Source organism: Aliiglaciecola litoralis (assembly GCF_039523355.1).
Lineage (GTDB): Bacteria > Pseudomonadota > Gammaproteobacteria > Enterobacterales > Alteromonadaceae > Aliiglaciecola > Aliiglaciecola litoralis.
On sequence record NZ_BAAAFD010000001.1, the window covers coordinates 749,730 to 802,242 of the forward strand.

At 44.1% G+C, this 52,513-nt stretch carries 41 protein-coding genes; 17 read left to right on the forward strand and 24 right to left on the reverse strand.

Going from position 1 to position 52,513, the window contains the following annotated elements:
- Positions 1-108: 108 nt before the first annotated feature.
- Positions 109-585, reverse strand: a complete 477-nt coding sequence (gene sixA, locus ABD036_RS03390; RefSeq protein ID WP_343856442.1) for a phosphohistidine phosphatase SixA — start codon at positions 583-585, stop codon at positions 109-111.
- Between the two features lie 392 nt (positions 586-977).
- Here sixA and ABD036_RS03395 point away from each other — a divergent pair, with 392 nt between their 5' ends.
- The 3 genes from ABD036_RS03395 (at position 978) to ABD036_RS03405 (ending at position 8,896) form a co-directional block, all read left to right on the forward strand.
- Positions 978-3,749 (forward strand): insulinase family protein, encoded by a 2,772-nt coding sequence (locus ABD036_RS03395; RefSeq protein WP_343856443.1) that lies wholly within the window; start codon positions 978-980, stop codon positions 3,747-3,749.
- A 246-nt stretch (positions 3,750-3,995) separates the two neighbouring features.
- The gene (locus ABD036_RS03400) at positions 3,996-8,465 is read left to right on the forward strand and encodes an EAL domain-containing protein (protein WP_343856446.1); all 4,470 of its coding nucleotides are present in this window, start codon (positions 3,996-3,998) and stop codon (positions 8,463-8,465) included.
- Positions 8,466-8,746: 281 nt separating this feature from the next.
- Positions 8,747-8,896, forward strand: coding sequence for a hypothetical protein (locus ABD036_RS03405; RefSeq protein WP_343856448.1), 150 nt, complete (start codon positions 8,747-8,749; stop codon positions 8,894-8,896).
- A 70-nt stretch (positions 8,897-8,966) separates the two neighbouring features.
- On the opposite strand, the gene ABD036_RS03410 is transcribed toward ABD036_RS03405, so the two are convergent.
- The 3 genes from ABD036_RS03410 to fadI all read right to left on the reverse strand — a co-directional run bounded on the left by ABD036_RS03410 (position 8,967) and on the right by fadI (position 12,779).
- Complete coding sequence (locus ABD036_RS03410) at positions 8,967-9,164, reverse strand: hypothetical protein (protein ID WP_343856449.1); 198 nt, start codon at positions 9,162-9,164, stop codon at positions 8,967-8,969.
- A 138-nt stretch (positions 9,165-9,302) separates the two neighbouring features.
- The gene (fadJ, locus tag ABD036_RS03415; RefSeq protein ID WP_343856450.1) at positions 9,303-11,456 is read right to left on the reverse strand and encodes a fatty acid oxidation complex subunit alpha FadJ; all 2,154 of its coding nucleotides are present in this window, start codon (positions 11,454-11,456) and stop codon (positions 9,303-9,305) included.
- Positions 11,457-11,468: 12 nt separating this feature from the next.
- Positions 11,469-12,779, reverse strand: coding sequence for an acetyl-CoA C-acyltransferase FadI (gene fadI / locus ABD036_RS03420; RefSeq protein WP_343856451.1), 1,311 nt, complete (start codon positions 12,777-12,779; stop codon positions 11,469-11,471).
- A gap of 387 nt (positions 12,780-13,166) precedes the next feature.
- Between fadI and ABD036_RS03425 the strand changes: the two genes are divergently transcribed.
- The 13 genes from ABD036_RS03425 to ABD036_RS03485 all read left to right on the forward strand — a co-directional run bounded on the left by ABD036_RS03425 (position 13,167) and on the right by ABD036_RS03485 (position 27,733).
- A complete protein-coding gene (locus ABD036_RS03425; protein WP_343856455.1) occupies positions 13,167-14,123 on the forward strand; it encodes an AAA family ATPase in 957 nt (318 codons plus the stop codon).
- A gap of 10 nt (positions 14,124-14,133) precedes the next feature.
- The gene (locus tag ABD036_RS03430) at positions 14,134-15,081 is read left to right on the forward strand and encodes a DUF58 domain-containing protein (protein WP_343856457.1); all 948 of its coding nucleotides are present in this window, start codon (positions 14,134-14,136) and stop codon (positions 15,079-15,081) included.
- On the forward strand, positions 15,078-15,584 hold the full coding sequence (locus tag ABD036_RS03435; RefSeq protein ID WP_343856459.1) for a DUF4381 domain-containing protein: 507 nt from the start codon (positions 15,078-15,080) through the stop codon (positions 15,582-15,584). Before ABD036_RS03430 ends, ABD036_RS03435 begins: the two co-directional genes overlap by 4 nt.
- The gene (locus tag ABD036_RS03440; protein WP_343856461.1) at positions 15,577-16,581 is read left to right on the forward strand and encodes a vWA domain-containing protein; all 1,005 of its coding nucleotides are present in this window, start codon (positions 15,577-15,579) and stop codon (positions 16,579-16,581) included. Before ABD036_RS03435 ends, ABD036_RS03440 begins: the two co-directional genes overlap by 8 nt.
- Positions 16,578-18,440, forward strand: coding sequence for a VWA domain-containing protein (locus tag ABD036_RS03445; RefSeq protein WP_343856462.1), 1,863 nt, complete (start codon positions 16,578-16,580; stop codon positions 18,438-18,440). Before ABD036_RS03440 ends, ABD036_RS03445 begins: the two co-directional genes overlap by 4 nt.
- Complete coding sequence (locus tag ABD036_RS03450) at positions 18,440-20,161, forward strand: BatD family protein (RefSeq protein ID WP_343856464.1); 1,722 nt, start codon at positions 18,440-18,442, stop codon at positions 20,159-20,161. Before ABD036_RS03445 ends, ABD036_RS03450 begins: the two co-directional genes overlap by 1 nt.
- A 32-nt stretch (positions 20,162-20,193) precedes the next feature.
- Positions 20,194-22,047 carry a DUF885 domain-containing protein gene (locus tag ABD036_RS03455; protein ID WP_343856465.1) on the forward strand — a complete coding sequence of 618 codons (1,854 nt, stop codon included), beginning with the start codon at positions 20,194-20,196 and terminating at the stop codon, positions 22,045-22,047.
- A gap of 146 nt (positions 22,048-22,193) precedes the next feature.
- Positions 22,194-22,751, forward strand: coding sequence for a sigma-70 family RNA polymerase sigma factor (locus ABD036_RS03460; RefSeq protein WP_343856467.1), 558 nt, complete (start codon positions 22,194-22,196; stop codon positions 22,749-22,751).
- The gene (locus ABD036_RS03465) at positions 22,723-23,457 is read left to right on the forward strand and encodes a DUF3379 family protein (protein WP_343856469.1); all 735 of its coding nucleotides are present in this window, start codon (positions 22,723-22,725) and stop codon (positions 23,455-23,457) included. Before ABD036_RS03460 ends, ABD036_RS03465 begins: the two co-directional genes overlap by 29 nt.
- Positions 23,458-23,744: 287 nt before the next feature.
- On the forward strand, positions 23,745-25,925 hold the full coding sequence (locus ABD036_RS03470) for a hypothetical protein (protein WP_343856471.1): 2,181 nt from the start codon (positions 23,745-23,747) through the stop codon (positions 25,923-25,925).
- A 42-nt stretch (positions 25,926-25,967) separates the two neighbouring features.
- Positions 25,968-26,783: a DUF6090 family protein gene (locus tag ABD036_RS03475; RefSeq protein WP_343856472.1), complete on the forward strand. Its 816-nt coding sequence runs from the start codon at positions 25,968-25,970 to the stop codon at positions 26,781-26,783.
- A gap of 41 nt (positions 26,784-26,824) precedes the next feature.
- Positions 26,825-27,340 (forward strand): hypothetical protein, encoded by a 516-nt coding sequence (locus tag ABD036_RS03480; protein ID WP_343856474.1) that lies wholly within the window; start codon positions 26,825-26,827, stop codon positions 27,338-27,340.
- A gap of 165 nt (positions 27,341-27,505) precedes the next feature.
- Entirely contained in the window at positions 27,506-27,733 is a 228-nt protein-coding gene (locus tag ABD036_RS03485; protein ID WP_343856475.1) for a hypothetical protein, read from the forward strand.
- Positions 27,734-27,926: 193 nt separating this feature from the next.
- Here ABD036_RS03485 and ABD036_RS03490 read toward each other — a convergent pair whose 3' ends face one another.
- The 20 genes from ABD036_RS03490 to ABD036_RS03585 form a co-directional block, all read right to left on the reverse strand.
- Complete coding sequence (locus ABD036_RS03490; RefSeq protein WP_343856477.1) at positions 27,927-28,781, reverse strand: alpha/beta hydrolase; 855 nt, start codon at positions 28,779-28,781, stop codon at positions 27,927-27,929.
- A gap of 564 nt (positions 28,782-29,345) precedes the next feature.
- Positions 29,346-30,470 (reverse strand): flagellar biosynthesis protein FlhB, encoded by a 1,125-nt coding sequence (gene flhB, locus ABD036_RS03495; RefSeq protein WP_343856479.1) that lies wholly within the window; start codon positions 30,468-30,470, stop codon positions 29,346-29,348.
- A gap of 3 nt (positions 30,471-30,473) precedes the next feature.
- Positions 30,474-31,256 (reverse strand): flagellar biosynthetic protein FliR, encoded by a 783-nt coding sequence (gene fliR, locus ABD036_RS03500; protein ID WP_343856482.1) that lies wholly within the window; start codon positions 31,254-31,256, stop codon positions 30,474-30,476.
- Between the two features lie 4 nt (positions 31,257-31,260).
- Positions 31,261-31,530: a flagellar biosynthesis protein FliQ gene (gene fliQ / locus ABD036_RS03505; RefSeq protein WP_343856485.1), complete on the reverse strand. Its 270-nt coding sequence runs from the start codon at positions 31,528-31,530 to the stop codon at positions 31,261-31,263.
- 10 nt (positions 31,531-31,540) lie between these two features.
- On the reverse strand, positions 31,541-32,290 hold the full coding sequence (gene fliP / locus ABD036_RS03510; RefSeq protein WP_343856487.1) for a flagellar type III secretion system pore protein FliP: 750 nt from the start codon (positions 32,288-32,290) through the stop codon (positions 31,541-31,543).
- The gene (gene fliO / locus ABD036_RS03515) at positions 32,287-32,766 is read right to left on the reverse strand and encodes a flagellar biosynthetic protein FliO (RefSeq protein WP_343856490.1); all 480 of its coding nucleotides are present in this window, start codon (positions 32,764-32,766) and stop codon (positions 32,287-32,289) included. The genes fliP and fliO overlap by 4 nt, the downstream gene beginning before the upstream one ends.
- Positions 32,726-33,142: a flagellar motor switch protein FliN gene (gene fliN, locus ABD036_RS03520; protein WP_343856493.1), complete on the reverse strand. Its 417-nt coding sequence runs from the start codon at positions 33,140-33,142 to the stop codon at positions 32,726-32,728. Before fliN ends, fliO begins: the two co-directional genes overlap by 41 nt.
- A 25-nt stretch (positions 33,143-33,167) precedes the next feature.
- Positions 33,168-34,226, reverse strand: coding sequence for a flagellar motor switch protein FliM (gene fliM, locus ABD036_RS03525; RefSeq protein WP_343856495.1), 1,059 nt, complete (start codon positions 34,224-34,226; stop codon positions 33,168-33,170).
- Positions 34,227-34,263: 37 nt separating this feature from the next.
- Complete coding sequence (gene fliL, locus ABD036_RS03530) at positions 34,264-34,779, reverse strand: flagellar basal body-associated protein FliL (protein WP_343856497.1); 516 nt, start codon at positions 34,777-34,779, stop codon at positions 34,264-34,266.
- Between the two features lie 93 nt (positions 34,780-34,872).
- Complete coding sequence (locus ABD036_RS03535; protein ID WP_343856499.1) at positions 34,873-37,080, reverse strand: flagellar hook-length control protein FliK; 2,208 nt, start codon at positions 37,078-37,080, stop codon at positions 34,873-34,875.
- Positions 37,081-37,187: 107 nt separating this feature from the next.
- Positions 37,188-37,634, reverse strand: coding sequence for a flagellar export protein FliJ (gene fliJ, locus ABD036_RS03540; protein ID WP_343856500.1), 447 nt, complete (start codon positions 37,632-37,634; stop codon positions 37,188-37,190).
- Positions 37,634-38,968, reverse strand: coding sequence for a flagellar protein export ATPase FliI (gene fliI / locus ABD036_RS03545; RefSeq protein WP_343856502.1), 1,335 nt, complete (start codon positions 38,966-38,968; stop codon positions 37,634-37,636). Before fliI ends, fliJ begins: the two co-directional genes overlap by 1 nt.
- A 4-nt stretch (positions 38,969-38,972) precedes the next feature.
- The gene (gene fliH / locus ABD036_RS03550) at positions 38,973-39,752 is read right to left on the reverse strand and encodes a flagellar assembly protein FliH (protein ID WP_343856504.1); all 780 of its coding nucleotides are present in this window, start codon (positions 39,750-39,752) and stop codon (positions 38,973-38,975) included.
- 28 nt (positions 39,753-39,780) lie between these two features.
- Positions 39,781-40,815, reverse strand: a complete 1,035-nt coding sequence (fliG, locus tag ABD036_RS03555) for a flagellar motor switch protein FliG (protein ID WP_343856506.1) — start codon at positions 40,813-40,815, stop codon at positions 39,781-39,783.
- Positions 40,816-40,823: 8 nt separating this feature from the next.
- The gene (fliF, locus tag ABD036_RS03560; protein ID WP_343856509.1) at positions 40,824-42,527 is read right to left on the reverse strand and encodes a flagellar basal-body MS-ring/collar protein FliF; all 1,704 of its coding nucleotides are present in this window, start codon (positions 42,525-42,527) and stop codon (positions 40,824-40,826) included.
- A gap of 18 nt (positions 42,528-42,545) precedes the next feature.
- A complete protein-coding gene (gene fliE, locus ABD036_RS03565; protein ID WP_343856512.1) occupies positions 42,546-42,875 on the reverse strand; it encodes a flagellar hook-basal body complex protein FliE in 330 nt (109 codons plus the stop codon).
- Positions 42,876-43,144: 269 nt separating this feature from the next.
- Complete coding sequence (locus ABD036_RS03570; protein WP_343856514.1) at positions 43,145-44,491, reverse strand: sigma-54-dependent transcriptional regulator; 1,347 nt, start codon at positions 44,489-44,491, stop codon at positions 43,145-43,147.
- Positions 44,488-45,627, reverse strand: coding sequence for a sensor histidine kinase (locus ABD036_RS03575; RefSeq protein ID WP_343856515.1), 1,140 nt, complete (start codon positions 45,625-45,627; stop codon positions 44,488-44,490). Before ABD036_RS03575 ends, ABD036_RS03570 begins: the two co-directional genes overlap by 4 nt.
- Positions 45,628-45,815: 188 nt before the next feature.
- Positions 45,816-47,297, reverse strand: coding sequence for a sigma-54 dependent transcriptional regulator (locus ABD036_RS03580; RefSeq protein WP_343856517.1), 1,482 nt, complete (start codon positions 47,295-47,297; stop codon positions 45,816-45,818).
- A gap of 236 nt (positions 47,298-47,533) precedes the next feature.
- On the reverse strand, positions 47,534-48,334 hold the full coding sequence (locus ABD036_RS03585) for a flagellin N-terminal helical domain-containing protein (RefSeq protein ID WP_343856519.1): 801 nt from the start codon (positions 48,332-48,334) through the stop codon (positions 47,534-47,536).
- 246 nt (positions 48,335-48,580) lie between these two features.
- On the opposite strand from ABD036_RS03585, the gene ABD036_RS03590 reads away from it, so the two are divergent.
- Positions 48,581-52,093: a motility associated factor glycosyltransferase family protein gene (locus tag ABD036_RS03590; RefSeq protein ID WP_343856521.1), complete on the forward strand. Its 3,513-nt coding sequence runs from the start codon at positions 48,581-48,583 to the stop codon at positions 52,091-52,093.
- Positions 52,094-52,513: the final 420 nt, after the last annotated feature.

The window sequence follows — 52,513 nt, forward strand, 5'->3', positions numbered from 1 at the left end:
CCCAATGGGATCTGATAACAGGCACTCGTAACTAAAATGGTAAAACAACCGGCTAATGTTATTTAATTTTGGGAAACCAACCGCAGTGTGACACAGATAACGAGTCCACTAGGGATTAAAATCTGCAATTACCTTACCTTGCGAGGCACTTAAATCATAATCAATGCAAACCAACGAGCCGGTGCTGAAAATACGCGAAAAATGCGCACCACAGAGCGCGTCAATTAAATAGCTAACAAATGGCATATGGCTGACAATTAACAACGCGGACGTGTTCTGTTGGTCTTGATACCGTGCATTGATGTAATCATGCGCTAGATGGCAATCGCCAGTAGGTACAATATCGCTACTAACAGCAATATTTTCAACCGACAGCAAGGTATTCACCTTGTCAAAGGTTTGTTGTGCTCGAAGAAATGGACTGACGAGTGCATTGTTGATCTCAATGTGATGAGTTGCTTCGAAGTTTCGTAACCAAACTGACGCTTTTTTAGACTCAGAGATCCCGAGTTCCGTTAATGGTCTTTGCTTATCATTATACAATGAGTTAATCGCCTCACCGTGTCGCATTACAAAGATATACATGAAAATGTCCAGCAAACTGGTGTTGTGATAACCAGTGTTTAAACTCAGATTAGCAGTATAGTAAAGTTGTAAACCAATAAAAACTATCAATTTTGTTAGGATTTACACATTTTAGGAAAATAAGCGGTAAATAACCGCTAAAAACTCAGCCAAAAAAACCTTCACTTCCATTTCAATCGCACTATCCGAGCTCAAAACGCAACGATTGTCTGCAAAGACGATTCAAAACAGCGGTCAGAACAAGCAAAGATCAGCGCTGCTAAAGGTCAAATTACGATAAAAGTACAACGAGTTTGTACAACCATCGAACGTTAGACTAAAGTTGATGTTTAAAATATGTAGTTTTACGTTATGCTTCCAGTCTAACTCATTATTAATGGGGCTTATCTTACTTGTTAGTTAGTCAAAATGATCATCGCGAATACGCACTTGAAACCCTGCCCAATGGCCTACAGGTGTTGTATATTCATGACCAAAACTGCAAAAAATCAGCCGCTTCTTGGTGTGTTAATGCGGGGCATTTTAACGATCCTACTGATTGTTGTGGCCTAGCACATTTACTTGAACATCTGATTTTTAATGGTAGTGAAAATTATCCTGAAGCAGATGAGTTCGATCGATTTTTAAATCAGTATTCAGGCGGCGTCAACGCGTGGACCGGAACTGAGTATTCTAACTATCATTTTGATGTGGCTCACGAGCAATTAATATCAGCTCTAGCTCGTTTCAAAGACATGCTGTTTTTCCCATTATTCGAGCAACAAGCAATTAGCAAAGAGATCAACGCAATTGATGCGGAATTCAAGCTCAAAGTGAATGACGACTTGAGACGCCTTTATCAGGTGCATAAAGAAACCTGTAATCCCGCCCACCCTTTTAGTCAGTTTTCCGTGGGCAACGCCGAAACCTTTACGAAACATAGTTTAGTCCAGCTGCAATCATTACTTAGACAGTATCACCAACGCTTTTATATCCCCGCAAACTCGCGGCTGGTAGTGATAAGCAAACATCCGATTGAATATCTAAAGCAACAGCTAAATCAAATATTTAACGATCTCAAATCCACACCTTTGCCCAGTGTGGTTAAACAGCCGCCTCTTTACTTGCCTGAACAACTAGGTGTGCAGATCAGTATTAACCCAATCAAAGATGCCAGAAGATTGATTGTCAGTTTTGCCTTACCTGATGTGCAACATATGTATCAAACCAAACCGCTGGAATACATCAGTCATTTATTAGGTGATGAAGGTAAAGGCAGTTTACTTGTCTACCTCAAAAAACAAGACTGGGCCACAAACTTAACCGCCGGTGGTGGTATTAATGGCTCAAATTTCAAAGATTTTAATGTCAACCTACAGCTGACAGAGTCTGGGAAAGACAATATTTCGAACATACTAAATGCGCTATTTTATTATTTACAATTGATAAAAAAAGGGCTCAGTGAACCGTGGCGATTACAAGAAAAAGTTCAATTAGGCCTGCTCGCATTTAATTTTGCCGAGAGCAGTAAAACCATTGACGAGGCACAACAATTAGCCAACCAGTTATTTCACTACCCAAATGATCAAGTACTCAGTGGCGATGCGTTAATTACTCAGCCAAACCCCGAGCTTATTGAGCAATGTCTTGGCTACATGCGGCCAAATAACATGCGTTTGAAATTCATTTCTAAAGATGCACCAACAGATAAACAAGCACGCTGGTATCACACACCGTATAAATTAGAATCTGTAGATGCCGAAATACTCAATACCTTGTTAACGCCGGAGCCAATTGATGAATTAGCATTACCCGATAAAAATCCTTTCATCTCAAAGCACCAAGAAATTACCTGCGTCAGCGCTACTCATCTTGTGCCTAAACGCATATATGAGTCAGACGCCATGCATGTCTGGTTTGCCCAAGATGATCAATTTTGTCAGCCAAAAGGTGATTGTTATGTGTCATTTGACTGCGCTGCTGTTGCTGATGCTGATGCTGATGGGGCAAGTGTATCTGCATACAAACGTCTTTGGGCGGGCCTTGTTTCAGAGCATTTAAACGACCAATTTTATCAAGCTGGCGTGGCCGGATTACATTATCATTTCTATTCTCATCAGGCAGGTTTTACCCTTCACACCAGTGGTTTTAGTCAGCAACAACTTAATCTATGCATTGCCATTATTAAACAAATTATGTCTGAAATAGATTTTTCAAATCTGTTTCAACAAGTAAAAAACAAACAAGTTCAGAGCTTGCAAAACTCGCTGCTCAACAAACCGATTAACCGGCTGTTTAATCGACTATCTGGCATAGTTCAAAAGCATACTCATGCCCCGAGTGAGGTACTCAGCTATGTTGAGAGCGCAACCTTGGATGATGTTAAAGCGGTGAAAACGCGCTTGTTCGAACAATACTTTTTGGAGATCTTTGTCTTTGGCAATTGGCAAAAAGAACAGGTAGACCACTACATTGAAGGTTTACAAGAACTGAAATTAGAGTGCGGGAATGGCACCAAAATCAAACGTGATGTGATTGATTTAAAACATAATCATCGTTTTATTAATGCAGTAGATAACCCTCATAAAGACGCAGCGGTAGTCCTGTATATTCAAACGCCCAGCGCTTCAAATCGAGACATTGCAATGACCATCTTGATTGAACAAATGCTCGCCTCTCCGTTTTTTCATACGTTACGCAACGAAAAGCAGTTAGGTTATCTGGTCGGTAGTGGTTATTTGCCCCTCAACCAGCACCCAGGGATGGCATTTTATATTCAATCACCCACTCACAGTGCCAAAGAGTTGGTTGTTGAAATTGATGCATTCTTACACGAAATGGCTACCAACATCGAAGATATGCGCGAGATTTGGCAATTTGTCAAAGCCAGCGTCGCCAAACAACTTGTAGATAGTGATACGAGCTTGTCTGTCAAAAGTCAGCATTATTGGATGGCTATCGGAACTGAAGAGCAAGACTTTAAGCACCAACAAGCATTGGCATATGAACTAGAGCAACTGAAATTCAATGACATCTGCGCGTTTGTGCAGAACATGATCAAAACTGAACTGTTCGGTTCCTTGGTGCTTTATTGCGCAGGTGATAAACCCGCCCGTGTCCCCACCCAAGGCGAGGAAATACGAGAGCTCAGTCATTTTAAAGCCCAAGCAAAGTATATAGCCTGAGCCCGCATCGAACGGATTTCGTACAATTTCATTAAAAAGTGTTAGATTCCGTCAGTTTTAACCAGTTTTAAGTTGTAGGTTTACGACTTTTTCGGCATATTACCTTACTGTGCTGCAACGCACTGCGGCAATCGTTGATGTTAATAATAATAAATTAAAAAAACACAACACCAAAGGTAGTAGATTACATTGAGTTTATACAACAAGACATTTAGGTTTTTTGCCACCCTAGCATGGTTAACTGTGATGTCTCTCTCAGCGCAAGCCAATGTCTCTGATATCCAATTCAAAAACTACACGGTCGAACAAGGCCTTTCGCAAAGTACCGTTCTCGATATCATTGAAGACAGCGATGGCTATATTTGGATTGCCACTACTGAAGGTGTCAATCGTTTTGATGGTAATCAATTCAAACAGTATTTCCCGCGCATGTCTGGTGGTAATCAATTACCGGTTGAGTTAATTAGGCGTTTACATATCGATTCATCAGGGACGCTTTGGTTATCGGCGATGGGTGGTGTGGCTCGATATGTACCTGAACAAGACAAATTCAAGGTATACACCTCCCGAGATAGCGCTCTTAATGCTACCTCCTACTGGGCTTTCGTAGAATTACCTGACGGTCGCTTAATTGTGTCTGGAGAAACAGGGCTTTTTGCATATGACCCTATTAATGATGACTTTACCAAAGTGGTGTTCGATGCTCAGAACCCGATTAAAGATCTCGTTCGTTTCATGCATGTTGAAAACAACATCTTGTGGGTGGGTGCTCAAACAACCGGTGTGTTTGCCATCGATCTCAATACCAATAAACTTTACGACCTGAATTTAGAGAACCCGTGGGGAATCAAATTAAATGCATCCCAGTTGTTTGATCTTAAAATACTCGATAACCAATACTGGCTAGCAACCAATACAGGCGTGTTAGTATTATCTTCCGATCTGGTTGAAATTAAACGTATTACGGCATCCGCTAGCAATGACGGTTTAGTTAACAATGTCGTGCGTTCTATCGTGCCAGCAAACGACACTGAGGTTTGGATTGCAACCGTAAATGGTCTAAGCATCTACAACAAAGAAACCGAGCTGACCTTTTCAGTGGATAAGAATAATGGCTTATATGCAGGGTTAGTCAGTCCGTTTATTTTAAAGGCGTTTAAAGACAGTAACAATGCAATTTGGTTAGGCACTTACACCTCAGGTTTATTTCAATATCACTCCCAATTCGCCGCGATAAAACATTTCAAAGAAATAGGCTCTAGCGACGAGTCAGTGACGGACAACAGTGTTTGGGGTTTTGCTGATAATGGTGATAGTCGAGTTTGGATATCGACCCAAACAGGTGGACTCAGCTTGTTCAATACCCAAACAGGTGAGTTTAAGCGTTTTACCAATGTTATCGACAGTATCATTTTCAACATCGACATTGATGATTTAGGCAGATTGTGGGTAGTTACTAGCGATGGCGTGAAGATATTAAGTTTTGTTGATGAACAGTTAAACGAAATCGCCAGTTACTTACCTGGAAAGCGCATTATTGAAATAAATCGCATGCACGACGACTTCTGGGTAACCGACATCTCTGATAATAAACTCTATTCTTTTAAGAAGAATGAGCAAGTGCCTACGTATGAAGAGAAGCAGTATAGAAATCTTGAAAAAGTCACTCCCCTGTTTATGGATTCACAAGGCAATGCGTGGTTGAGGTCCAATTTAGGATTAGTGGTTCACACGAAAGACAACAGTAAGTTTCAACAAATTGACTTGCGCAGTTTAGTCGGTGGAATTGCCCCGGTCGTATTTACTATCCACGAGACCGCAGATGCGTTTTGGGTGTCCACGGGTAAGCATGGTTTGTTCAAACTCGACAAAGAGACTTATAAAGTATTAGAGCACGTTCACCCAAGAGGCTATGACGTGCGCGGCTCAGTGGCCAACTCAGTGTTGTTTGGCGAAAATCAAGACAGCGTGTGGCAAAGTACGCAATCTGAGATCTTCCAGATATCTCTTAAAACGGGTGAGCTGATGAGAATGATCGGCCGCTCAACCTTGGATTATAACGATCTAAACCAGACCGCTATATTGGCCACTGAAGATGGTCATATGTTGGTTGGTGGCTTCAGCGGTTTCCACTTTTTCAAACCCAGTGAACTTAATGAAGGGCGAGTAAGTGTTTTTAATTCGCCCTATGTAGAAAATACGCAACTAGCAAAACCGAATATTACTGAACTTAGGATACTAAACAAAGCGGTTGATATCGGCACCCCAGGTTCACCATTAACGAAACCGATTTCGTTGACCCGCTCCATCACGCTTTCTCACAAAGATGTGCCTTTTACCCTCGTCTTTGGCCACAGCAATTCAATTTTTAACGACCAAATTACCTATCGCTATCGATTATTAGGCTGGCGCGATACCTGGTTTGAAACAGCTGAAAATGAACGCTTTGCCTCTTTTTCAATCGAAACCCATGGTAATCACGTTTTTGAAGTGCAAGGCAGAGTTGGCACCGGCCCTTGGTCAGAGCCTGCAACACTTGAGATTTTGATCTCTCCACCTTTCTGGTTAGACAAGCCCGCCATGGTAGTTTACGCCGGAGTGGGCGTATTGGTATTGCTGTTAATGCTGCGCCAATACAAACGTAAGTTAGCCATTCAGAACTCAATTCGAGATAGTGAAGAACGACTCAAATTAACGCTTTGGAGCAGTGGCGATGAATTATGGGATTGGGACGTATACCTAGGTCAGGTTTATCGAGCCAACACTTGGGGAACTATGGACTTTCCACAAGACGATATTCGCTCGAATAGTTCCTATCAAGCCAATATTCACCAAAACGACGTAAAGCGCGTACAGGATGCTTTAAATAAACATATCAACAAACAATCGGAACATTTTGAAGTCACCTACCGGGCGCGCACCTTCAAAGGTGAATGGGTATGGATATTAGATCGCGGCATGATTGTTAAACGCGATAACAATGACCAACCACTTAGGATGACCGGAACCCTAAAAAATATCAGTCATTTAAAACAAGCCGAAGAACAATTGAAGCTGTATGAGCGATCAATTGAAACGATCTCCGACGGGGTATTTATCGCTGATACTAACTTCAAATTTATTTCAGTAAACCAGTCGTATTGCCAATACACAGGTGAAACACGCGAGCAAGGTCTTGCCAGTGTTTTGAAGTTTAATCAATATCCAGCGGCCTTTACCGAAGAGGTCAGAAAGTCTCTGCGCCAAAAAGGGAACTGGAATGGTGAGGTAGAATCCAGACGCGCAAATGGTGAACGTTATGAGATGGAGCTTAATGTTGATGCTATCCATGATGAAGATGGCAAAACCACCCACTATGTCGGGGTTTTTTCAGATATCACCTCACGCAAGAGCACCGAAAAAGAACTACTCAAATTGGCTAATACAGATCCACTGACTGAAATGCCAAACCGGTCATTTTTCCAAGCGAGTCATAATAACCTAGTGAGAAAGGACGTGTCTCACGCATTAATTTGCCTCGACATGGATAACTTTAAGAAGATAAACGATTCTCTGGGTCACCAAACGGGCGATATCCTGATCAAACAAATTGGTAAACGTTTGCAGAAAATAGTCGGTACCCAAGCAACGTGTTATCGTTTAGGTGGCGATGAATTTAGTATCTTGATTGATAACGAAGAGCAAATGTCGCGCATTAACCATTACGCTCAGCGCGTTTTAGATCAAATGGCTCATCCGTTTATTATCAACAAACAAGAGTTTGTTTTGGGCGCCAGTGTCGGTATCGCATTTTATCCAGAAGATGGCAACACGCCTCAAGAGCTTCTTAAGAACGCTGATACCGCGATGTATTTTGCTAAAAATGCCGGTGGTAACAAATATCAATTTTTCAGTGGCGAAATGAATCAAAATGCAGTTAGGCAGCTGCAAATTGAAAACTTGATCCGCTATGGCCTAAAAGAAGATTTGTTTACCGTGTTCTACCAACCTAAGGTAGACATCGCTAGCGGTAAACTAGTCAGCATGGAAGCCTTGGTGAGGTTTGAGCATCCAGAAAAAGGCATTGTCAGCCCGGCACAATTTATCCCACTAGCGGAAGAAACAGGCCAGATTATAGAAATTGGCGAACAAGTTTTGCGCAAAGCCTGTGAGGACACCAAACGTTGGGTATCGCAAGGGCTATTCACTGGCAGAGTTGCCGTCAATATTTCGGCGCGTCAATTTGAATTACCTGACTTAGATGACCGAATTTCTCGAATTTTACAAAAAGTGGGCTTATCTGCCCTGCACCTAGAATGTGAAATTACCGAAGGCACTTTGATGCAACAGCCCGACCAAGCATTGCAATTAATGCAACGTTTACGGGAAAAAGGCATTCATTTAGCGCTGGATGACTTTGGTACTGGCTACTCCTCGCTCGCCTATTTGAAAAAATTCCCACTCAATACATTAAAGATAGACAAAGCCTTTATCGATGACATTGCCACCAGCAGCGTTGATAAGCATATGACCGCGGCAATCATCAACATTGCCCATAATCTGGGGTTAAAAGTTGTCGCTGAAGGGGTTGAGCAAGAGAAGCAACTGGATATATTAAGACGTTACGAATGTGAAATGTTACAGGGTTATTTGTACAGTAAACCCCTGAGTGCAGCTAAATTTGAACGCTTGCTAAAAGAAAACCTACAAATTAGTCAATTAATCGGCGCTACTTAACCTGAGCTCAGCAACCGAATATGGCGTTTAACGCAACTCCCCTGCTCCGACCTGTTACACAAAGCGAAACTATTTTTCGCCCTTCACCAACTGTAAAAGCCTATTTTTTAATCGATATTGCGCAGAATTTAGTTCAAAAGCCAAAAATATTCACTTTTCGGTAAGATTTTTTCCTTTTGGCGCTAAAGTTGGCACGCTCTTCGCAGATACAATGGTAACTGACATATTTTTGTCAGTTATAAAAATAATAATATTAATAAGTATCAAAGAGGAACGAAAAGATGTTAAAAGCATATGCCGTAGCACTAATGTTAACTACTACTCCAGCAACTGCCAACCTAGATGGCGCGAAGCAAACGGAGCAGCAGAAGCCGATCATTTCTCAAACCACTCAAACCAACAAAGGTTGGGGCTTGGGTATCGGTCTATAAGTGCTGATGCGTTGGACGTTTTAGGTCCATATTTAATGTTGTTAAAGAGAGAGGTTTTACCTCTCTTTTTTTATGCCCGCAGGAAGGTACTTTGAAAGCCTTGAGCATGACGCAAGGTAATGTGTTGCGATATCGTAAACATAGGTAACACGAAAGGACCAAATATAAATCCAGCTAATGCCCACTTTTTAGGAGGTAGCGCACTCTTAAAAGACTCTACATAATAATAAAGACTGCAAACAACACAGACTAGCAACCCAATCAACATTTACAACTCCTCGCCACGACATAAAAAAGCGGCCGAATAATACCTGTTTGAGCGTTTAAATCACCTATTTTCAGTGAAATAACGATAAAAAAGCCGGGAAACCCCGGCTTTTAACATTTTCATTACAGTGGATTAATACTAATAAAACGTTTGCTTATTTTTAGCCATATCCAGTAGACGCTGAGCCGGTGTAAATTTATCACCAAATTGGCTAGCATAATGATTGAGTCTATCGACCACATGCTGAGCACCGAGCTTGTCCATATAGCGGAATGGTCCACCTAAAAATGGCGGGAAACCAATCCCAAAGATAGCGCCTATGTCACCGTCACGAGGACTTCGGATCACGTCTTCGTCTAAGCACATTGCCGCTTCATTAAGCATCATCAATACGCAGCGCTCTGCAATCTCGTTACCGCTGAGTCCCTTAGCTGGTGTGATCCCCAATAACTCATAAACACTTTCATCTACTTCTTTACCCGGTTTCTTACCGGTATAAGCATAGAATCCACGTTTGTTCTTTTTCCCCTTGCGATCGTCAGCCAACACTTTGTCAAATGCGTCTGCCGATTTGAAGCGATCACCAAACTGTGCCATCAATATAGGAATAATTTTAGTGCCTACATCGATGCCAACTTCGTCTAGTAATTTAACCGGCCCCACGGGAAAGCCAAATTTGACTAACGCGTTGTCGATATGTTCGATAGGCTCACCGGCAAGCAACACATTAGCCGCTTCGTTCATGTAAGGAGCCAAAATACGATTAACATAGAATCCGGCTCCATCTTTGACCACTATCGGTGTTTTGCCTTGTTTGCGCGCCAAGTCTACTGTCGTCGAAATGGTGAGATCCGAGGTTTTGTCATGAGCGATAACTTCTGCTAATGGCATTTTGTCCACAGGCGAAAAATAGTGCAAACCAATGACCTGTTCAGGGCGTTTGGCTTTGTCGGCGATCTGACCAATTGGAATAGACGAGGTATTTGAAGCAAAAATGGTATTTTCATTACAATGAGTTTCAACGTCATTGACCATGTTTTGCTTGAGTGTTAAATCCTCAAAAACCGCTTCGATAACCACATCTGCATCACCAAAACCGGAATAATCGACGCTGCCAGTTAGTAGCGACATTTGCTTTTGCATTTCAGACTTGCGAATAAATCGACGCTTTACCTTCTTATTAAGCAAGTCATAAGAATACTTCATGGCATTCGCAATACCTTCGGGACGAATGTCTTTGATACGCGCCGGCAAACCTGCCTTAGTTGCTGTAACAAAGGCTATTCCACCGCCCATTAAACCGCCGCCCAACACGCCAATCTTGTGTAGTTTAGCGGGTTCAACGCCAGAGACTCCGGTTTCTTTTTTCATTTCTGTAGTGGCAAAAAAGATATTACGCAGTTGCTCAGATTCAGCAGACATTACTAATTGTCCGAAGTTTGTCGCTTCTACCCGCATGCCATGTTCAATCCCCTTGCTAATACCTGATTCGATACAATCAATGATGAGCTCAGGTGCCGGATAATTTCCTTTGGTTTTAGCCAGCGTTTGCTTTCGGGCTTGATTAAACAAAGTACTACGTCCAAAGGGGGTTTTCTCTAAAAACTTACCCATCAGATCTAGTTTAGGCTGTTTTTTCGCGGGCTTAGATTTTTGCGCAAGCTCAATCGCCACATCCAACAAAATGGACTGAGGCACCATGTCATCGACAATACCGTATTTCAAAGCTTGCTTAGCTCTCACCGGAGCACCTGTTAGCATCATTTTCATGGCTTTTTGCACGCCGATTAGTCTTGGCAAACGTTGCGTGCCGCCACTGCCAGGGAGCAACCCCAGTTGTACTTCAGGTAAGCCCAATTGAGTTTTGCTGTCGTCACTACAAACACGAGAATGACACGCCAGTGCTAACTCTAATCCACCGCCAAGCGCTGGACCATGGATTGCAGCCACAAAATGCGCTTGCATATCTTCAATTCGTTGAAATATTTCCTGACCACCTTGTGAAATGGCTTGTGCATCTTCGGCGGTTTCACAGGACGCCAACATACTGATATCTGCACCAGCAACAAAGGAATTATCCTTACCGCTGACAACCACTACACCTTTGATGTTGTTGTTGCTTTCTATCTGATCTAACATCACCGAAATTTGCTCTGAAAATTCAATTTTCAGCGTGTTCATTGACTCGCCAGGGACATCAATGGTCAAGATTGCAATGCCATTTTCTCTTTCTTGCAGAGTAAATGCGCTGGTTGCTTCGGTGTTTTCTGTCGCTTTTTTCGCTTTAGCCATTATCTGTTCCCCTTACTCTGTTTCAACAATCATGGCCGCACCTAAGCCACCTGCAGCACAAGCCGTTACTAAGCCAGTACCACCGCCTTTGCGATTCAGATCGTTTAGCATCTGCGTGATCATTCGCGTTCCTGTTGCTGCAAATGGGTGTCCATATGCAATGGAACTGCCCATTTGATTAAACTTGTCCATATCAATTTCACCTGTTGCTTTGCTACGTCCAAGCTTTTCTTGGGCGAATTTATCACTGGCAAACATCTTCAAATTAGCCAAGGTTTGCGCTGCAAAGGCTTCGTGCATTTCGATAAGTGTTAAATCGTTCAACGTCATGCCTGCTCTATCCAAAGCGATAGGTGTTGCGTATGAAGGTCCCATCAACATATCTTCCCACACATCGATGGCAGCGAAAGCGTAACTCTTGATATAACCTAATGGTGTGTAACCTAACTCTTTGGCGCGACTTTCCGTCATCATAATTACCGCAGAGGCGCCATCAGTTAATGGCGTGGCATTGGCAGCAGTCACTGTGCCGTGTTTCTTGTCAAACACCGGACGTAATTTCGCGTAGCCTTCTAATTTGGAATCGAATCGCACGTTATTATCTTTTTCTAGGGCACCTTTAAAAGGTTCGGCATAAGCGGTCATCACTTCATTATCTAAATGACCAGCTTCCCAGCTCTGCGCCGCTAAAGTATGCGAGCGATGCGCTAATTCATCTTGTGCTTGTCGGGTAATACCATGTGATTTAGCCATTTGCTCGGCGGTTTGTCCCATTGACAATCCGGTTGAATACTCAGCAACGGCCGGCGGCACAGGTAACAAATCTTTAAAGCCCAACTTTTTCAGGATGTTAAACTTTTGTCCCAAGGTTTTGGTTTTTTGCATATCGGTCAGGGCTCTAGCCAGCGCTTTGGACACACCAATAGGAGAAACTGAAGTAGAATCGGCGCCACCGGCAACACCCACGTCGATATTGCCTGCCATCATTGATTCGGCAATATTCACCGTTGACTGAAAACTGGTCGCACAGGCTCTGGAAACGGAGTAAGCGTCGGTGTGAACGTTCATACCCGTTCCTAACACAATCTCTCTGGCGATATTTGGCGCTTCTGGCATTTGTACCACTTGGCCATAAACAAGCTGATCAACCAATTTAGGATCTAAATTATGTCTGGTAAGCATTTCGTTAACGACCATTTTGCCCAGATCGACTGCTGGCACTCCGTGAAAATAGCTTGCCATTTTGGCAAAAGGAGTCCTCAATCCAGCGACAATCGCGATACGGTCACCGCTGCGAGTAGAGACTGTTTGTTTAGCTGACATTATTTGTCCTCATGTTTTTCGTCAGAGTGGTCTGACCTGTAAATAAATGCTGATTGTACAGAGAGTTTGCAAAAATTCAAATCTAAGGGCACAGCATGATCTTCTCGTGATTACCTTCAAATCGACGGTTTGCTGATTTATTCTGCTTAATTCCCGCCGTTTCGGCATCTTGTTCAATCCATATAGTGTAGAGTGTTTTAGCTGAATTGGAGAGCATAAGCCTGACAATAAGGAATGACGGTCGTACTCGCTTTTAATCAGACAAATACTTAAATGAATAAAGAAGTGAAGATGTAACATTGTGTTTCGACAATGGAACCTTATATAGCTATTACATGTCAGTAAGTTGCTTCATGGCAATTGGATAAATCGCACTAGGAAAAATGCATGGCAGTAGAAAAATTTAAACAATTACAGGCATATTTAGATTCGCAAGTCCTGGGACAAAGTAACCTGACCCATAATATACTGATTGCCTTATTGGCGAACGGCCATTTACTGGTTGAAGGACCGCCAGGTTTGGCTAAAACGCGCGCCGTTAATGCCTTGGCGCAGGGATTAGAGGGGGACTTTCATCGCGTACAGTTCACCCCCGATCTATTGCCCGCAGATTTAACCGGTACCGATATCTATCGGCCTGAAACCGGACAGTTTATTTTTCAAAAAGGCCCCTTGTTTCATAATTTAGTTTTGGCGGATGAAATAAACCGCGCACCGGCTAAAGTGCAATCCGCTTTACTTGAAGCCATGGCGGAACGTCAAATTACCGTGGGTAACACCACTTATCCGCTATCTGAGCTGTTTTTGGTTATGGCCACACAAAACCCGATTGAGCAAGAGGGAACCTACCCCCTACCTGAAGCACAATTAGATCGATTCTTAATGCATTTGGAAATTGCCTATCCAGGCGCAGACACTGAACTTGATATCTTGCGTTTGACGCGTAATGAGGCGATTGGAGAGCAACAAGTCGAGCCGGTCGTCATCTCCCAAGCGGATATTTTTGCGGCCCGCAAAGACTTGTTAAAAATCCATCTAGACGAGTCATTAGAGCGCTATTTAGTTGAACTGGTTATTGCCACTCGCGAACCGCAACAATATGACCCGTCATTGGCAAATTGGATTGAGTTCGGTGCCAGCCCTCGGGCCACCATTGCACTGGACAAGTGTGCCCGCGCACATGCTTGGTTAATGGGGCGTGATTTTGTCGGTCCTGATAATATTCAAGCGGTTTTCCATAACGTGATGCGCCATCGGATACTATTAAGCTATGAAGCAGAGGCGGAAGGTATCGATGCCAATCAATTGTTGGATCGCATTATGAAATTGGTTCCTGTGCCATAGTGAGATTGTAATGCAGGACGTAAATAAATGGCTGAACCAGCTGCACACCGATGGTGTGTCACTGAACATTAAACAGCTGCTATATTATCAAACTAAAACCAGTTTGATGAATCTAGCACCACGTAAAACAATCCAATCTAAGCTGGCGGGTAGTTATTTAGCTAAAACCAAAGGCCGTGGTATGGAGTTTGACGAGGCCAGGCACTATCAACCCGGCGATGATATTCGGGCGATTGACTGGCGCGTGACCGCGCGTACTGGCAAAACTCACACCAAATTGTATCGAGAAGAAAAAGAACGCCCTATTTTTATATTGGCGGATTTATCGTCAAGTATGCACTTTGGCACGCAGCTGTTGTTCAAATCGGTACAGGTTGCACACCTTGCATCTTTGATTGCGTGGGCGGCTTCCTCTCGAGGTGATCGCGTCGGTGGCCTTATTTACAATCAGCATAGACATACCGAGTTAAAACCCTTCACCCGTCAAAAAGCGGTGCTAGGATTTTTACATGGTTTGATCGACATGCACTCCCCTGAGGATCTGAACCCTGGCGAATTAAAACTATCAGATGCCTGTGCACGCTTGCGTCGCTTAGTGCATCCCGGCAGTTTGATTTTTGTGTTGAGTGATTTTCAACAACTTGATGATATTACCAAACAACACTTGAGTCGCATTTCACGGCACAGCGAAGTGATTGCCTACTCGATTACTGATCCATTTGAACATGAGTTGCCTCAGGTGAGCAGTGTGCAGAGTCTTGAAATTACCGATGGTGAGGCACAACAATCCTTAGTGTTAGGTGAAAAGCAAACCGCTTTGCAGTACAAAGTGGCCCACCAACAACGATTCCAACAATTAGCGCACGTATTGCGTCAATGTAAAGTTCAAACACTGCCAATTACTGCCGCTTCAGCCCTAGAAACTCAGTTGGTGCAACAAGGGAGAGCAGCCAAGTGAATCCGTTAGAGCAGCTCAATGATATCCATGTGCCTGACAGTGTCAGCGTGTGGCCTCTAGCCTGGGGATGGTGGCTTTTGATGGGTGTTTCAATACTTGTCGTTTGTGTCGTTACTGTTTGGCTATATCGATACCTAAGTGCCAGACGAGTCAAGCGAATGGCACTGCAAGAGTTGCGTACACTAAATCCTGACAACCCGACGGTTTATTCTGAAGTCAATCAACTACTAAAACGGGTGGCATTGGCCTATTTCCCGAGTGCGCCTATCGCATCCTTATATGGTGAGCAGTGGTGCAACTTTCTGACTCAGCAACTCCCAGACAACAAGCAACAAGACTTTAAACAGGCATGTATTCAGTTACAACAAAATCTGTATCAGAAAACGCCAGAGTCCTCAGCAGAGTCCGTGATCGATAGCGCTAAGACGTGGATTCAACACAGCCTACCTCCTACCCAAAAGCAATTAGAACGTGCTCAAGTTTCGGAGGTAAGTCATGTTTGAGTTTGCATGGTGGTGGGTACTGTTTTGTTTACCTTTGCCTTTACTGGCTTTGCTGTTGCCCGCTAAACAACACAACAAAGGTGCCGCACTGCGGGTTCCTGCCCTTACCTCTGAAATCTCTAAAACTGAGCATAAAAAAGCCACTAATTGGTTCAACATATTGCTGGCAGTGATCGCTTGGCTAGCACTGGTGACTGCGGCAGCAAGACCACAATGGTTAGGTGATCCGGTGAGTATTCCCTCCAAAGGAAGAGATTTGATGTTAGCGGTAGACTTATCCGGCAGTATGAGTCAGGAGGATATGGTAGTAAATGGTCGGCAGGTGGATCGCCTGACGATGATCAAACGGGTGTTAGGTGATTTCATTGAACGTCGAGTGGGAGATCGTATTGGACTGATATTATTTGCCGATACGGCGTATTTGCAGGCTCCCCTCACTCATGACCGAAATACCGTCGAAGAATTACTCAAAGAAAGTCAAATAGGCCTAGTAGGCGAACAAACCGCCATAGGTGACGCTATCGGATTATCGATCAAACGATTTTCCTCTAAGAATGAGTCAAATAAAGTCTTGGTATTGTTAACCGATGGACAAAATACCGTGGGTAATATCACGCCAGAGCAAGCCAATGAATTGGCGATAAATAACGACATTACGATCTATACCATTGGGGTGGGAGCCGAATCCATGGTTACCCAAGGCTTTTTTGGAGTGCGCCGTACTAATCCATCGCGAGATCTAGATGAGGATATGTTAACTAAACTGGCACAATCAACCGGTGGTAAATATTTTCGCGCCACCGACACTCAGTCGTTGCAACAGGTATACGCGATCTTAGATGAGCTAGAGCCGATTGAACGAGAGAGTCGGCAAATGCGACCGTTAAAAGCCCTCTTCTATTATCCACTTGGGCTGGCCATATTACTGACCATGTTGATTGCCTTAAAGCCCTGTTTAGGCTGGATTGCCCGTAATGCGTTGCGGAGGTATGCATGATCGATTTCAACTTATTCCATTTCCTGCGTCCAGAGTGGTTTTGGGCTTTGATACCAATGGCTGTGCTGCTGGTGTTGGCTGCGCTGCTGCATCGCAATCAATCTGGTTGGCAAGGGGTGTTGCCCGCCCATCTATATCGCCATTTGGTAACCAGCCAAGGAATTCAAAAACGACGTCCTCCGCTCAGTTTGGTGGCCATCGCATGGCTGATCGCTGTGACCGCACTGGCGGGCCCAACATGGCAGCAACTTCCGCAGCCGGTGTATCAGTTAAACGCGGGAAAAGTGGTGCTAATAGACATGTCCATGTCAATGCGAGCGACCGACCTAAAACCCGACAGACTGACATTGGCGAAGTACAAAGCCATCGATTTGATCAACGAAATCGCCGAGGGTGATGTGGGATTGGTCGCTTATGCTGGGGATGCCTTTAGAATAAGTCCTCTGAGTGCTGATGCGCAGAACCTCACCACCTTGTTACCTAGCCTATCGCCAGAAATAATGCCGGTAGCGGGAAGCGATCCGGCCTTAGGGATAAAAATGGCAGCCAAGTTACTTAACGCGGCTGGATATTTCGAAGGTGATATTTATTGGATTACTGACGGCGTTGAAATGTCACAATTAGCCGAACTCAATGAGATGCTTGAAAGCCTGCCTTACCGTATCTCTATTTTAGGCGTTGGTACAGCTGAAGGCGCACCAATACAATTACTTGACGGAGATTTTCTAAAAGACAGTCGCGGCGGCATTGTCATCCCAAAAATGAACCAACAACTACTCGCCGGACTGGCGCGAAAAAGTGGTGGAAAGTACACAAATTTGTCAGTGGATGACACTGATATCAATTATTTAGTTGATCAGCAATTGCTAGAGCGCGAAGCTGACCAAAGTAAAACCAACAATGATAGATTCGGTGATCAATGGCAAGAAGATGGCCCTTATTTGCTTCTGCTACTCCTACCTTTGGCTGCCTTTGCGTTTAGACGAGGTTACATAGTCGTCATCATGCTAACGCTTATGAGCTCGTCCATGTTACCAACACAAGTACAAGCAGCCCAATGGTCAGATTGGTTCAAAAACGACGACCAACAAGCAAAAGAGGCGTTTGAGCAGCAACAATATGCTGAGGCTGCCCAGCAGTTTAACGATCCTTTATGGCAAGGTGCGGCCTTGTATCGAAGTGAAGACTACGCTGCGGCAGTGGATGCGTTTTCGAAAATAGATACACCACAAGGGTGGTACAACAAAGGCAATGCTTTGGCGCAACTAGGAGAACTAGACAAGGCCATTGAAGCTTATAACAAAGTGCTAGATACACAGCCTGAACATGAAGATGCATTACGAAACAAAGCACTGTTGGAGGAGTTGAAAAAACAACAAGAACAACAGCAGCAACAAAACACGGATTCAGAGCAAAATCAGCAACAGGATCAAAACCAAGATTCTAATGAAGGGCAATCAGAGCAACAGGATCAGCAAACTCAACAACAAAACAGTGACCAACAGGACTCCGCAGAGTCGCAACAATCTCAAAACCAGCAGGACCAATCTCAGCAACAAGACAGTCCTGAACAACAAGGCGAACAAGACCAAGATCAGGAGAGTCAATCCGAACAACAGCAACAAAACGAAGGCGAAGCACAACAATCAGATGCAGAAGAACAGCAGGCTCAGGCCCAGCAAGCCGAAGTGTCTGAACAACCGCTTACAGACGAGGAACGCGAGCAAATGCAACGTCTGGAAAATTTGCTTAAAAAAGTACCTGACGACCCCGCGTTCCTGTTAAAACGAAAAATGATGCTTGAAAATCAACAAAGGCGCAGAGAACGAGCGCCCAGTCAAACAAAGAGAACTTGGTAATGATGTTAACGTTAAGACAGCCCATTTTGCTTACACTAGTCACCTTGCTTGGACTCATTCTGACGTCTTGGTCTGCAAGCGCTCAAGTCGATAGTGTTACCGCCAGCGTTGATAAAAACCCGGTGATGGCGGATGAATCCATTGTGTTGTCTGTTGTGGCTATAGGGACCCCTGATCCAAATGCGTTTGACCCTAGCGTGCTATCGGATGATTTTTTTATCGGCAGAACTTCAACCAGCTCTCAAACTCGGGTGATTAATTTCGATACAACGCGCTCGACAACTTGGACCACTGTATTGATCCCACGAAAAGAGGGAAGCTTTACCATTCCAGCATTCCAGATTGAAGGAAAGTCCACACAACCCATATCCATTCGTGTCATTCCGGCTTCGGACGCAAGTTCAAGTAATGTGAGAGACGCGTTCGTAACTGCGCAAGTAGATATCAATCAGCCTTATGTACAACAACAAATTACCTATACGGTTAAAATTCACCTAGCCGTAGAACTTCAAAGGGGAAGTTTAGCTAACCCTGAGGTGAGTGGCGCTGAGATAAAAAAACTCGGTGAGGACAAACGATATAGTGACATTGTCGATGGACAGCGATACACCATTATTGAAAGAAATTACGCGATTATTCCGCAAACAAGTGGCGAACTGACGATAAAAGGCCCCCTGTTTGAAGCTGAAATAATCGATCGTTCGCGCAACAGTTTCAGTTACTTTAATCAAACCAGACCGATTAATCGCGTTTCGCCTGAAGTCACCTTAAATGTGCAACCCATCCCGTCGACATTTACACAACCGTGGTTGCCCAGTGAATTTGTGCAACTAAATGAAGAGTGGCAACCTGATTTGGCCGATATAAAAGTCGGTGAACCCATCACCCGTACACTCACGTTATCGGTGTTAGGTGTGGCCGAAGAACAGCTACCTGAAATGCAAGGGATCTATCCTCCCGGATTTAAAGTTTACCCAGATCAAGCTACGACCGCGTCAGTTGTGCGTGACGGTAGACTGATCGCTCAACGGGTAGAAAACATTGCCATCATCCCAAATCGCGAAGGACAATTTGTACTTCCACCGGTCAAAGTCGCGTGGTTTAACACCTTAACGCAAACAACTGAGTACGCTGAATTACCTGCTAAGAGTATTCAGGTTGCCCCAGCTACCAATGCACAAAGTTCTCAAGTGGCGCCAGCAGTCCCGCCCATCACAACAGAGCAACCAAACCTGTCAGAATCGCCACAGGCACTAACGCCAACTATCAAGACCATAGAAGTGCCCCGTTTCTGGAGTGCAAGCAGTTGGATGTTACTGTTACTTTGGTTGATGACATTAATTATCTGGTTTTGGCATTCACAACATTATAAAAATCCTAAAGCAACGCCTAGCCCCGAGGGTGACACTGAAGCTGAGCAATGGCGTGTATTAAAGCAGGCAGTGAAAAGCCAAGGGCCAGGGCAAATATACGCCGCCTTACAGAAATGGAAAACAGCATTACATCAGGCAACAGGGCCGTCTATTGATGTAGAACATCTTGTGCAACAACAACCCAACTTACAAGCTCAAATCGATGCCATGCTCGCAAGCGAATATGCACAAGGTGACAACCACTGGAAAAGTGGTACACTTTTAGAAGAATTAACCAGATTTCGCTCCAACATCCTTACACAACAAAAAGATGTTCACGGGTTGCGACCACTATATAATAATGCATAGCCACTAGTACTTATGCCAGGATACTCTACACAATGAAAATCAAAACTTCCCTGCTCTCAATTAGCTTGGTCACCCTTGCTTTGATGGGGTGTTCGAAACAAGAGCCGGCGGCGGGTACTCAAAGTACAGAATCAACCGCTGAAACAGCGTCAGCTAAATCAACTCAATCTGAATCTGAACGTCTGGCCGACTACTTTGCAACTATGTTTGAAAGCGATTTGAAACGCTCTCCAATGACCCAGAGTTATTTAGGATTCAAGTGGGATTATGACAAGTGGGACGATGTCAGTGAAGCGAGAAATGAGCAAGAACGCCAGATATTAGAGCAACGACTAGCGGATTTAAATAGCTTCGACGAAAGCCAACTCGACGAAAAACAAAAACTCAGTTTGCAAATTGCAATCGTGGATATTCAGCGTCAATTGGCGAATGATGAATTCCGTCATCACAGTTATGCAATGCATCAATTCCGTGCTGTGCATACCATGATCCCCAGCTTTTTAAGTAATATTCATTCTGTCGATACGCTTGCCGATGCTGAAGCCTATATTGCTCGACTACAAGGCGTAGATACGCTTGTTGCGCAGACGATTGAGCAGCTCAGGATCCGCGAAAAGCTCGGTGTATTCCCACCTAAATGGTCATATGATCAGATGATTCAAGCATCACAAAATGTGATCAGTGGTAATCCTTTCATGGAATCGGCGGAAGATTCGACTATTTGGCAAGATTTTCAGAGTAAATTAGACAAACTAGATATTTCAAACGCTGAAAAATCAGGCCTTCGTGCCCGTGCAAGGCAAGCCTTACAAGACTCAGTATTGCCCGCTTATCAGGCAATGATAAGTGAACTTGAAAAACAGCGAGAATTGACGCCACCAGGCGATGGCGTGTGGCGATTACCACAAGGTAAAGATTGGTATAACAACCGCCTTAGTTGGTTTACCACCACCGATATGGACGCCGATCAAGTTCATCAAATTGGCTTGGATAATGTAGAACGGATCCATGAACAGATGCGCAACATAATGGCGCAAGTGAAATTTGACGGTAGTTTGGCGGAATTCTTTGAATTTATGCGAAGCAGTCAGCAATTTTACTATCCCAATACGACCGAAGGACGCCAACGCTACATGGCTGAAGCCAAAGCATTGATTGATCAAATGGAAGCCAAAATCCCGGAATATTTTGGTTTAACGCCCAAAGCTCGCATGGTGGTAAGACGAGTAGAAGAATTTAGAGAAAAATCTGCTGGTAAAGCTTTTTATCAAAGCCCATCAAAAGATGGCACACGACCAGGCACCTATTATGCAAACCTTTACAATATGAAAGACATGCCAACTTACCAAATGGAGGCGCTTGCCTACCATGAAGGGATCCCTGGTCATCATATGCAAAGAGCCATTGCACAAGAATTAGAAGGTATCCCTGAATTTCAAAAATATGTGTCCTTCACCGCGTATACCGAAGGATGGGGCTTGTATACCGAAGAGTTAGCCAAAGACATGGGGTTTTATCAAGACCCCTACTCTGATTTCGGTCGACTCGCAATGGAGCTATGGCGCGCATGTCGCTTGGTAGTAGACACCGGTATCCATGCCAAAAAATGGAGCCGTGAGCAGGCAATTGCTTACTTAATTGAAAATACGCCAAACCCTGAAAACGACTCAGTCAAAGCGATTGAGCGCTATATTGCAATGCCCGGACAAGCAACCGCATATATGGTTGGCAAGTTGAAGATAATGGAGCTGCGCGAATACGCTAAACAACAACTTGGTGAGCGCTTTGATATTAAAGGGTTCCACGACGAAGTCCTTAAGGACGGTCCTGTTCCGTTAAATATATTGGAACGTAAAATTAAGTCTTGGGTGGCAAGCCAGATCTAGCCTTAGAAGTCTTAAACAGTGATTTATGCTATCAAAAATCCGGATTCGTCCGGATTTTTATTATCTGTACATGAACAATTTACGTCATATTCGATAATTAAAAAATCATACTAATCATGATCTTACAAAAAAAGGCTGTGAGAGCAATGTTTTCCCGAAAGCAATCCGCCAATGACTCGGTCTCTGAGAACATGGCAAATAAACAAAAACGCTATGAAGCGCTGGTTAACGCGTTGCATAGTGATATTTTCAGATATGCGTATTGGTTAGTCAAAGACAAAGCCGTCGCCGAAGACATTGTCCAAGAAACCTTTTTAAGAGCTTGGAAGTCGCTTGATTCATTGAAAGATGAAAAGGCCGCGAAGTCTTGGTTAATCACCATATTACGACGTGAAAACGCGAGGCGTTTTGAACGCAAGCAGTTCGATCTCGTCGATATGGATGACGTGGCATTGGCCGATGATGGACTATCCAACGAAACTGAAATAGAGCACCGAGAACTCAGAAAACTCATGGCCAATCTAAGCGATGAGTATCGCGAGCCGCTGATGTTGCAAATTGTATTTGGTTACACAGGAGATGAGATAGCCGCTCAGCTTGAACTGAATAAAAACACGGTAATGACGCGGTTATTCAGGGCTCGTAATCAATTAAAAGAGGCATTAGAAAAAGCTGATGACAGCAGAGGTTACCAAAATGGATGATTTACAATTCCGTCGTACCATTTACGCCGACCCACATTGTGCTGACGACGAGGTCAAGTTGGCCGCCAGCGACGATCCGAAAAAACAACAGTTTTGGAATGAGATAAAACAACTAGATGCGAAAATATCGCAAGCCAGCAAAGTAAGCGTGCCTGATGATCTCGCGCACAAACTTATTCTCCGGCAATCACTTGAGAGCCAAAAATCACAAACACGTCATAGTAAGATCTACTTAGCTATTGCCGCATCTGTGATCTTCACGTTTGGTTTGAGTTTTTCGATCTGGCAGCAGCAAAATGTCACCTATTTAGGAGAATATGCCTTAGCCCACGTGCAACACGAGGGTGATGGTTATGCATTAAAAGCCAATGGTGATATTAGCCTTGAAACAGTGAACGCACAGCTGGCAAGCCTAGGAGCGGAATTCAAACAGAGTCTAGGACGTATCTATTACGCTAACTTCTGTAACTTCGGCAACATTCGCAGTTACCATTTGGTCATGGAAGATATTAACGGAGAGCGAGTAACGGTATTTGTAGTGCCCCACTCCGGTGATTATAAAGTGGAAGAAAATTTTGCTAACGAACGCATGTCAGGCCAAATGTTCGATGTAAACAGAGCCAGTGTGATCATTGTCGGTGACAAAGCCAATGCCTTAGGTGAAATGAAATACAGGCTTAAGCAGAATATGTTGTTTTCTGCTTAAGCAGCAAGCTTCCAAACAAGTCGCTGTCACCCCCGCATGTAAAACAACTGTCATCCCCGCATGCAAAACAACTGTCATCCCCGCATGCAAAAAAACTGTCATCCCCGCATGTCGTTAGCGGGAACCTCCTAAACAAAACAACTACATGCACTTGAAATTCGACATTATAAATAGCCGTAACAAAATTGCTTTTGCGCCAGAGGTTCAAGAATAACAAGAACTTGCGCTACTTGATTGAAAAACGTACATTAAGATTTGATAGAAGTTGCTAACAAAAAGGGAACTGGGTGAACAACTCTATATTCGCAGAATTAAAACGACGCAACGTATTTAAGGTAGCCAGTGTCTATCTCATCACTGCATGGCTGGTGTTGCAGATCATCTCAGTGCTAGTTCCCTACCTAAAACTACCCGAACTGTTTGGCAGCATTGTCACTGTTGTGCTGATCATCGGTTTTCCCTTTGCCTGTATCATCGCTTGGGCTTTTGAGCTGACTCCTGATGGCGTGAAGCTAAGCACAGAAGTAGAACATCACGAATCCATCACCCATGAGACCGGCAGCAAAATCAATATTGCCTTAGTGGTGAGTTTACTATTGGCTTTGGCTTATATTAGTTACGATAAACTTTCTACTTATCAATTAGATGAAAGCAAAGCTTTATCCATAGCGGTTTTACCTTTTGCGGATATGAGCCCTGATAGTTCTCAAGAGTATTTTTCTGATGGTATCGCAGAAGAAATTCTTAACTCCCTCGCCCGCTTAAAACAACTACAAGTGATAGCCCGTACCTCGTCCTTTCAGTTTAAAGATAAACAACAGGATATCCGCAGCATAGCGGAAACACTCGGTGCTAACTATGTGTTAGAAGGCAGTGTGCGCAAAGATAACAATCAACTCAGAGTGACTGCGCAATTAATTGAAGCCGAATCGGGTACCCATTTATGGTCTCAAACCTACGACCGTCAACTTAGCGATATCTTTTCCCTACAAGACGAACTTACCTATGCCATCACCCAAGCTTTGAAACTCAATTTGCTACCTGAACAAGTCAAAGTAGAGCAAGGCATGACAGCTAATCAACAAGCCTATGATTTATTTTTAAAAGGCCGAGATTTAGGTTATCAACGCAACGCAAGTGCGCTCAATCAAGCGCGAGATTATCTTGAGCAAGCTATTGAATTAGACCCTGATTTTGCGCTGGCCAAAGCGCAGCTCTATGTGGTGTATAATCTGGCAGCAGAGCATGGCGATATGGATTATCAACATAGCCTAAGCGAAGCCAAAGAGTTGTATTTAGAGCTGCTCGCCAGTGAACACGAGTTCCCCCTTAAACTCACGGTATTTGCCAACTATATTATGCAAACGGAAAACAAACCTCAGCTAGTAAGAAAGTTATACCAACGATCTGCGAAACTTGCTCCCTCTGATCCAATCATTCAAAACTGGCGCTTTTTAGGGATGATGCAAACCGATGGGATAGAAGCCGTCATTGAAGGGCGAGAAGCATTTTTCAAAGTTAATCCGCTGGATCAAATCAATATTATTAATCTGCATATTTATCATTACTGGTTAGGAAATCAAACGCAATATCAGTTCTATGTCGATAAATTGCGCGACGACTCTCCTGAGCATTCCGCCACTGCCTCGGCAGTCGTCAATAACTTGTTTATCTTTAAACAACAGCCTCGGCAAGCACTGGATTATTTAGCGTCCTTTAAAGGCGAAATGAATACCGGAACAAAACAGCTATACATTGAGTTGTTGTTGATCACTGGCAAGATTGATAAAGCCATCAGCACATTAAGGACATACCTAGGTGAAAATGGCCAGCACCATGAAATATACGCTACATCAATAGTGAATCTATTGTCATATTTGCACAATGACCCACAGCCAAAATTTGCTTTACTTAATTTACAGAAGCTTTTGAATCTATCTGAACATGACTTCGACTACTATTTGTTAGCACTACAGGCACTAAGCGGTGATGAAGAGCCTTTTGTTGCTTATATGGATCAGCAGTTTAGTGACGCCGAGGCTTTTATTGCTGCTAAAAAAGAAGTCCCCTTCATGCTTTTCTACGCGATAATAAAATTTAACCGTGAAGATCGTCAGTATTTAAAGAGATACAGCTGGGTATCAGATAAAAATAATATTGAACGATGTCTGAAAACCAAAGGACGTACTACTGGGTTATGTTCACTAGTACTTACATACAATGGTGAAACCGATGTGGATGTTTTGCTTGGCCAAGCAAAAAACTCCACAGTAATAATAGACTCTGGCTTTCCAGGGGTAGCTCGCTATCTGCTCACCGCTCCTCATTTAGTCATGCTTCACGACAACCCCGAATTTAAAGCCATGGCCAATGAATATTTAGATAACACGTATCGTAAGTGGGAAAAAGAGTTTGGTGTCAATGCCAATAGCTCACTCACTTCATCTGGAAGTGAGATTATTCACTAAACTTTTTAATCACATTCACTGATTAACGAACAAGGTTAGCTAATGATCTTTGAAAGAGTAAAACAAGTGACCAAGCGTGGACTGCCATCCGCCTTGTTTGAGATCATGTTGATATTCATCGGTATTTCCTTGGCCTTAGCATTTGACAATTGGAATACCGAGCGCAATGCCAGAGCGCTAGAGAAGGAGTATTTGCAGTCGATTTACACTAACCTCGAGAATAATTTCAAACAAATTGATGACAACATGACGTTTAATGCCAACGGCTATTTAAAGTCGGCATGGAATGTCAGTAACTTTGTCAAAGGTGAGGCGTTCAACGAGGCAACTTTGTTGACAGATTTTCAGTCAAGTGGCAGTTATAAAACATTGTCATTGGAAACTTCAGGCTACACCAGTATCCGAAGTTACGGTTTGCACATTCTCAAATCACCTCAATTGAGAGTGGCGATCGTTGAGCTGCACGATCGACATTTTGATCGACTGCTGAATGTTTGGGAAGGGTTAGTCGTCCGCAAAGCTGCAACCGAGCTATTTGCCCCTATACGCATGGAGTACGGTGACTTTACTCGTGAATTTAACTCAGCAAATGAATGGCGTGAATATTTGCAGGATAAAAGACCCCTAAGAAATATGTATGTTCGGGTAATCAATAACTTTGGTAACGCCATTAATAACACTGTGCCTTATTTACGTAAGATTCACGTGGTGATGGAGCAACTTGAACAAGCACTCAAAATTAAAAGCAATCAGCAAGAGCGATTAAAACGCATTGAATTTTGGGAGTGGGAAGCCGCAAATGATTGGCCAATTAGTGATCCCATGCAACAAATTCCAAAGGATGAGCAAACGCATTAATAGGACCAATTATCAGCCTAATCAAAAAAACGTTTTTCATATTGTTACTGGTATTTACTGCGCAACTGCATGCAAAAGACGCAGAATGGCCGATGTTTAATGATCCGGCGTTTACTCCCAAGATTCAAACCCCGGCCTATGAAAAAGCCACAGGGCCAACCATTTTAATTGATGGAGCACACCATAATTTCTTTGTGCAGTGGCATTATCTTGATCCTTTTATTGCCTTAGCCCAAGTCGATGGCTATCAAATCGTAATCTCGGAAAAGCCCTTTAGTGAGCAAACACTAAAAGGGATCGACATAGTGATGATTATTACCGCCTTACCGTTTGACTTCACAACAAAAAATCAAGTAACTACCGAAGTTACTTTTACCGATAAAGAGCTCGATGCACTGGGAGACTGGGTGATTAAAGGCGGCGCGTTATTAGCGTTTAGTGAACACGCGCCCTTTGACCAAGCGATTAACCCGCTGTTAGCGCGCTTTGATACGCAATCATCTATTGGTTACGTTGAAGACCCCCTACCTAAGCACCATGGAGAAAAAGCATCTTGACTGCACTTTTCGAAGGACAATGGATTACTCAATACTGAGCACCCTATTACCCAAGGGCGAAATCCATCTGAAACAATTCATTATCTGCAAACCTATAGTGGCAGTGCTATCAGTACTAATGGCAAATATAGCAATATTCTTACGCTCAGCCCTAGCGCTAAAAATGTGATGCACTCAACCGGCGTTGGCCCCATTGGCATGGGAGACTCACAAGCAGTCGCTGGTCAATTGGGTCAAGGCAGAGTGGTTATTTTTGCTGACTCCAATGGGTTTACCGCCATGATCTTTAATAATGACAATGGCAGTCAATCCATAGCCGGATTTACTGATCCCAGTTCGCAGTGGCAACAAATGGTGTTAAACACCCTCCACTGGTTAACTAAGGTAATTTAACTTAGACCTGTTTCGACCTAAGCGGATTGTTTTGGGGGTTCCCGCTAACAACATGCGGGAATGACGAGGGTGGGACATGCGGGAATGACGAGGGTGGGACATGCGGGAATGACAGCATTGGAGCGAAGAGATGTATTTAAATATATAACCTTTTTGTGCCCCTTGGCCGGCTTATATTACTCAACGATGCCCTTTATTTGTTAAAAATCCACTTTAGTCCATTGCGTAAAGCAACGGGTGACGCGGAAAGATGATTATGCCCTTTTAAATTATCAAAATTATATTCCCACTCTACATTTTGTTTTTGCCAATATTCAACCCAATTCAATGTTGGTTCTTTGTAAGTTGGGTCGTCAAATTCAGCGATAGAAACATAGACTTTTGGACGCATGTCACGTTTCTTCATACCTTGTTTGAAATAATCTAGATTTCTATGTAAAGCCGGGTTACTGGCAATTACTGCGAAAAACGGTGCGTCTCCGTACATACTCGTATACAACGCAAACTGTCCTCCTAATGACTGTCCAAAAAGTACTTGCTTGTGACTATCAACTCGGTACTTTTCTTGAATTGAAGGCATTAGGCGATCACTAAGAAATTGTTCAAAAATTTGGGCCCCTCCCCAAAACTCTCGCTCTATAGTGGTTACGGTAAAATCATGACTACGGTCATTACCCTTGCGCCAATCATTATTTCCATAACTTATCCCCACAATAATCAACGCTGGTACGTCTTCCATTGCTCTTAGATACGAATAATAAGCCGCAAACAAGGGGAAGTTAGTACCACCGTCGAGTAAATACAATGTCGGGTAATATACTTTTTCTGATTGATTATATTCGTCAGGCAATCTCACAAAAATGTGATAAGGATGTTTAGTTTTGTTGGGCTTTGTATTTTTTAACTGAAAATACTCTATGTCCCCTAGACCTTGCAGTTTGCTCCACGCAATTTCTTTAGAAGGTGCGTGTTTATCTGCGGCAAAAGCGAGTGACGTTAAGCCGAACAATAGGAAAGTAATCAATAGAGGGTTAAAACGTCGGTCCACAATATGTCCAAAATTCCAATTTAAACCGTTGTACATCTAGTATGGAGCGAAATATTTGTTAAATCTGTTTCAAAAAGTTCAATTAGCCAAAACTAGAGATGAATAGTAAAACTCATACAATGATCTATTTCTTGGTTGATCGTTTAAGGTTTGTTAGATCTCGGCGCATCGTTTGAGAGCTTCCTGCTAACGACACGCGGGCATGACATTTTATTTTTTCACCTTCTAAAACAGACTAAGTAAAAGCAGACTGAGGAGCACAAAATGTCGTTTTCATGGACGAAAACGTCAAGCATACAAGGATGTATTCACCGCGTTTTTGTGAGTCTTGGGCTGCTTTTGACTTCTGTAGGATGCTTGGGAGGTTCCCGCTAACAACATGCGGGAATGACGAGTGTGGGACATGCGGGAATGACGAGGGTGGGACATGCGGGAATGACGAGGGTGGACATGCGGGAATGACGGGGGGTGGGACATGCGGGAATGACGAGGGTGGGACATGCGGGAATGACGTCCGTTGCGGCATAAGGGAATGGCATGTTAGTAACATGCCTGCAGGCACATTTAGTAGCGCATATCCGGTGGTATCGGCAGGTCTTGTCTTAGTGGTGGTGGTCGTTTTCCTTTGCCGCTCTTGAATGCTTTCACTTGATACACGTATGCCAGTACTTGCGCTACCGCCATGAATAATTTCTCGGGGATTTCTTGATCCGCTTCGGTGGTATGGAAAATTGCCCGTGCCAGTGGTGGAGATGCCACAATAGGCACACCATGAGCTCCAGCTATCTTCCGAATGTGCATCGCAAGCTCATCGCCACCTTTAGCAATCACTGTGGGCGCTTTGTCGCCATTCGGATCGTATTTCAAGGCCACTGAGTAATGCGTCGGGTTGGTCACCACCACGTCAGCTTTAGGCACTTCTTGCATCATGCGTTTAGCGGCAGCTTGGTATTGCAGTTTTCTGATCCGGCCTTTGACTTGCGGATCCCCTTCCGAATTTTTACGCTCGTCTTTGACTTCCTGCTTGGTCATTTTCATTTCTTTGTTGTGCTTCCATGTTTGATAAGGCACATCAAAAGCAGCTATGGGGATCAAGGCGCAGCACATCATTAGAAAAGCCCAAGCGATAAGATCCATGGCGTGAAACAAGTTTCTTGGGTAAAGCTCTCTATCCAAATGCAAGGCTTCTTCTTGGAACATCATAAAAGCGATGTAAGCCGTAGTCGCCACCACCACAAACTTGGCGATGGCTTTGAGTAATTCAACTAAACCGTTTACCCCAAACATGCGTTTGAAACCGGCAATCGGACTCATTTTATTGGCTTTGAATGCTGCCGATTGCCAACTAAAGTTATACCCGCCCAAAGCAATGCTGCCGTAAATTCCTGCGACCGTCGCCATCAACATATACAGTAATACCGGTACGCTGATAGTTTCAAAGGCATAACCCCAAGCTTGAAACATATGGTTTAAATCGTAAGTCTCGTCGCGGGACAACGTAAAAGTGCGTAAGGTAACTTGATAAACCGCACGAGCAATCTGTTCACCGACCAGCAAGAAAGAGATTGCACTACCAACTAACACTAAGGTGGTGGATAATTCGCGGGATCGCGCAATCTGCCCTTTTTTTCGGGCATCGCCGGTTTTTTTGGCCGTGGGGTCTTCTGTTTTTTCGTGCGAATCAGCCATCGATTAATTCTCGCAGACCTGAACCAAATTACACATCAGCAATTGCGCGCGCTCCCATTGAATTTCGAAATGATGAGTAAAGTTATCCATGGTTAACCAGATGATCACCAGTCCCATAATCTGCGCGATAGAAAAACCAATGCTGAAGATATTCAACTGAGGAGCTGCTTTGGTCATAATGCCAAACGCCAAGTTCACGATCAGTAATGAAACTATGGGCGCAAGAGACAAGGTCACAGCGCCGATAAACATCCAGCCTGCCCAATGGGCAATCTCTCTAAATTGTTCTGGTTGAAACCAAGCTTCGCCGATAGGGAAAGCTTGGAAACTTAAAACAATCATACGGATCATGGCAAGGTGGCCATCAAGTGCCCAAAATAACAGAGTCGCAAGGATCAAATAGAACTGCCCCACTGCCGGTACATTGATGCCATTAACAGGGTCAACAATGGATGCAAAGCCAAGTCCAGTCTGCATCGCGACCACCTGACCAGCTAAAACAAAGGTCTCTAGCACCATGGCGGAGATAAATCCGATGGCCACACCGATAATCAAATTTTGAATGATCAACACAAAGGTGCCGACATGCAGCAGTTCAGTGATATTGACTGGCGGCACAACCGGCATGATGACCAGCGTTAAAAACAAGGTTAGTAGCGCCCGTATGGGCATAGGAACGGTTTTCGCGCTTACTCCTACCATAGCAGCAAACAGACCAGATACGCGCATAAATGGCAGCAGCATATCAGCCATAAAGCCGGTAATAGTGGTAGCCGCGACTTCCATTATATTAACCCACCACTTCTGGAATGCGCTCGACCATACTAAAGGTAAAGTCCATAAGCTTTTGCACTAACCAATGCCCTCCCCAGCTAAGCACTAAAAGTGTCATGATCAAACGGGGTAAAAAGCTCATGGTTTGCTCGTTGATAGAAGTGGCGGCTTGGAAAACCGCGACTATCAGTCCCACGAACAAACTAGGAAGAATAATCGCAGATACCAATAAAATAACCATCTGCAACGCTTCTTTAAGCACTTCAACAAATATTTCCGGTGACATAATAAATCCCCTATCCCAAACCAAAACTGTTTGCGAGTGTGCCAAATATCAAATTCCAACCATCTACCAACACGAACAGCATGAGTTTAAACGGTAACGAAACGATCATTGGCGATAGCATCATCATACCCATCGCCATCAGAATAGAAGCGACCACCAAATCTAAGATCAAAAAGGGTATGAATAGCATAAAGCCAATCTGAAACGCGGTTTTGAGTTCGCTGGTCACAAAAGCGGGAATAAGCACCGTCATTGGCACCTCGGAAGGATCATCAAACTGGTCCTGCATGTCGCCAAGCTCCACAAAAGTCTCCAAATCTTTGATCCGGGTTTGTGAAAGCATAAAGGCGCGCATGGGAATTTTCGCTTGTTCATAGGCTTCGATTGACGTTATTTCTTCACTCAAATAAGGCTGCAATGCGGTTTCGTTTATCTGCTCAAACACCGGCGCCATAATAAACATCGACAGAAACAAACTAACGCCAATCAGGATCTGATTTGACGGTGATTGTTGTAGACCGATGGCCTGACGCAATATTGACAACACTATGATGATCCGTGTGAATGACGTCATCATCATGATGAAAGCGGGTAGCAAGCTCAGCGCAGTCATTATCGCCAAGACTTGTAGCGTCATGGTGTAGTCTTGCGAGCCGTCTGGATTAGTCGTTACCGTGAGTGCATCTAAACCAGGCGCAGCCAATGCCTCAGTTGGGATCAGCAAAATGACACTTAGAGTCAACAATAACCACATTTTCATGATGATTTCCCGCCGTCTATACCAGATTGAATTTTGCCAGCAAGGGCTTGGGTTAATTTATCTTTAAAGCTCCCGGCCTGATTTGGTTGGTTTTTACTAAGCGGTGTTTCAAGCTTGGCTAGATGATTAATGTTGGTTGCGGTAACACCGATAAGGTGCTGTTCATCCCCGACCTCGATAACCATCACCCTTTCACGGGTTCCTGCCACCATAGACGCAACGACATTTAATTGACCATTGCCTGTGGCAGTGACATTAAACCGTCGCATTATCAGCGCCAACGCCACAACAATCGCGATTACCAGCAACAATGATAGAAAAATTGACACTATGGAGGTGGGGTTTGACAGGCTTTCGGCTTGTGCAAATACCTGTTTTGGGATGAAAAAACACAGGCTCAGCGGAAGCCAAACCCATGTTTTAAAAGAGTTTTTGTTACCTAAGCTTTTTAATTCTCTCGATTTGACTAATGACATCTGTTAACCGAATACCAAATTTATCGTTGACCACTACTACTTCTCCATGAGCAATCAACGTGCCATTTACTAAAACATCTAATGGCTCTCCGGCAACTCGGTCTAATTCCACCACTGATCCTTGATTTAATTGGAGTAAATTTCGGATACTAATATGGCTGCGGCCAACCTCCATAGAGATGGTCACAGGAATGTCTAATATGGTGTCGAGTTTCTTCTTTTCTTTTTGCGTAATAGGCGCATCTTCAGATAATTCATCTAGTTCAGCGACGCTTACGTCTGTGTCTTGATCACCGCCTTCTGCCTCTGCGGCTTCTTCGTCTGCCTGTTCAGCCATTGCTGCTGCCCAGTCATCCATTGCATCATCTTCACTCATTGTGTATTACCTCGGTTTGCAGTGATCATAAATCTTCCTCTAGTACAGAAAGTTCAGCATCGCTGTCTATCCGGCGTCCGCCTTTGGTTAATAATTGTAACTCTGACTTCACAGAAGTCGGTCTTGGAATTTTTTCAGTTATTTTCACCGCGATATTGTCTCTAGAACGACCAAGCTTGGCCCTGAAAGTAGGCAAGTCCTCAATCAGCACGGTGATGTTTTCGGGCATTTCAATTGGAATAATGTCCCCAGCTTTGAAATCCATTAAGGCTTTCAATGGCACGTCAACGTCTAACAAGTGGGTGGAGACAGCCACATTCACATCGAGAATTTCATCTCTAAGCGCTTTACTCCAACGTAAGTCGGTGTCCTCTTTGTCACTTTGCACACCCGCGTCCAGTAGCTCCCGAATAGGCTCAAGCATGGAATAAGGCAAAGACACATGGAAGTCACCGCCGCCGCCATCAAGTTCAATGTGGAAAGAACTGATCACCACTACTTCGGTTGGACTGACAATGTTGGCCATCGCTGGGTTGACTTCCGAATCAAGGTATTCGAACGAAACGTCCATCACCGGAGCCCAGGCCTCTTTATAATCTTCGAAAATCAATTTCAGCAACATTTGTGTAATTCGACGTTCGGTTGGGGTAAATTCACGGCCTTCAATTTTGGCATGGTAGCGGCCATCACCGCCGAAGAAATTGTCTACCAGAATAAAGACTAATCTGGCTTCCATTGTGATAAGACCGGTACCTTTTAATGGTCTGAATCTAACCATGTTCAAGCTAGTAGGCACAAACAGAGTATGGATATACTCGCCAAACTTGATCATCTGGATACCGTTGATCGATACCTCAGCAGAACGCCTCATCATATTAAACAGACTGACACGCATGTGCCGAGCAAACCTCTCGTTAACGATTTCGAGAGTCGGCATACGCCCACGCACAATGCGATCTTGCGAAGAAAAGTCGTACTCCTGCATGGAACCATCAGATTCCAAATCCTCGGTATCGTCCTCTTCGACGTCATCAACGCCATGTAACAGCGCATCAATTTCGTCTTGTGATAATAAATCGCTCAAAAGTTTGCTCGCTTTCTATTTAAAAGTTGTCATGGTGTTACTGCATCACAAAGCCGGTGAACAGCACCTGCTCTACTACGTCATTATCTACCGTTTCTTTCAACACTTTTTGTACTTCTCTGACCGACTGGTCGCGCAACGACACTTTGCCCGCTTCAGTCACCAAATCTTCGGCATTGGCACCACTGAAAACGCGCAGCAGGGTGCCCTCAATGATCGGGATATGCATTTTCGCCAGCTCTTCGTTGTCTGTACCACGCACCATGAGCTGAACTTTAATTTGTGCTAAGCGATCTCTGCCTTGGCCTGGCACATTAAAGACAAAGGGTCGTGGCATGGCAATATACAATGCCGTACCTTTATTCGCTGTCGGTTGCCCTTCACCATCCGCGGCTTGAGAGACTTCAGTTCCGCCTTCCATAACAGGGTCATCGGAACCACCTAAAAGAAAGTAGGCCGCAGCGCCTCCACCGATAAGAACAACAGCAACAATGATGATAATCATCATCTTGCCTTTGCCGCCCTCTTCCATTTGTAATTCTTCTTCTGCCATGGTCTTCTCTATTTCAGCGATTGTTAATGCTATTATCGGATAGTGACACCAAATCGCAATCTTTGATTAACTAATTTGCATGAATAACTGCCGTTAGACGAAATAATCAATACCACCTAAACGACCATTTCGAATCGGTTGGTCAATGTGCATCATATCTTCGTCTTCTAATTCTTGTTGTTCTGAATGTCCACCAGCAAGCTGACCTTGTGCTTCAGCGTCAGTATCACCTTGCTCTTGATGCACCGAAGACTGCCCCAGCTCAATGCCTTGCTGCTCTAGCAACTCTTTCAATCGAGGCGTTGCTTGTTCTAACACATCTCTGGCTTGTTGCGACTGAACGACAATACTCACTGTGGCTGAATCCCCTGCCATATTGATCCTAACTTTCATCGCTCCTAAATCGGGTGGATCAAGGCGAATTTCAGCCTGTAGATTGTTCTGATTGACCATCCATCTGACTTTTTCAGCCATCTGCTGAAGGCCTTCATTGCGGGTAATATTCACCGCTTTATCAAACTGCGCAACCTGTTGCCCTTGCTTTTGTTGAGTAACTTGAGCCTGAGTTAGGGTATCGTTACTAGTCACCTTAGTGATGTTGGCAGATAACTGACCACTGTCGTTTTGTGCTCTAAGTAAATTGGATACTTCCAAGGTTTGGTTAAAACGACTTAATGTACCGCTAACTTGTTCTGAATTAACCTGTACACCGGTGATTTTGGTTAGGCTATCGGCAACCATAGCGTTAAGATCGATACTAGGTTGATGGCCTTGTTGCAATTGCGCCTTAAACTCTTCTATTCCAGCTTTCAACGCAGCGACGAAATTCTCTTTAAATACAGCGGGATCGGCACCCAAGGTGACTTTTTCAAGACTTTGCAACACGGCATTATTACGATTTTTATCTGCATCAGAGACCAGTCTATCAGCCATATTAGCCAATGCCGCATCAAGTTTGGTATCTGGCAGTTTAGCTAAGCGAGTGAGATCTTCAGCAATGGTATTAGCGGATTGCTCAGGTAAGTTTTCGGTTAAGCCTGCGGGCAAGATATCAGCGGCAATGGTAGTCGTATCCGCTTTAACGTTAGTTGTTTGTACAACTTGATTTTGATTGCCAGCCAATTTTTCCGGCAGCGTCATGGCGACCAACAGTTCAGCGTCTAAGCTGGTTTCTGCTTCGGTCATCGCATTATTAGCACTCTTTGCATCAACCAGAATGTCAGCGGGGACTGCCGTTAATAAACTATGTTGCTGCCCAGCGTTCTCTACGTTTTCAGTGTTTTTTCCCCGCAACGCAGAGTTTTGAGCGAGCAACAGCTCTTCTATTGCTTCTTCTATTTTAGCAATAGGAGGTTTTGCAGCGCCCGGTTTATTCAACAAGTCAGCTAAGGTTGCTAGAGCTGATTGCTCTTTTTGGGTAGCGAAGTCTGCGGCTATCTGCTCTTCAGTGACTAGCAACGTTTGGTCTGTACCTGCGTCTGTGACTGGCTTTTCAATGCTAAGTGTTTGAGCAGCATCGGCGGCTAGCTGTGCATCCAACCCATTGGCTTTGCTTCCAAGTTCACCCGTTATGTCAGCAGATAGCTTAATCTCTGAGTCTTTTAATGCCGGTTTGGCACTCTTATCCGTGTTGTTGGCAAGATCCGCGCGCAAGCTAGATTCAACTAACGTCAACCAATCTATGTCGCTTTGCATCTCTGCGGCCGTTTCTTCACCAGCGGCATCCTCTGACGTGTGAGCTGTGATGTCAGTATCTTTTGTTTCTACACCAGTAGCAGTCAATTCGGACTCTTTGCTCGTCGAAGGTTGCTGATTATTAGTACCCGTTTGCTCATTATCCTCGGCCTTGGAAGTGGTATTATGTGCCGCCGCTTTATCTGCCGCTGATTTGTCAGCTGACAGATTGTCATTTTCAACGGCAGCGTCCACTGATTTGGATTGCTGGGCTGATTTACCCTGCTGCACCTGTGCCGTATTGCTATTAGATTGTGAGACGGCAGGCGTGGTGTTTTTCGCTTTTACTTGTTGCTCAGTTTGCTGCGGTGTTTGCTTGCGATCATAGAGATCGCTTCCTTTAACGTCCTGCTTTTGCCGTGAACTTGCATTGTTAGCAGAAGGATTTGATGGCTCACTGACTCTATCAACCGCCACTCGAGGCTGGACAGGCTGACTATAAATGGGATTGGCCTCACGCAGAAAGGACTGAAAATCAACCTGTGGATTGATATTTTGGCTTTTTTGCGTGCCTACTTTAAATGATAAGGCGGCAAATTCTGATTTGTCGGTGGCAATATGTTGCATCTTTCATTCCCATTTTATTGTCGATTCGTGCGATAAACCGACTAACTGGTAATTACTCAGCAAGGAGCGTTCCAACATGTAAAAATCAAATCGAACTTCTTTTTTTACTAGCGCACGAGTGTATTGCGAATATAACGTTGCGTCGAAAGTTCATCCATAAGCTGCTGCTCAATACGATTAGCTCGATCTTCTCTTTGGGCCACTTTCTTTTCCAGCAACATCTCAACCGCTTTGCGCTTGCGTTGTTGTGCTAGCCACTGCGCTTTGCGCTGCTCTGCGACCACTACAGCCTGACTGATAACTTGCATCTGCTGTTGACAAGCTTTGTCTAACTTGCCAATAAACGAATGGAGCTGATTGAAGGTATCAACGCTCAAAGGCTTATCGGTTACGGTTTGTGTTTGACGTAAATAGTCGAGCTTGTAGCGTTCGAGGCTCGACAGTTTTTGCTTATTTAGCGTGACATGCTGGTTTGCCAATTGAAAATTAGCGGCCAATTTATCCTCTTTGTCTTTTTCCCACCTAGCAACTTGCCGTAGTTGACGTTCAGCCATTACCCTTTACCTAACCCCTGAGTCAATGACATCATGCCTTCAAGGCTTTCATCATACGGAATTACCTGCTTCATGCCTTGTTGTAAAAATGCGTTAATCGCAGGCTCAGCGGCGATGGCTAGATCCAATCGAGGATCGGTGCCTTTGGTATAAGCGCCGATATTGATCAGATCTTTGTTTTGCTGGTAATTCGAGTAAACCTGCTTAATGCGACGGCTTGCACTGAGGTGCTCTTCGCTCACCACCATTGGCATAACACGACTAATGGATGCTTCGATATCAATCGCAGGATAATGACCAGACTCCGCCATATTACGAGATAACACAATGTGTCCGTCTAAGATTGCTCGCGCTGAGTCAGCGATAGGATCCTGTAAATCATCGCCTTCGGTCAAAACGGTGTAAAACGCCGTTATTGAGCCTTGCCCTTCTTTACCATTACCTGCACGTTCAACCAAAGCCGGCAAACGCGCAAACACCGACGGCGGATAACCTTTTGTTGCTGGCGGCTCACCCACCGCCAAGGCGATTTCCCGCTGTGCCATGGCATAGCGGGTTAATGAATCAATCAATAACAGTACATTCATGCCTTTGTCACGAAAATATTCGGCGATTGCCACGGCGGTTTCGCAACCTTTTAAGCGCATCAAAGGTGAGGTATCAGCTGGCGCTGCCACGACAACCGACTTTTTGCGCTCTTCGTCACCCAATATATCTTGGATAAATTCTTTTACTTCTCGGCCCCGTTCGCCAACCAGACCTACCACTACCACATCGGCCGATGTGCCCCGAGTCATCATTCCCAGCAACACACTTTTACCCACACCACTGCCAGCAAACAGCCCCATTCGCTGGCCAGATCCCACTGTGATAACAGAGTTAATGGCTCTAACACCAACGTCGAGCGGCTTTTCTATCGGTTTACGCAGTAGCGGATTGATTGGCGGTTTACTCAGTGGCACGCGCTTTTCCGCTTTGATTGCACCTAAGCCATCTAATGGTTGACCATTGCCATCAACCACTCGGCCGAGTAAGGACATCCCCACTGGCAAGCCCTGCTCTCTATCGAGTGGCTCCACTCTAGAGCCCGGCACTATGCCTTTAACGGCCTCTGTGGGCATTAAATAGGTCACATTTTCGGCGAAGCCAACCACTTCAGCTTCAATTTGTCCGTCGATAGTTTGGACCAAACATTGGCTACCCACCGGCATTTGGCAGCCCACGGCTTCTAAGGTGAGGCCGATGCCTCTAACCAGTTTTCCCGAAGCAACGCTTGGCGCTTCAGGCACTTGGCTTTGCAAAGACGTGATATGGTCAAACAATTGACTGCTCATGGGATCAGTGTGGCTCCAGGTCGCTAAGGCCCTGCTCTAGTAAGAATTTATCGAGAACGTCTTTAACCCGACGTTCTATCGACACATCCACGGCATTATTTTGGGTACTGATATCGCACCCACCTCGGCTCATATCGGGGTTTTCGACAAATACCCAATGATGTTTTTCTATGTGCTCTTCGGAAAAGTGCTGTTTAATGATATCAATATCCTCGGGATGCATGTGGATATGATAGCTGGCTTCTTGAATTGGCAATATTTTCAATCCAGCATTAAGTGCATTGAGCAGTATTTGTGGATTGGTTTGAACATCCGCTCGGATCACGGCTCGCGCTAAGGAAACAGACAATTTGACCAACTCTGATTTCAATTGCTCTTCGACGATATGCACCGGCTGCTGGAGTTGGTCAATTAATCCCTGCCAGTGCTCAAGCAAGGCTTTTAATTCATCCTCTCCAGCGGCAAGGCCTTGTTGGTGCCCCTCTTCATACCCTTGAGTTTGGCCTTGCTCTAAGCCCTGCTGTTTGCCTTCTTCAAATCCTTGCGCTTCGCCCTTTGCTTTACCTTGCTCAAATCCCTCTTTGTAAGCGGATTCTCTGATGGATTCAATTTCTTCAGCCGTCGGCGGAGCAACATCTTCAGGTTGTTCTTCCGGCGGTTCGTACCTCCAGGTACTTTGACGATTGAACGCATTGGTTTTTTGTGGCTCAAGGTTTTCAGTTTGCTCTAAAAACGGCAGCTCCCACGCAGCGATTTCTTCGTCAGTAAGATCAGTATCACTCACAGTGATTCACCTAGGGTTACAGATTGCATTATAAGAACTCTTCTCCACCGCCGCCGCCAAGCATAATCTCACCGGAATCAGCCAACCTACGTGCAACAGAAAGAATTTCCTTCTGCGCGGTTTCAACTTCACTGATACGCACTGGTCCCAAGGCTTCAAGATCATCAAGTAGCATTTCAGCGGCTCGTTTAGACATATTTTTAGTGATTTTGGTTTTGAGCTCTTCATCGGCGCCTTTGATCGCTTTAAGCAACGAGTCTTGTTGCACTTCACGAAGAATGGCCTGAATAGCTCTATCGTCAACATCAGCAAGATTGTCGAATACGAACATCAAGTCTTGGATCTGTTGACTCATTTCTTCGTCTTGCTCACGTATGGCATCCATCAACTGACCTTCAATATTGGTATCTAGGTAGTTCATGATGTCAGCCGCAGATTTCAAGCCGCCCATTTTAGCCGCTTGCGTACCGGCTTGACCGGCAAATTGTTTCTCCATGATCTCATTCAATTCTTGTAATGCTGCCGGTTGCACCTCTTCTAGGTTGGCAACACGCATCATCAGATCCAAACGCACTTTTTCTGGGAACTGGGATAAAATTTCAGCCGATTGCTCCGCTTCTAAATAAGACATAACGATCGTTTGGATCTGTGGATGCTCGTTGCGGATGATACTGGCCACCTGTTTAGAGTCCATCCATTTGAGTGAATCGAGTCCTTTGGCGCCACTGCCCATCAAAATTTGGTCGATAAGGTTAGCCGCTTTATCTTCACCTAGGGCTGCCGTTAAGGCCCGTTTCACAAAGTCTTGGCTTTGGAATCCGATGGTACTGTAATTTTGTATTTCTTCGATAAAGTGCTTGTGCACAGCGCTAATTTTAGGCTGGGTCATATCGTCGATCTGCGCCATTGCCTGCCCCAGCTTTTGCACTTGCTTGGGTTCAAGATGTTTCAGAATTTGCGCAGCGTCCTCTTCGGAAAGACTCAGCAACAATATCGCTGCTTTGTCGACACCCTCGAGTTTGCCCACATCATAACTAACGCTATCTTCTGCTTCTTCAGGCATGACCTTTCCTATTCATCTTGTAACAACCAGCCTTTCACCACTTGGGCTGAAAGCTCTGGCTCATTAGCAACGAGTGCACGTACGGCTTTGAGTACGTCTTCATCTTTATGCAGATCCGGCAGCATTAACGAACCATCAGCGGCAAAACCAACCTGACCTTCATCAAATTCTTGCGACAGCATACTAATGGTCTCATCACCCAAATCAAGTGCGCTATCAACATCGAAGTCATCACCCTCGGTGGTATCTTGCGGATTGATCAATCTTCCTAACATAGGTCTGACCAACGCAAAGATAAGTACGATAATGACCAGCGCGGCGGCACCCCATTTTACATATTGTGCGAACCATTCTTCTTTATAATAAGGTACCACGACAGGTTCATAATCATCATCTCGGCTAAACGGAATACTGACCACTTCTAATGAATCCCCGCGGGTGACATCAAAGCCAATTCCACCTTGTAGTAAGCGTCGAATATTCAACAATTCTTGCTGGGCTCGCGGACTGGTTGTCACAGTCCCATCTTCGGAGGTTTCAGTGACATAATCCACAGCAACAGACACGCTCAATCGTTTAATAACACCGGTCTGTTGTTTAGTATGGCTGATTGTGGTGTCAAGTTCATAGTTTCGCGTCTCTTCTTTTGAGTTGCGACCGGGCAAAGTAGTTTGCATGCTAGCACTACCAGCTCGCTCTGGAATATTGGAGTCTAGCGGTGGTTGATTAGTCAATGCGCCAGGAACCCCAGCTATCACGCCACCAATGCTGTTTTCTTCGACCAGCATTTCACTGCGCACTGCAGGAAGGTCGGGATTGTAACGTCGTTGCGTTTGCTCAACGGCAGTAAAGTCCATGGTCACATCAGCTTGGGCGGTATAATTTCCCAGTCCCAGCACCGGAATTAATATCGAGTCAATTTTCTCTAGGTAGGCAGATTCGCGCTGCTTTTCCATTTCATATTCTTTACGATTTCGGGCAGACACAGAATCCTGCGAGCCGGAATTTAATAATCGACCGTTGCTATCCGTAACCGTAACCTTGTTGGGCTCCATACCTTGAACCGCAGATGCCACTATATCGATAATGGCGCTGACTTCTTCATTGGATAGACTGGCACCTCTTCCTGAGGTAACCACAACGGTTGCACTGGCTTTTTTCTCGCGTCGGGCAAACACGTTCTCTACTGGCATTGCCAATAATACTTTAGCTCGCTTAACGCCATTGATTTCTTCGATAGTACGGGCGATTTGTTGCTCTCTGGCATGCTTTAAGCGCTCTTTTTCTACCCGTTGACTAACACCGAACCCCATGTCTTGCATGATAATTTCGGTGCCTTCAGATTGAGAAGAGCTCGCCAGCCCCTGGCGGGTCATATTGAGTTTGATTTTTTTGTATTCGCTTTCCAACACTTTGACCGTGTTGCCTTCAAGGATATAGTCGGGGTAGTTTTGATCGAGGTAGTCCAAGGTCTCGATTAACTCTTGGGTTTCCATTTGACCAAGTGGGCGGTAAGACGGCTCTTTCGCCCATAGCATGATAAATATGGCGATTGCGATACAGATCACAAGGGCAATGACAATGGTCACTTGTCGCATCATATCAGCGCTGCCTAATGCATCCATAAATCCAGATTTTTGCTCCAGTTCATTGGAATCTGAATAGGCATCGTTATCGCTCAATGCTAGTTCTGTACTTGTTGCCTCAGCCACAATTTATCCTCTTAGTCTTTAAACGGGCATATTCATGATTTGCTTGTACGCTTCCATGACTTTATTGCGCACTTGAACGGTTGCTTCAAAAGCAATTCCCGATTTCTCTTTGGCTAACATCACATCTGCCAAACTCATGGTTTTATCACCCATCTCAAAAGCAACTTGCATGTCTTTGGCTTCTAACTGCATGTCATTAACAGTATTAATTGCTTGCCCCAACATCTCGGAAAAGTTTTTCGATGATGGGTTAAAGTCCGCCTGTGTCGTGTTTGGCATGATGTCGAGCTTGGCCCCTGAGGCCATTGCTTGCATCTCTTGATATAAAGACTGCGCTTTGATTTCCATCGGTCACTCCAAATCAGCTTTGCTGTTACATTTACCGTCGAGGTTTCATATTTCTGACGATATGTTGCTGTTTAGAAAGGAGTAAGCAATCTCAGTGCCAACATATAATTTATATAAATATCAATAAGTTAAATAACGCGACATTTTATTGACACCGATGCATAGCGGTGTGGCATGAGGAAAAAATCAAAATCTTGAATGGAAGCATCCACAATACTTAACAAAAAAGCCGATAAATCGGCTTTTTCAATGTGGTTTGTGAGGGTGTTTTAAGCGGGTAACTCGATCCCAACTTCGCGCATACGGGCTAATTTATAGCGCAACGTTCTAGGGCTTATACCCAATCGCTCTGCGACGTCTTTACGTCGTCCATTACACGATTGCAGGGTATCTAGAATGATCTGGTGCTCTTGATGACGCAACTCGCTCCCTAGCTTACTTTCATCAACTTCACTTGATAGGTTTTCGTTTACTGAACGATGTCCGGTATCGACTTCAATCATCAGATCACTGCCCTCAATTGAGTTCCCATCGGTGAGTATTAGCGCACGTTGGATGACATTTTCTAGCTCTCGCACATTACCCGGCCATTGATGCTGCAGTAACTTACTGCGTGCTGAGGCACTTAGTGTTGGTGCATTGCCATTGCCATTGCCAGCAAAGTGCCGCTCAATTAAATGCTCTGCCAGTGGAATAATATCGCCTGCACGCTTGTCAAGTGGGTGCCACACAAGTGGAAATACATTCAAACGATAATACAAATCTTCGCGGAACTTACCGCTTTCAACCGCTTCTTTCAGGTCGCGGTTACTGGTTGCAATCACTCGAACGTTCAGCGCTATGGTTTTTCTACCACCTAAACGTTCCACTTCCTTTTCTTGCAACACGCGCAGCAGTTTCGACTGCAAGGCCATGTCCATTTCAGTAATTTCATCGAGTAACAAACTGCCGCCTTGCGCTTGTTCAAATTTCCCAGGACAGGCTTGGATGGCGCCAGTAAATGCCCCTTTTTCATACCCAAACAAGGTAGCTTCTAACATGTTTTCTGGAATGGCAGCACAGTTAATCGCCACAAAAGGTTGCTCGCTACGATTAGATTGATCGTGAATATAGCGCGCCAACACTTCTTTACCAGAACCACTTGGACCTAGCACCATCACAGTGGCTTCAGAAGACGCCACTTTTTTAGCTAGACTTAATAAATTAATACTGACCGGATCGGCTGCGATAGGATCGCGAGACTCAACTTGTTGTGCCGGTGCATAACGGCTGACCAAATTAAGCAACACTTCCGGGCTAAAGGGTTTCGACAAATAATCGGTTGCGCCATCACGCATCGCTTGAACAGCGTCATCGATAGTGGCATAGGCCGTCATCAACAAAGTGGGCATATTCGGGAATTTGTTTTTAATGCTGCGCAACAAAGCCAAGCCACTCATTTCGCCCATTTGAATATCACTGACCACAAGATCGACTTGAACTTGACCCAATTTAATCATGGCCTGCTCGGCACTATCCGCTTCGATAACGTTGTAGCCCCCAAGTAAAAGGGTATCTACCAGCGCCTCACGTAGTCCGGCATCGTCTTCAACAATCAATATATTGGTTTGGCTCACGATTGACCTCCTGCAGTTTGCAATAACTCGTGATGAAGGGGCAGTTGCAAGGTAAAACATGCACCCTGTCCTTCCATATTGTGGACTCTTACGCTGCCCGTATGAGATTTAGCAACGGTGGCGACAACCGCCAGACCAAGCCCTGTGCCATGACTTTTTGAGGTAAAGAAAGGTTCAAATAGTCGGTGCATGGTGCTGGGATCGACACCCGGGCCATTGTCTTTTACTGAAATATGAACGCCGTTATCGGCATACTCGCAGCCCAATTCAATTTGGCATTGAGGCTGTGCTTGGATGGCGTTATGGATCAAATTTTGAATAGCGCCTAGTAACGCTGGCTGATTGCCAATGACCGTTAACGGTTGGTCACTCAATTTAAGTGACAGGCTTGCGTCTGCTTGGCTAAGCATATTTTCACTGGCTGCAGCGACTTGCTCCAACAATTGGTTCACCTCGATGCTCTGTACAACCTGCTGTTCACCGCTTTTCGCAAACAACAACATGTCATTGACTTGAGACTCTAACTCTTTCAAGCGATGGGTTAATTTCTCAGAGAATCGCTCACGGGCTTGATCGGTTAATTTATGACTGGCCAAATTAGAGGCATATAAAATTGCTGCTGAGAGGGGCGTTCTGATCTGATGTACCACAGAAGCAACTGTTTTCCCCAATGACGATAAACGTTGCATATGACTAATACGCTGCTGCAATTGACGGGTTTCGGTGAGATCGGTTAGCACGATGAGCTGACCGGGCTCTTCGTTCAGAGGCGTGATTGACAACTTTACTTTTCGACCATCATGCAACGAAACCTCGTGACCATCATCCGCTTGGGGCTTGAACGAGCGGCTGATAATGTTTCGCCAAAGCTGTCCTTCTAACGGTTCACCGAGTAAATCTCGGGCAACGGCATTGGCTTGCTTAACAATACCTCGGCCATTAACCACCACCACTCCTGCTGGCATAACTTGGAGCAAATGCTCCAAACGCGTGGCTTGGCTTTTAAGCTGTTCAAATTCGCGCCGTGATACTTGAGTGGTATTGCGACGCTCCTGATCGGCAAGTTCGGTATGCGCGAAATCGGTTGTAGCTTGTGTCGTATCGTAGTTTTCCCGCAGTGCACTGTCGAGCGCCATACTTTCCTCACGTCAAAAAATAGTTAAGGGCGTTATGACAGGTAGATAGCATATCGCATGCCAATATTTTTACCTTAAAAATCAATAAACTAGGGGGTTTTATTGGAAAAGACTAACGTCAACAAAATGACAATGAAATGAATTTGGTTATTTTAGTAACAAAGGGCTTTGGCTAACAACGGGGCTGATTAGTCCCGCACAATGCCATATTTACGCATTTTTTCGACTAAAGTAGTGCGGCGCATTCCGAGAATTTCGGCGGCGCGAGCTACCACACCATCTTGCTGATCTAGCGCTTGATTAATCATGCTAATTTCCAGCTCAGATAAATACTCTTTCAGGTTCATACCATCGGACGGCAGCGCCGAGTTAATCGTTATTGCATCTGCTGCAGCGGTGTCGTCGGGATTCGAATCGGTATTCACCGTATAGTTTACGTCTTGATCGTTATTTTCTTCGTCATTATCACCAAACAAGGCTAATAAGGCTTCTCTTTCCAATAGCTCTTCAGGATAATCTGGTTCAAAGTTATCGCCATTGGTATATTGATACTTGGCAGGCAGATCGTTGACATCAACGACTTGGTTAGGAAACAAAATCATCAGCCGTTCAACTAAATTCGACAACTCTCTGACATTACCAGGCCATTGATGTTCAACTAGCGAGTTAATCGCATTTTCAGTAAATCGAATCGTGGCTTCGTTTTCTCGTTCTATGCGTGACACCAACTCTTGCAACAGCAACGGGATGTCTTCTTTTCGGTCACGCAAGGCGGGACTTTCGATGGGGAACACGTTCAATCGATAGTACAAATCTTCTCGAAAGGATCCTTCTTTTATCATTTCCTCTAGTTCACGGTGGGTTGCCGCTACAATACGTACATCACACTTAATCGGTTTATTGCCCCCTACCCGCTCATACAATCGTTCTTGTAGAACGCGCAATAATTTAACTTGCATTTGCAGCGGCATATCGCCGATTTCATCGAGAAACAATGTGCCGCCTTCGGCCAGTTCAAATCGGCCTTTGCGCGAATTGATAGCGCCTGTAAAGGCCCCTTTTTCATGACCAAACAATTCGCTTTCTAACAATTCAGCTGGGATGGCTCCGCAATTCACCGGAATAAAAGGCCCATCTTTACGATTCGACAAAAAGTGCAGATTGCGCGCAATAACTTCTTTACCTGTGCCGGATTCGCCTAACACCAGTACGTTGGCATCTGAAACTGAAACTTGCTCAATCAGGTGGCGGACATTTTGAATTTCATCGCTTTTACCAACTAAACTTCGAAACAATTTAGTGTGGCTAGCATGACCTTGTGAAGCAGGACGTTTACGCACATATTCCTGACAACGATGCAACATTTGCGTTAACATCGGATAAGTAACGGGGTCGGTAAGCTGCCCTACCACATTAGCTCTGAAGTCTGTGTCATTGTGCTCATTACCAATCACTACAAACGGCTGAGCAGGAAACTTGCTGACCACATCGTCTGTCAATTCTGGCGATTCGACATCAATAATCACAGCATTGAAACTGACTTGAGATTTGAGCGAGCTGATGGCTTGTGAAAACGGCACTAGGGTGCATTGTTCGCCTAAAAAAGACAAGATTGTCTTGAGATTATGGGCGCGCGTCGATTGCTCGCTGATAATCAAAATAGTACTCATCTTTTCCCCAAGCGTAATATTTTATTTTTATAGGATAATAGGATCTATTGGTTTGTGCAGTGAATTTTCGCCAACGATTGAACTGCAAAAACACCATCTACAATAACAATGATTTTAAACATTCGTTGCTGGATAGCAACCAACAATGTCAGTGTTTTGCGATAAAAATCAAATAACTGGATAAAAATAAAGCAGCCAAAGGCTGCTTTATAGAAATGAATTAAAGTAAAGCGTTATCAACTAAGTAAAGATAACACCTGACCTTGTTGTTGATTTGCTTGAGCCTGCACCGTTAAGGCAGCTTGGCTTTGTATTCCCGTCGCGATGCTTTGAGTAGTCGCTTGCGCAAAATCGGTGTCTTGCAAACGACTTCTGGCCGCTGACACGTTGACATCAGCCTGACTTAAGTTTCGTGCGGCACTTTCAAATTGATTTTGTGTAGCCCCGAGCTCTGCTCGCGCACCACCAACAAACTCAAGGGCATTATCTGCCGCTTCCAAGGCTTCTTCAGCACCTTGAGCGGTAGACACATCAATATTCAGGACATCGTCTAATTCAGCTGCGATGTCTTGCGTTTGCACACCAATTCGTTGACCGGCATTCGCGCCCACTTGAAAATCGATATTGCCACTTTCCGATAGCAACTGCCGACCACCAAAGTTAGTTTGATCTATTGTCTGGGTAATGTTTTCTTGCAGTTGAGATATTTCAGCTTGCAAAGCGCCGCGGTCAGCATCGGATAATATGCCATTGCCCGCTTGTACCGAAAGCTCACGGATACGATTGACATCACTATTGATGCCAGACAAGCCACCCTCTGCGACTTGGGTTAAAGACACACCGTCATAAGCATTGGAAATAGATTGCCGATTGCCTTCAACCTGAGTTGTCAGCCTATCAATAATTTGCTGCGCAGCGGAATCGTCTGCGGCACTATTGACACGCTTTCCCGATGCAAGCTTTTCGAACAAGGTTTCTTGCTTTTGCTGCAGTTGTTGCAACAACGAGGAATTTGTTTCAGTATTTATACCGTTCATCACTTACCCCTTTTTACCTCCTTTGAGAATAGCACAAATGAGGCTTATGCGTAAATTGTAAACAACCTGAGTAACATATGAAAATCTATCACTAGGTATATGTTTCAATAGGGTCTAGGTTTAGTTGATTGCTGCACTTTGCACTTCCCAGAATAAATTCAACGACTTATTCTTTTTTTAGCCATGCCGATAGCATAAGATGTTAAGCCGAAAGAGGGGCATATAAATAATGAGTATCAACTAATTATGCTGAAGAATATCCGTTTACATATTGAGAGTGATGAGCAAAAGCAGGCCGTGCTTGACGAAAAACTCGCCAGTCTCATATTAAAAACTCATAAAAGTAACATCAATGCATTTCAGCGTAATATTCCATCATTATTACCTTATGTGAGGTCACCTGAATTAACCAACTACTCGGTTTTCGTCAATAAATACGGCGAAAACAATATTGTTGATTATGGTAGAGGTCGCACGTTTTATGGCTTTCACCCTGAACAAGAAGTGCTGGATCAGTTGGCGCTATTGGAACAACACTGTCCGGAAATTGTGTTCCAAAAAACCGCCACTGAGACACTCTCTACTAACTCACCTGCGCAAAGTATCGAAGAATTAGACAGTGTGAAACGCAGACAACGACAACAGCCTCTGCCTTATGAAATTGAGTGTTTAGTGGTACTTGGTTGTGGCCTGGGACTGCATTTACGCCATCTCCTCAAGCAGCACAAAATCAAGTATTTGCTAATTTACGAGCCAGAACCACAGTATTTTCAATGCTCTGTCATGATCACTGATTGGCAAGAAATCTTCAGTTTGGCCAAAGACAACGACACCGCTATCTTCTTGCAATTAGAAAAGGACGGCAGAGACCTAGTGCAAGATATGAACGAGTTGATTGAGCATTGTTCAGTTTCAAGTTTTCACCTGTTCAAGCATTACAATCATCAGGTATTTAATTCGTTGTACAGCGACTTATCAGAGAAAACGTGGGAGCAGATTAAAAACAGTGGTTTTTCAATTAAGTCAGAGGAAAGTTATTTAGATTATTTGCCAAGTTGGACTCCCAACATAGATTTGGCGTCCCATTCACAATTGACAGCAGATAACGATAAATTAAGCAAAAATCTTGCGGCTTTTAAAAAGTACTTCCCGCAAATATATCAAGAATACAAAGACTACAAACCGAAAAAGTGGTTGCCAATTGCCAACAATCAAGGCGAAGTCAACTTACTTAAAATGGATAGTCTGCATACTTGGTATGGCGACTCACCGCAACACGACTGCCTGTTAAATTTTGAAAACTTTAACCAGCAACCTACTAAAGATGGATTAGTACTTGGGTACAACGGCACAAAACTAGCCCACTACGCTCATTACGAATTTGTAAAAGAAACTGAGGAGTTACTTAAACAGGCAGAGGAAGAAGTAGGAACCTTGCCAGACGTTGTCCCCTCGATCATTATGTTCGGTTTGGGCGTAGGTTACCAATTAGAAGAGCTTGTGAAAGATCACACGGTTGAGAAGCTATTTATATGTGAACCTAATCGAGACTTCTTTTACGCCTCCTTATTTGCAATCGATTGGCAACAAATACTAGAGTCAATAGAGCAATCAAAATCACGAATTTATCTTAATATAGGTGATGATGGCACCAATTTATTCCGCGATTTACTCAATCAATTTTACGCCGTTGGTCCATACATTTTAAACAATACTTACTTCTATCAAAGCTATTACAATGCTTCTTTAAATCACGCCATCAGTCAACTTAGAGAGCAGTTGCAAGTAGTTATCTCGATGGGTGAATACTTTGACCATGCTTATTATGGGATAGCGCATACTGCTGAGGGCATGCGACGAAAAATACCCGTTTTGGCGGCTGATCCAGCAAGCAAGTTTACCTATGACGAAAAAGAAGTTCCGGTATTTATTGTTGGTAATGGCCCCTCTTTAGATAGCTCAATTGAAGCCATTAAAGAGTGGCAGGATAGAGCCATAGTCGTCAGTTGCGGCACCGCGTTACAAGCTTTACATCGACACGGAATAACTCCTGATTTTCATGCCGAGATTGAACAAAACCGCAGTACTTTTGACTGGGCAATGTTAATAGGCGACCCAGCGTATTTAAAGCGTATAACGTTGATTTCTTGTAATGGTATCCATCCTGACACCTGCGATTTGTACAAAGACGTGATGATAGCATTTAAAGAAGGCGAATCGTCTACCGTATCAACTCTCAATGTGTTGGGACGCGAAAACTTTGCAGCATTGCACAACGCCTTTCCGACCGTTAGCAACTTCGCATGTGACTTATTTAGTAATATAGGGTTTACCAATATCTATTTAATTGGCGTTGATCTTGGATTTGTGGATGTCAAACATCATCATTCTAAGTTATCCGGTTACTACAAGGAAAATGGTGAAGAAACCTATGATTATGCAGAAAAAAATAATACGTCGTTAATTGTTCCTGGCAATTTTCGGCCAACAGTGAATACCAAACATGAGTTTAAGGTTTCAAGACAGGTTATAGAGCAAGTAACAAGTGCAAAGCCGAAAGAGCAAGAGTTCTACAACTGCAGTGATGGCGCTAGGATTGCCGGAACGATACCAATAAGACCCGATGGATTACTGATAGTGTCGAGTACATCTCAAAAGGTACAAACGCTTAAGGTATTAAAATCTAAAATATTTACTACCAAGCATATAGATGGATATGTCGAAAAGTATAAAAACGTCTATTCACAAGAACTTTTGATGAAAGAGCTGGCAGCCATCGAATCACTTCTTAAGCCTAAGGTGGAATCATCTAAAGATATTAATAAATTGATCGACACTCAGAAACAACTTCTTTTCTCGTCTTACAAAACGGGGAAATCGCTATTATTTTACTATCTGTATGGCACGATTAATTACACCAATGCCATGCTGACCAAGCTGATGAATACACAAGCAGAATCGCAAGAAACATTAGAAAGATGTGATTTGGCAAGACAAAAGTGGCTAGAAACCTTCTTAAACATCAAGCAGCTTCTATCCAGTTACCAACTAGATAATTTTGATACATCTGGTTTCAGAGTGTTTAAACGTCAGAATAAGCTTTCAGAAATGAAGTATCAAAACGAAAGTTTATTAATTGTTTCCGATTCAGAGAAATTTAAGAAAATCGTCAAGTTCTATTTAAAAACACACTATCCATGGTTAGTAAATTTTAAAATAATTACTTCCAAAGAAAGCTTGGATTACAAAAAGGTGCCTAACTATTCGGTGTATTATTTGGCAAATACGCAAACCGTCATTAAGGGCCGAGATGCGTCACTTGTATTGACAACCAAGACCGAGGACATGTCACTCCTGCATGACCAAATTAGTTACATGCTGATACCTTCAATAAACAAAAAAACGGCGCTAACCGACACTGTAACACTCATGCAAGCAGTATTGGGGTATTGTTTAGGCCATCACAAAAGTTCAATAGTCCTTCCAAGAACATGTGCCACTAACAGTGATGAATTTGGCGAGCAACCTATCAAAATACCGATGGAAAATTACTATATATACCAACATCTATGGTATTTGTGCATCTACCCAAAAGATTCAAACGCAAATATAAAACAAATTTCAAATCACGGTTCAAGAGGGAAGCGTCTCCTAGGAAAACTCAAGATGAAACATCTTGTCGTAAAGCACATCTCGAACGAAGCAATGTGTAAAGTGAGAAAAAGGCGTGCAGTTTTGTTGAAGTCTTCGAGAAAGTGAGTAGCAAAGAACTTGATGCATTTAGCAAAGAAACAAGCGATGAATCCTTTCTGATACAACTTGAGTCGTGACTCACCGAACTTACCTGAGCTAATGCATCTGAGTGACAACAAACAACAACGCTCACAAAAGGTTGATTAAAGGAGCAGCTGATATAGTTGGATCAGTCCCAACCCGATGTCACACAACTATAATCTTAATAGCACTAAATCCGTAAGTCAGCATTGTGTCATTTACGGATCAATATGTAATGCCCAATGAATGATCACTTTACTTGGTTAGCGGACGATCAATAACGCTTCATTAAGAAGCGAGTTTAGGCTTGCTAAACTAGTGACGAAGGAACTCGAGCAAGCCGTGACGAGTCTTTCTTTAATGACTTGTTATATGACGCTTATAAGTTACTTTGAACCATGCCTT

Coding starts and splice junctions, on each gene's coding strand:
- sixA (WP_343856442.1), bottom strand. CDS start 585: ATGTATATCTTTGTAATGCGACACGGTGAGGCGATTAACTCATTGTAT.
- ABD036_RS03400 (WP_343856446.1), top strand. CDS start 3,996: ATGTCTCTCTCAGCGCAAGCCAATGTCTCTGATATCCAATTCAAAAAC.
- ABD036_RS03405 (WP_343856448.1), top strand. CDS start 8,747: ATGTTAAAAGCATATGCCGTAGCACTAATGTTAACTACTACTCCAGCA.
- ABD036_RS03410 (WP_343856449.1), bottom strand. CDS start 9,164: ATGTTGATTGGGTTGCTAGTCTGTGTTGTTTGCAGTCTTTATTATTAT.
- fadJ (WP_343856450.1), bottom strand. CDS start 11,456: ATGGCTAAAGCGAAAAAAGCGACAGAAAACACCGAAGCAACCAGCGCA.
- fadI (WP_343856451.1), bottom strand. CDS start 12,779: ATGTCAGCTAAACAAACAGTCTCTACTCGCAGCGGTGACCGTATCGCG.
- ABD036_RS03425 (WP_343856455.1), top strand. CDS start 13,167: ATGGCAGTAGAAAAATTTAAACAATTACAGGCATATTTAGATTCGCAA.
- ABD036_RS03430 (WP_343856457.1), top strand. CDS start 14,134: ATGCAGGACGTAAATAAATGGCTGAACCAGCTGCACACCGATGGTGTG.
- ABD036_RS03440 (WP_343856461.1), top strand. CDS start 15,577: ATGTTTGAGTTTGCATGGTGGTGGGTACTGTTTTGTTTACCTTTGCCT.
- ABD036_RS03445 (WP_343856462.1), top strand. CDS start 16,578: ATGATCGATTTCAACTTATTCCATTTCCTGCGTCCAGAGTGGTTTTGG.
- ABD036_RS03450 (WP_343856464.1), top strand. CDS start 18,440: ATGATGTTAACGTTAAGACAGCCCATTTTGCTTACACTAGTCACCTTG.
- ABD036_RS03455 (WP_343856465.1), top strand. CDS start 20,194: ATGAAAATCAAAACTTCCCTGCTCTCAATTAGCTTGGTCACCCTTGCT.
- ABD036_RS03460 (WP_343856467.1), top strand. CDS start 22,194: ATGTTTTCCCGAAAGCAATCCGCCAATGACTCGGTCTCTGAGAACATG.
- ABD036_RS03465 (WP_343856469.1), top strand. CDS start 22,723: ATGACAGCAGAGGTTACCAAAATGGATGATTTACAATTCCGTCGTACC.
- ABD036_RS03475 (WP_343856472.1), top strand. CDS start 25,968: ATGATCTTTGAAAGAGTAAAACAAGTGACCAAGCGTGGACTGCCATCC.
- flhB (WP_343856479.1), bottom strand. CDS start 30,470: ATGGCTGATTCGCACGAAAAAACAGAAGACCCCACGGCCAAAAAAACC.
- fliR (WP_343856482.1), bottom strand. CDS start 31,256: ATGGAAGTCGCGGCTACCACTATTACCGGCTTTATGGCTGATATGCTG.
- fliQ (WP_343856485.1), bottom strand. CDS start 31,530: ATGTCACCGGAAATATTTGTTGAAGTGCTTAAAGAAGCGTTGCAGATG.
- fliP (WP_343856487.1), bottom strand. CDS start 32,290: ATGAAAATGTGGTTATTGTTGACTCTAAGTGTCATTTTGCTGATCCCA.
- fliO (WP_343856490.1), bottom strand. CDS start 32,766: ATGTCATTAGTCAAATCGAGAGAATTAAAAAGCTTAGGTAACAAAAAC.
- fliN (WP_343856493.1), bottom strand. CDS start 33,142: ATGAGTGAAGATGATGCAATGGATGACTGGGCAGCAGCAATGGCTGAA.
- fliL (WP_343856497.1), bottom strand. CDS start 34,779: ATGGCAGAAGAAGAATTACAAATGGAAGAGGGCGGCAAAGGCAAGATG.
- ABD036_RS03535 (WP_343856499.1), bottom strand. CDS start 37,080: ATGCAACATATTGCCACCGACAAATCAGAATTTGCCGCCTTATCATTT.
- fliJ (WP_343856500.1), bottom strand. CDS start 37,634: ATGGCTGAACGTCAACTACGGCAAGTTGCTAGGTGGGAAAAAGACAAA.
- fliI (WP_343856502.1), bottom strand. CDS start 38,968: ATGAGCAGTCAATTGTTTGACCATATCACGTCTTTGCAAAGCCAAGTG.
- fliG (WP_343856506.1), bottom strand. CDS start 40,815: ATGCCTGAAGAAGCAGAAGATAGCGTTAGTTATGATGTGGGCAAACTC.
- fliE (WP_343856512.1), bottom strand. CDS start 42,875: ATGGAAATCAAAGCGCAGTCTTTATATCAAGAGATGCAAGCAATGGCC.
- ABD036_RS03575 (WP_343856515.1), bottom strand. CDS start 45,627: ATGGCGCTCGACAGTGCACTGCGGGAAAACTACGATACGACACAAGCT.
- ABD036_RS03580 (WP_343856517.1), bottom strand. CDS start 47,297: ATGAGTACTATTTTGATTATCAGCGAGCAATCGACGCGCGCCCATAAT.
- ABD036_RS03585 (WP_343856519.1), bottom strand. CDS start 48,334: ATGAACGGTATAAATACTGAAACAAATTCCTCGTTGTTGCAACAACTG.
- ABD036_RS03590 (WP_343856521.1), top strand. CDS start 48,581: ATGCTGAAGAATATCCGTTTACATATTGAGAGTGATGAGCAAAAGCAG.